The sequence below is a fragment of the Catalinimonas locisalis genome (assembly GCF_038039535.1).
Classification (GTDB): domain Bacteria; phylum Bacteroidota; class Bacteroidia; order Cytophagales; family Cyclobacteriaceae; genus Catalinimonas.
The window spans coordinates 1-57,671 of the sequence record NZ_JBBPHP010000003.1 but is presented as its reverse complement, the minus strand read 5'-3'; the positions used below and the strand labels follow the sequence as shown (position 1 = coordinate 57,671).

General features: G+C 40.8%; 44 protein-coding genes, 1 tRNA gene and 1 pseudogene (1 of these 46 running past the window's edge). 22 read left to right on the top strand and 24 right to left on the bottom strand.

Annotated features, from left to right (window positions below; all coding sequences use genetic code 11):
* Positions 1-282, top strand: partial view of a tetratricopeptide repeat protein gene (locus tag WJR50_RS06225; RefSeq protein ID WP_341292377.1) — the 3' end only. The gene continues 465 nt to the left of window position 1, outside the view; only the last 282 of its 747 coding nucleotides appear in the window; its start codon lies off the left edge, out of view; the stop codon is at positions 280-282.
* Positions 283-293: 11 nt separating this feature from the next.
* Positions 294-845 carry a hypothetical protein gene (locus WJR50_RS06220; protein WP_341292376.1) on the top strand — a complete coding sequence of 184 codons (552 nt, stop codon included), beginning with the start codon at positions 294-296 and terminating at the stop codon, positions 843-845.
* Positions 846-855: 10 nt separating this feature from the next.
* On the opposite strand, the gene WJR50_RS06215 is transcribed toward WJR50_RS06220, so the two are convergent.
* On the bottom strand, positions 856-3,837 hold the full coding sequence (locus WJR50_RS06215) for a CHAT domain-containing protein (RefSeq protein ID WP_341292375.1): 2,982 nt from the start codon (positions 3,835-3,837) through the stop codon (positions 856-858).
* Between the two features lie 163 nt (positions 3,838-4,000).
* Between WJR50_RS06215 and WJR50_RS06210 the strand changes: the two genes are divergently transcribed.
* From WJR50_RS06210 to WJR50_RS06200, 3 genes are all read left to right on the top strand, one after another.
* The gene (locus tag WJR50_RS06210) at positions 4,001-4,564 is read left to right on the top strand and encodes a hypothetical protein (RefSeq protein WP_341292374.1); all 564 of its coding nucleotides are present in this window, start codon (positions 4,001-4,003) and stop codon (positions 4,562-4,564) included.
* A gap of 34 nt (positions 4,565-4,598) precedes the next feature.
* Positions 4,599-5,159: a GNAT family N-acetyltransferase gene (locus WJR50_RS06205; protein WP_341292373.1), complete on the top strand. Its 561-nt coding sequence runs from the start codon at positions 4,599-4,601 to the stop codon at positions 5,157-5,159.
* A 189-nt stretch (positions 5,160-5,348) separates the two neighbouring features.
* Entirely contained in the window at positions 5,349-7,277 is a 1,929-nt protein-coding gene (locus WJR50_RS06200; protein ID WP_341292372.1) for a patatin-like phospholipase domain-containing protein, read from the top strand.
* A gap of 69 nt (positions 7,278-7,346) precedes the next feature.
* Here WJR50_RS06200 and WJR50_RS06195 read toward each other — a convergent pair.
* Both WJR50_RS06195 and WJR50_RS06190 read right to left on the bottom strand, forming a co-directional pair.
* Positions 7,347-8,031: pseudogene (locus WJR50_RS06195) on the bottom strand (IS5 family transposase); the annotation flags it as partial.
* Positions 8,032-8,152: 121 nt separating this feature from the next.
* On the bottom strand, positions 8,153-9,904 hold the full coding sequence (locus WJR50_RS06190) for a phytanoyl-CoA dioxygenase family protein (protein WP_341292370.1): 1,752 nt from the start codon (positions 9,902-9,904) through the stop codon (positions 8,153-8,155).
* A gap of 102 nt (positions 9,905-10,006) precedes the next feature.
* Between WJR50_RS06190 and WJR50_RS06185 the strand changes: the two genes are divergently transcribed.
* Genes WJR50_RS06185 through WJR50_RS06170 form a run of 4 tightly spaced genes read left to right on the top strand, consistent with a single transcriptional unit; the run spans position 10,007 to position 15,808 of the window.
* Complete coding sequence (locus WJR50_RS06185; RefSeq protein ID WP_341292369.1) at positions 10,007-11,404, top strand: 3' terminal RNA ribose 2'-O-methyltransferase Hen1; 1,398 nt, start codon at positions 10,007-10,009, stop codon at positions 11,402-11,404.
* Positions 11,405-11,413: 9 nt separating this feature from the next.
* Entirely contained in the window at positions 11,414-13,987 is a 2,574-nt protein-coding gene (locus WJR50_RS06180) for a polynucleotide kinase-phosphatase (protein WP_341292368.1), read from the top strand.
* Positions 13,988-13,995: 8 nt separating this feature from the next.
* Positions 13,996-14,754, top strand: coding sequence for a nucleotidyltransferase domain-containing protein (locus WJR50_RS06175; RefSeq protein ID WP_341292367.1), 759 nt, complete (start codon positions 13,996-13,998; stop codon positions 14,752-14,754).
* A gap of 1 nt (position 14,755) precedes the next feature.
* The gene (locus WJR50_RS06170; protein ID WP_341292366.1) at positions 14,756-15,808 is read left to right on the top strand and encodes a nucleotidyltransferase domain-containing protein; all 1,053 of its coding nucleotides are present in this window, start codon (positions 14,756-14,758) and stop codon (positions 15,806-15,808) included.
* Between the two features lie 51 nt (positions 15,809-15,859).
* On the opposite strand, the gene WJR50_RS06165 is transcribed toward WJR50_RS06170, so the two are convergent.
* The 11 genes from WJR50_RS06165 to WJR50_RS06115 all read right to left on the bottom strand — a co-directional run bounded on the left by WJR50_RS06165 (position 15,860) and on the right by WJR50_RS06115 (position 27,979).
* Positions 15,860-17,182, bottom strand: a complete 1,323-nt coding sequence (locus tag WJR50_RS06165) for a hypothetical protein (protein ID WP_341292365.1) — start codon at positions 17,180-17,182, stop codon at positions 15,860-15,862.
* Between the two features lie 53 nt (positions 17,183-17,235).
* The gene (locus WJR50_RS06160) at positions 17,236-17,874 is read right to left on the bottom strand and encodes a hypothetical protein (RefSeq protein WP_341292364.1); all 639 of its coding nucleotides are present in this window, start codon (positions 17,872-17,874) and stop codon (positions 17,236-17,238) included.
* A gap of 109 nt (positions 17,875-17,983) precedes the next feature.
* Complete coding sequence (locus tag WJR50_RS06155; protein ID WP_341292363.1) at positions 17,984-18,973, bottom strand: virulence RhuM family protein/type II toxin-antitoxin system death-on-curing family toxin; 990 nt, start codon at positions 18,971-18,973, stop codon at positions 17,984-17,986.
* Positions 18,974-19,020: 47 nt separating this feature from the next.
* Positions 19,021-19,779, bottom strand: a complete 759-nt coding sequence (locus tag WJR50_RS06150) for a metallophosphoesterase (RefSeq protein WP_341292362.1) — start codon at positions 19,777-19,779, stop codon at positions 19,021-19,023.
* A 195-nt stretch (positions 19,780-19,974) separates the two neighbouring features.
* Positions 19,975-22,146, bottom strand: coding sequence for a hypothetical protein (locus tag WJR50_RS06145; protein WP_341292361.1), 2,172 nt, complete (start codon positions 22,144-22,146; stop codon positions 19,975-19,977).
* Positions 22,094-23,521 (bottom strand): DEAD/DEAH box helicase, encoded by a 1,428-nt coding sequence (locus WJR50_RS06140; protein WP_341292360.1) that lies wholly within the window; start codon positions 23,519-23,521, stop codon positions 22,094-22,096. Before WJR50_RS06140 ends, WJR50_RS06145 begins: the two co-directional genes overlap by 53 nt.
* Positions 23,518-24,345 carry a Hachiman antiphage defense system protein HamA gene (locus WJR50_RS06135; protein ID WP_341292359.1) on the bottom strand — a complete coding sequence of 276 codons (828 nt, stop codon included), beginning with the start codon at positions 24,343-24,345 and terminating at the stop codon, positions 23,518-23,520. The genes WJR50_RS06140 and WJR50_RS06135 overlap by 4 nt, the downstream gene beginning before the upstream one ends.
* Positions 24,346-24,747: 402 nt before the next feature.
* The gene (locus tag WJR50_RS06130; RefSeq protein WP_341292358.1) at positions 24,748-25,188 is read right to left on the bottom strand and encodes an RES family NAD+ phosphorylase; all 441 of its coding nucleotides are present in this window, start codon (positions 25,186-25,188) and stop codon (positions 24,748-24,750) included.
* A complete protein-coding gene (locus WJR50_RS06125; protein WP_341292357.1) occupies positions 25,188-25,562 on the bottom strand; it encodes an Xre family toxin-antitoxin system antitoxin in 375 nt (124 codons plus the stop codon). Before WJR50_RS06125 ends, WJR50_RS06130 begins: the two co-directional genes overlap by 1 nt.
* A 384-nt stretch (positions 25,563-25,946) precedes the next feature.
* Positions 25,947-26,020, bottom strand: a tRNA-Arg gene (locus tag WJR50_RS06120).
* A 96-nt stretch (positions 26,021-26,116) separates the two neighbouring features.
* A complete protein-coding gene (locus WJR50_RS06115) occupies positions 26,117-27,979 on the bottom strand; it encodes an ABC transporter ATP-binding protein (protein WP_341292356.1) in 1,863 nt (620 codons plus the stop codon).
* A 73-nt stretch (positions 27,980-28,052) separates the two neighbouring features.
* Here WJR50_RS06115 and WJR50_RS06110 point away from each other — a divergent pair, with 73 nt between their 5' ends.
* Positions 28,053-29,078 carry an XRE family transcriptional regulator gene (locus WJR50_RS06110; RefSeq protein WP_341292355.1) on the top strand — a complete coding sequence of 342 codons (1,026 nt, stop codon included), beginning with the start codon at positions 28,053-28,055 and terminating at the stop codon, positions 29,076-29,078.
* Here WJR50_RS06110 and WJR50_RS06105 read toward each other — a convergent pair.
* From WJR50_RS06105 to WJR50_RS06080, 6 genes are all read right to left on the bottom strand, one after another.
* Entirely contained in the window at positions 29,043-29,858 is an 816-nt protein-coding gene (locus WJR50_RS06105) for a hypothetical protein (protein ID WP_341292354.1), read from the bottom strand. The genes WJR50_RS06110 and WJR50_RS06105 overlap by 36 nt on opposite strands.
* Before the next feature lie 194 nt (positions 29,859-30,052).
* Positions 30,053-32,383, bottom strand: coding sequence for a PAS domain-containing sensor histidine kinase (locus tag WJR50_RS06100; RefSeq protein WP_341292353.1), 2,331 nt, complete (start codon positions 32,381-32,383; stop codon positions 30,053-30,055).
* A gap of 136 nt (positions 32,384-32,519) precedes the next feature.
* Positions 32,520-33,635, bottom strand: coding sequence for an AMP-binding protein (locus WJR50_RS06095; RefSeq protein WP_341292352.1), 1,116 nt, complete (start codon positions 33,633-33,635; stop codon positions 32,520-32,522).
* Complete coding sequence (gene nuoL, locus WJR50_RS06090) at positions 33,632-35,806, bottom strand: NADH-quinone oxidoreductase subunit L (protein ID WP_341292351.1); 2,175 nt, start codon at positions 35,804-35,806, stop codon at positions 33,632-33,634. The genes WJR50_RS06095 and nuoL overlap by 4 nt, the downstream gene beginning before the upstream one ends.
* A 111-nt stretch (positions 35,807-35,917) precedes the next feature.
* Positions 35,918-37,111 carry a pyridoxal phosphate-dependent aminotransferase gene (locus tag WJR50_RS06085; RefSeq protein WP_341292350.1) on the bottom strand — a complete coding sequence of 398 codons (1,194 nt, stop codon included), beginning with the start codon at positions 37,109-37,111 and terminating at the stop codon, positions 35,918-35,920.
* A gap of 183 nt (positions 37,112-37,294) precedes the next feature.
* The gene (locus WJR50_RS06080) at positions 37,295-38,884 is read right to left on the bottom strand and encodes a flavin monoamine oxidase family protein (protein ID WP_341292349.1); all 1,590 of its coding nucleotides are present in this window, start codon (positions 38,882-38,884) and stop codon (positions 37,295-37,297) included.
* Positions 38,885-39,178: 294 nt separating this feature from the next.
* Between WJR50_RS06080 and asnB the strand changes: the two genes are divergently transcribed.
* Together asnB and WJR50_RS06070 are read left to right on the top strand one after the other, a co-directional pair.
* Positions 39,179-41,062, top strand: a complete 1,884-nt coding sequence (asnB, locus tag WJR50_RS06075; protein ID WP_341292348.1) for an asparagine synthase (glutamine-hydrolyzing) — start codon at positions 39,179-39,181, stop codon at positions 41,060-41,062.
* A gap of 165 nt (positions 41,063-41,227) precedes the next feature.
* The gene (locus WJR50_RS06070) at positions 41,228-42,448 is read left to right on the top strand and encodes a glycosyltransferase family 4 protein (RefSeq protein WP_341292347.1); all 1,221 of its coding nucleotides are present in this window, start codon (positions 41,228-41,230) and stop codon (positions 42,446-42,448) included.
* Here WJR50_RS06070 and gldB read toward each other — a convergent pair.
* Positions 42,423-43,415 carry a gliding motility lipoprotein GldB gene (gene gldB, locus WJR50_RS06065; protein WP_341292346.1) on the bottom strand — a complete coding sequence of 331 codons (993 nt, stop codon included), beginning with the start codon at positions 43,413-43,415 and terminating at the stop codon, positions 42,423-42,425. The two genes, WJR50_RS06070 and gldB, sit on opposite strands and share 26 nt — an antisense overlap.
* Positions 43,416-43,477: 62 nt before the next feature.
* On the opposite strand from gldB, the gene WJR50_RS06060 reads away from it, so the two are divergent.
* The 8 genes from WJR50_RS06060 (at position 43,478) to WJR50_RS06025 (ending at position 52,093) form a co-directional block, all read left to right on the top strand.
* Complete coding sequence (locus WJR50_RS06060) at positions 43,478-44,113, top strand: outer membrane beta-barrel protein (RefSeq protein ID WP_341292345.1); 636 nt, start codon at positions 43,478-43,480, stop codon at positions 44,111-44,113.
* Between the two features lie 75 nt (positions 44,114-44,188).
* Entirely contained in the window at positions 44,189-47,476 is a 3,288-nt protein-coding gene (locus WJR50_RS06055) for a CHAT domain-containing protein (RefSeq protein ID WP_341292344.1), read from the top strand.
* Positions 47,477-47,515: 39 nt separating this feature from the next.
* Complete coding sequence (locus tag WJR50_RS06050) at positions 47,516-48,085, top strand: RNA polymerase sigma factor (protein WP_341292343.1); 570 nt, start codon at positions 47,516-47,518, stop codon at positions 48,083-48,085.
* 5 nt (positions 48,086-48,090) lie between these two features.
* Complete coding sequence (locus tag WJR50_RS06045) at positions 48,091-48,828, top strand: tetratricopeptide repeat protein (protein WP_341292342.1); 738 nt, start codon at positions 48,091-48,093, stop codon at positions 48,826-48,828.
* Between the two features lie 98 nt (positions 48,829-48,926).
* Positions 48,927-49,643 (top strand): outer membrane protein, encoded by a 717-nt coding sequence (locus tag WJR50_RS06040; protein ID WP_341292341.1) that lies wholly within the window; start codon positions 48,927-48,929, stop codon positions 49,641-49,643.
* An 11-nt stretch (positions 49,644-49,654) separates the two neighbouring features.
* Positions 49,655-51,283, top strand: coding sequence for a thiol-activated cytolysin family protein (locus WJR50_RS06035; protein WP_341292340.1), 1,629 nt, complete (start codon positions 49,655-49,657; stop codon positions 51,281-51,283).
* 153 nt (positions 51,284-51,436) lie between these two features.
* Entirely contained in the window at positions 51,437-51,838 is a 402-nt protein-coding gene (locus WJR50_RS06030; protein WP_341292339.1) for a hypothetical protein, read from the top strand.
* Between the two features lie 75 nt (positions 51,839-51,913).
* Positions 51,914-52,093: a hypothetical protein gene (locus WJR50_RS06025; protein ID WP_341292338.1), complete on the top strand. Its 180-nt coding sequence runs from the start codon at positions 51,914-51,916 to the stop codon at positions 52,091-52,093.
* A gap of 54 nt (positions 52,094-52,147) precedes the next feature.
* Here the strand turns inward: WJR50_RS06025 and WJR50_RS06020 are convergent, their stop codons facing one another.
* Positions 52,148-52,675: a molybdopterin-dependent oxidoreductase gene (locus WJR50_RS06020; RefSeq protein ID WP_341292337.1), complete on the bottom strand. Its 528-nt coding sequence runs from the start codon at positions 52,673-52,675 to the stop codon at positions 52,148-52,150.
* A 14-nt stretch (positions 52,676-52,689) separates the two neighbouring features.
* Positions 52,690-53,991, bottom strand: a complete 1,302-nt coding sequence (locus WJR50_RS06015; RefSeq protein WP_341292336.1) for an alpha/beta hydrolase family protein — start codon at positions 53,989-53,991, stop codon at positions 52,690-52,692.
* A 238-nt stretch (positions 53,992-54,229) separates the two neighbouring features.
* On the opposite strand from WJR50_RS06015, the gene WJR50_RS06010 reads away from it, so the two are divergent.
* Together WJR50_RS06010 and WJR50_RS06005 are read left to right on the top strand one after the other, a co-directional pair.
* Positions 54,230-54,802, top strand: a complete 573-nt coding sequence (locus WJR50_RS06010) for a helix-turn-helix domain-containing protein (protein WP_341292335.1) — start codon at positions 54,230-54,232, stop codon at positions 54,800-54,802.
* Positions 54,803-54,881: 79 nt separating this feature from the next.
* Positions 54,882-56,921 carry a copper-translocating P-type ATPase gene (locus tag WJR50_RS06005; protein WP_341292334.1) on the top strand — a complete coding sequence of 680 codons (2,040 nt, stop codon included), beginning with the start codon at positions 54,882-54,884 and terminating at the stop codon, positions 56,919-56,921.
* 123 nt (positions 56,922-57,044) lie between these two features.
* Here WJR50_RS06005 and WJR50_RS06000 read toward each other — a convergent pair.
* Positions 57,045-57,671, bottom strand: a 627-nt coding sequence (locus WJR50_RS06000) for an outer membrane beta-barrel protein (RefSeq protein WP_341292333.1), incomplete at its 5' end; no start/stop codon positions are given.

The window sequence follows — 57,671 nt, the reverse complement described above, 5'->3', positions numbered from 1 at the left end:
ATCAGCCTTTTTGAGCAAATTCTCGCTGAAGAAAATGACACCCTCACCTGGTTCTATTTGGGCAATGCTTATCTTGAAAATGATGAACCACAAAAAGCGTTAGATGCATTAAGCAATTTTTTGGAATATGATACTGAGCTTAATACTCAAGCACAGTGGTACCTTGGACTTGCCTACCTTTCTGTAGGTGATAAGGAAAAAGCGAAAGAGATATTTGAAAATGAGCAATTACAAAATTCATCATACGGTATAAAAGCAAAAAATATTATTGATAACTTATAAATTTATACAAAATGCAAAAGGAAGAGTATTTCGGAATAATTATTCAAACAGGAAATAAGACCGATTCTATATTAATTGACGAAAATTTTCAATTTTATTGTTTTCAAGATCCTGAAGAAGAAGTAAAAAAAACTATCAATTTGTATAAAACAAAGTTTACTGATGAAAAAAAACTCAGCATAGATGATTTGTGTCTTGTTAAATTTAAGTTCCTCAAAAAGGAATCAGATAAGCATGAAAAATTTGTAGTAGTTATCAAAGTCATTAATAATAAAGATAATAAGGATAATAAAGAAAGTGTATTACTTACTGATTTTATAAATGTTCTTAAATCATTAGATATTTTGCCAGGAGATCCTATTGCAAGAGTAAAGGATCTTCCGGATGAAAAAGATACAGGGAAAAAGAAAGGTAAAATTTATATCCCAGAATATAGTAACAAAGACTTATTTGAATTCAGTGGAAGTGATGTAGACCTTAGTAATGGAGAAATAAATAAAGAAGATAGTGTGTATTTTGATATAGATAAGCTAGGGAGAGCTAAGAAAGTACGAAAAGTTTAATGTTAGCTTGTTACTTTTTAATAAAATATGTGATAAAGATTATTGTGATTAGAATTCCAAGTATTGAGAAAAGAAGCAGATGATATGAAGGGCTATTACTAATTGTAAATTTCTCGGAATTACCGAGTATAATAAGCCCTGACCAGAACTTTGGATGAGCTAATGTTTCATCTGAATTATTAAGATAATTGATTTTACTAGTTCTTAATGCCTGAGCAATATTTTGTTCTTTTGATAGCTCTTGGTAAAATACATACATTATTTTGGTAGTTTTCTGGTCGTCTATTCTCCAGAGAGATGATACAATAGAGGGGCACCCTGCATATTGAAAAGCTCTGGCAATGTGGTATACACCTTCACCTTTAAAATATTTTCCAAGTCCGGTTTCACAAGCACTTAAAACTGCCAAGCTAGCTTGTAAATTTAGATTCATTAACTCATAATAATATAATAAATTATCATATTGCTCATTTTCGGAAGAACTTCTAAATCTTAATCCGCTTTTCATTGGATTTTCTTCATTAGTATTACCGTGCACGGCTAGATGAATAATACTTGCATTTTCAGCATATTTTCTAAAGTTTTCCTCAGTAGCTTCTTCTCCCGCATACAAGGTTGCAGGCAATAATTTAACAATATGGTTAGCTTCATCATAAGTTCCTGAAATGGATGAAGTGATTGATTTGTCAACATTAGACTCATAACTAAAAACTACAGCCTTATCTAATATTCTTTGAAGAGAGTTACTCGAGTTTTCAAGAACCAATTGTCCTGAAAAGCTATAATTTATTGTAAATTTCTTTACTAAATATGCCAGAGATTTATAATCCACATTATTACTAGCTGGTTCGTCTTCAATTAGGGTTTCAAATGGTAAAATAGCTAGTTTACCATCAGGAATGATAATCAAATTTTGTTCTTCTTCTGAAAAGTTTATTTCATTAAATATAGGTTGAACTAATTTTTTATAGACTTGATGAGAAAGTGTGGTAAAATTTTGATAATCGTTCCTTACTGATTGGATATTGAAACCTTTGTTGATGACACTTATCAATGAGTCTGTAGTTAAACTTAAAGCTTCAATATTTTTTACTTTGTGAAAATAGCTTGAATCATTAACATGGTTATAAGCCAAGATAAAAAGTGCAGAATCCCCCCAAAAGTATTCTATCATAGAAGTATTCTTTGACTGAAGTATTTCCCTGATTTCATGAAAGGTATAGATATTTGTATTGTACTTATCACTGTAGTATTGGGGAAATGAATTTAGAATGTGATCATTTAGTTTATTGAGCTTCCTTTCTGTTGTAAAAATCTTTTTTTGCAGAAAGGTGACTTGTTCTTCATTATCTTGAGTAAGCAACTCTGAGTTATAAAAAGCTAATTGAGAAAGAAGAGATTGTTGTGTATTAATCAGAGAATCTGGAATGCCGATACCTTCCATTTTATCTGTCTTAATTAAATGGCTAAGAAGGATATTAGCTTTATTTTTCTCCATTAGATTGTAGGCCAATTCTATTAAAGAGTCTTCTTTGGTTTTTTGATATAAATTGAATGAACAGTATATGGCTATTTCGTAGGATGGCTTATAGTTTTCTGCAAATGTCTGTTGTGCGCTTTCTCTATCTAAAATGTTCCGGTGTTGCATTAACAGATTATCTATGCTAAGATACTCATCTAGCGCTTTTACTAGATAGTCTGGATCTTTTGTGTCTTGATATAAGCTGTAATAAGATTCAGCTTTCACCCTGAGTGCTAGTAAAATAGATGGAGTACTGCTAAAGTCTGTATTATTTGTAGAGGAAGACAGGAGAAACATTTTTTTATATGATAAAAAATTTAAAGCTTTCTCAATGAAGGAGAGAGCAATAGTATATTTTTTTTCTTTTTTATTCAATCTGCCAAGATCTATATAGAAACTAGCGATATTGATACTGTCTTGACCATATTTACTTTCCATAATGCGAAGACCCCGTTTATAATAAAACTCTGATGAGTCAGGGGTATTGTTGAAATTTGCTGCACCAATTTGTTGGTATATAAAAGCTAGAGAAGCACTATCTACTGGGTTTTGGTCTCTAGTCAATTCTAATGCTTTACCTAAGTAGTAGTTAGCGCTATCTTTATTGTTTAATTGAATATATGATCCGCTAATGTTAGTGTATAATATAGGTAAGTATCTATATCTGGATCTATCGTATCTAAGGTATTCTATTGCCATTAAAAAATGAGGAATTGATTTTTTATACATTTCCAATTGAAACATAATATTCGCAATAGCACTGTAGGAAAGTGCAATTCTGTATGTATCAGAGGAATTACTTTCTTTAAGAATATTAAGGGAACTATATGCATAAGTAAGAGATTTTTCTAGGTCACCTTTTAGTCGATTTGTGGTAGCGAGATTGTAACAGTTTTGTGCAATATCATTAAGATTATTAACATCTCTTAATTGTTCGTTTATGTTGAGTGCTTTTATATAATACTTTTCTGCATTGTAAAAATCTAAAAAAACATAGCGGTACACATTTGCGATAGCATTGTAACTGCTAGCAACTTCTTGATTTTTTTCTCCAAATATTTTTTTTCTAATAATTAAAGCACTTTGATGGTAAAATAGTGAAGAGTCGGGTTCTTTATTGTAACGATACATATTACCTAACTCGTAATAAATATCAGCTAATAAATTATCTTCTTTCAAAGAGTGTAAGAATAGAGAATTACTCAAATAAACACCAGCACTATCTAATTGTCGTAGGCTATTGTACATACTTCCAATAAGAATATTAGTGGCTATCTCCCCATTAATGTTATCATTCTTTCTAAACTCATTTTTAGCTTTTTGAGCTATCTCTATAGCATTATCGTATTCTCTAAGATTTTTAAAAGAATCAGCTTTGATTAGATAAGGATTATCATATATATCCTCATAATCAGTTGAATCACTATCAAGTGAAAACATGCTAATTAGTAGAAATAGTGAGGCTAACATAGAAGTCAGGTTAATTGTGTATGTAGTAAACGCATTAACAAATGCTATATAAGTAGTACTACTCTACAGTGAAATTAAGAAAAAAATATTATTTATTTTGATCTACCAAGGTTACTTTTCTAAGTGCTTCTCATAAAGGCTAAACTTTAAAATTATTTTAGCCATGAGAACATACTACACTCCCTTAATCCTTCTATTTTGTCTTATTGCTTTTGCTTCCTCAAAAGTTAATGGACAATCTGTCGACCAAAACGATAATAAAAATAATATTGTTGATTTTCATACCAGGCTAGTCATAGCATCTCCTAATCACACATTTTCCCAGGTGGAAAGCATTAATTACAATTACTCAGATTACAAAGCAGCTAATGTAGGAGGAAGTCTGAAAGTACAGTTCTTTAATTCTATTTATGGAGAGTATTCTCTTTTATTCAATCTATATAGTCAGAGGACTAGTCAATTCTATGCCGGAATAGAAACTCCTTCTAAAGGAATTCGCCTGGGTGTAAGGTATCTTTTTAGTAATGATCAGGTAATGCCTTTTTGGGAAGATGGAGAGGGGAGAGATTTGCAAATGTATGTCACGCTCGGAGGTGCCAAAGGAGGTCTGGAAATCGCCTTAGGAAATATTAATAACCTCTTATCCTCCAGCTCTACTATTGAACCTATTGCTTTAACGGATGTACAAGTAAGGCTCAATATGGCACTTTGGAGCAGCAGGGAATAATATTAATTGAGATAAAAATGTATCCTTAAAAGTCATGAAAAATTTTACCCCTAGGATTTTAACTGATAGATCTCGTTTAGATGAGATCTATCAACTTAGAGTAAATGCGTATGAGCATTCTCCTAGCAGCAAATTTATTAATTGGTCAATATTTCCTAATGGTTGGAAAGATAGTCTAGATAAAGAAGCAAATCATTGGGTTATTGAACATGAAGGGAAAATAATAGCAAGTTCGCGCCTTTGTATGATTAGTAATCTCAATATAATTGAAGAAAATTACCATCAATTTGGATTGCCTGTCACAGGAAATTACGCCTTCTTCTCAAGATTGGTTGTGGATAGTAAGTTTAGGAAAATAGGTTTAGCCCACAGAATGGATAAAGTAAGACTAGAATTTATTAGAGCGAATAATATTGAGCTCACCTTGGCTTGGGCAAGGAAAGTAAGATTACCATCACTACATAAACTAGGGTTTAAGAACCTTGGAAACATGAGCTTAACTTTTGGTACTAAAAAAGAAATTGTAAGTGCTGTTTTATTAGATTGTAGTACTTTAGTCAAAGAGAAGTCTTTAAATTACGGAAAACGAAAATAATTAAACTGCTTCTAAATAATGAATTGCTCCCATTTGATATAGGCTAATAAAGTAACCATCCCAAATCTAGACATGTGGCCCTTTCAAACTAAATGAAATATAATGGATATAAAACCTGGCATAAGAGAATTCTTTTTTGACCTCAAAGATATTTCAAAGCGTATCTGGTTTATTTACCTAATTATCATAGTGGGTGGACTTGCCTTTACACTACCTAGTCAGGCCAGAGACTTATTTCAGTCTTTTATCGTTAAAAAGTTTGTTTTCTATATTCTGGGGTTTTCCGCTGCCTTACTAATCTGGTCCATTATCATTTGGGTGGTTTGTAGGAGTACATTACTCCTTTTACCTCCACCTGCTCATAATTTTGATCAAAGAAGTAAGTTTGATAAAGGTATTCTAAGGGAGAGGCCTTATTTCAAATTAGCAAAGGTCTTACCTCCTTTATTAGGTGCCATGCCGTACCTTATTGCTGCACTAGGTTTTTATTCGGCCCGTTTAGACGGACATGGTTTTACAGTATTCTGCTTTATATTAATTTATCTGATACTGGGGATCGTTACTTATATCGTGATTTATCAAAAAGAAAAAAGTGACTTTCAATACAGGAGCCCTAAAGGAATACAACTATCCTATTATACGGAAAAGCTTAGAAAGCTAAAATTCTTACCGGACCTATATCGTTTACCTTACTTAATTGGAATAGGGTTCTCTCTCTTATCATTGCTTCTCTTCTTACCATGGATTAGTACATTCACATCAGTATTCCTGGGCGCTCCTACCATTGTGGTTATGGGCTTAACGACAGTGACACTCATTCTTGGTACATTGAACTATTTAGATTATCGTAACCGCTACCCCTTAATTGCTATGGTAATTATTTTCAGCATGCTTTTTAGCATCTTCAATAATAATCATGAAGTACGAACCGTTCCAAGCCCATTGGTTGATAAAAGACCAGCGTTAGCTGAGTATATTGAAAAATGGGTTAAACACAAATCAATAGATTCTATAAATAGAGATAGCATCCCCATGATTATCGTAGCTGCCGAAGGTGGAGGCATACGTTCGCTTAACTGGACAGCAGGCGTCTTAAAGCAGTTGAGTGATTCTATACCAGCGTTCTATGAGCATGTATTTGCCCTCAGTACAGTATCCGGTGGGTCAGTAGGAAGTATCTTTTACCATACTTTTCAATCAGATTTTTCTAATTCAGTTGAAAAAAAGCTGGATGCAAAATTTGATACATTGATTTCGGCTGATTACTTGTCTAATGTCACTGCTGCCTTAATGTATCCAGAACTCCTTCAGGTAATCTTACCCTTTCCTATTCCATTTTTTGATCGTGTAAGATATCTGGAAGATTCATGGGCGTATAAATATGAACAGAAAACTGGGAAAAATAGCATGGAAGATAATTTTCTTAGTTTTTGGAACAATGATAGTACTTATACTCCACGACTTTTTGTTAATTCTGCACTTACGGAAACCGGTCAAAAAGTTATTTTAAGCAGCGTGAAACTGGACACAATATTTTTTCCTGATGTGATTGACTTTCATCTGGAGACAGGAAAAGATGTGACTATGAAAGTAGCTGCGTCTATAAGCTCTCGCTTTCCCTACGTTACACCTGCTGGAACAATCAGAAATAGGTGTGCATATAAATCAGGAAACCTGGTAGATGGAGGTTATTATGAAAACACTGGTATGGGAACTGCAATTCAGCTATTTAATGCTGTGACAAGCGTAGTTAAGGATAGCCTTAAAAACAATACAGAACATAAGCCTGTCAAACTGATGCTCATATTCATTCAAAATAATGATTACTCTGAGAATGAAAGGAAAAATCCAGATTTTCTGATAGATCTTATTGCACCTCCAAAAGCACTATTAAATACCTGGGGTCGTCAGAGTATTTCAGTTGATAAAACTACCGAATTACTGAGCACAAAATTAAGTTATCCCATTACCTATACTAAGTTTGAGTTAGCCAATAAGTCAGAAAAAGGAAAAGTTGTTCTACCCTTAGGTTGGTATATTTCTGATACAGCCAAGAAAGTATTTAGAAAACAAATATCAAACATTACTAAACCCGAGTCAGATTCTAGGTTGTGTTGACAATTAAAGTAGTAGCGTCATAGTTGCAGCTACATGTAAGAAAGCAAGATAGCTAGAAGCGGTCTTTTCATATCTCGTCGCAATCCGCCTATAATGCTTAATTCGGTTGAAAAACCGCTCTATCTTATTTCTATCTTTATACAAGTTTTCATCAATCTGACGCGGTTCTTTTGCATTCGCTTTAGAAGGAATTACTACCTCAGCGCTAAGCTGTTCAATACACTGAGCAAAAACCTTACTGTCATAGCCCTTATCAGCTACTACTGCTCTGGGAATGTCTTCTCCCAGTAGCGTTTCTGCTTGCCTATGGTCAGAACACTGCCCAGGGGTCAGAATAAAACGCCGTGGGTTCCCCAATGCATCACAACAAGTATGAATTTTGGTACTGAAGCCCCCGCGACTACGACCTAGACATTCTTGTTCAGGAGTTGCTTTTTTGTCCTGCTGCATGCTGATGGGCTCGTACAATGGTAGAATCCAGCAGCAGCCAATCCAAATCCGGCTCTTGTAACTGGTCAAATACTCGCTGCCAGATGCCTTTCCTGGCCCAACGGCGGAAGCGCTGATACACTGAATTCCAAGCCCCATAGCGTTCTGGCAGATCTCTCCAAGGTGCCCCACTGCGAGCAATCCAAAGCACAGCATTAATAAAAGTGCGATTATCAGCAGCAGTTCGACTAATGTCAGTGGATTTACCAGGAAGTAACGGAGCCAAACGATGCCAATCATAATCACTGATTTCGTAACGTCGCATATAAGTTTTTCCTTGATAAACATATATGTCCTAGATTCATTCATTAATTGTCAACACGCCCTAGTAACTTTTATTCTTTTCAGACAGTTAAAAGTTTTTTAAAAGAAAAAGCACCATAACTCTATTGATGGGTAAAAATAACTACTTCCTTCTCCCCCCACTCCAATCCATTGGGTAATTCACTAGAAGCAAATTCCAGGTGGATGACTCTTCTGGATTGGGCATTGGTGGTTTTTTGGGAGGCATGAAGGGTGAGAGGTTTCATGAGATGAATACCTCCTGCTTCTACTTCACAGCATGTAGGAGATTTTGTTTGACGAAATTGTTCAAATTGCTGATGATCCCAAATGCCGAAATGAGACTTTGGAAATACGAGAAGTGCTCCGTTCTCAGCGGTAGTATTATCCAGGTGAATTCGGATGGTATACATGTTCTTCAAAATATCTATGGGTGGTCTAACACTGACCACTCCTTTCTTGCTGGTCCATCCTGAGTACGCTTCGGTTTCTATTTTCTCTTGGACATTGATGGGGACATCCTGATGGAACGTAACATACCAATTGGAAGTGGAAGGTTTGTCAAAATAGATCGCTTTGCAGAGAAAATAGCCTTCTCCCATCCCTTCTTGGAGTAGGGTGTGTAGTTTCAGGTTAAAAATATGTTCCTTCAACTCAGGAAGTTCTTGAAGCAACTTTCTGATGGCGAAAACTTCAGTGTTATTTTGTCCATCCACACTGGCTTTGTAATTATCTAATATCCTACCCATTTGCTCTACTTCTTTTGGAGAGTAGATGCCATTAAGTATAGCCGTACCTCTGCGATCCACTTTTTTGATGCTTTCTTGGGCTACTATGGGATGTAGGTCATAAGTGTACAATTGGTGAGCCATAGTTATTCTTTTCTTAAGACTGCGAAACAGACGCGGAGGGTTCAAAATTTTGATGGTTTCACCATAGCCTAGTAGCTCCTTTTCTAACTCAAAATTTAGTTGCACATCCAGCGTAATGATACCTCCGCCGGGGAGTTTCTGTTTAAGCTGCTGAGAATGATGAATAGGTTTGGTCAGTATATAGGGCAAGTGCTTCTGTTCTACAAAGATTTCTACATGTTCAGTACTACCGTTTATTTCCACACTCACACCTACCACATCTTTAAAATAGGTCTGTAAGTCATGTTGGGTATTGGGTATGTATGGAGCGTTGCAGGGGGCGATGTCAATTACCCTATCCAGTGCTAATAAGAGAGGTAACTGTCTTTTACCTTTGAAGCCAAGTACAAACCAGCGGTTACGAAATTCCTTTAAAAGCTGGGCGTGAAAGTCAAAGCTCTGAGGATTGCGGGCTTTAAATGACTGATAGGTGAGACGTATCGCTTTTTTCTGAATAATGGCCTGATATAAATCGTCTATGAACTCCAGCCCTTTTACATTTTCATTGGTTTCAAACTGGATGACCGACTCCTGCTTGGTTTTTTCAGTATAAACTTTGTCTTCCAGCTTTTGCACCATACCTGATAAATCATGGAAATGGCTAAAGCCTTTGAACTGCTTAAGTATTTCAATGACCTCAGTAAGCTTGTTTAAATCCTTGACTGTGAGAGGAATGTTGGTGATGGAGTAATCTGGATCTTCGTAAGTATAGTATTTCCTATCAGTTACAATGATAGGGGCATTATACCCTAGCTTTTCACTCCGCATCATTTGCAGGTCCAACTGCACTGTTCTAGTACTTACACCTTTCTCAATGCCCTCATATTCATATAGAGCTTCAGAGCAAGCTTCTACTAAATCTTCGAGTGTCCACTTACGGAAGCGGTTACGCAGACATTGGTCAATGGTTTTGTAGCGAATCAGTGCGTTTCTGTTAACAGGCATAAGCAAAAATTTTATCAAAAAAGTGAAATTTTTTCTACTACGCAAAAAGATTGCGTAGTGGCTGCTTACACTTGTATCATTAATGAAGAAGATGATAAAAAGATGTTACTAACGATTTCAACTACATATTCGCCTGCTACCGATTTAGGCTATCTGCTGCACAAACATCCGGATCGCCTGCAAGAGGTAGCGCTTTCCAGTGGCAAAGCACATGTTTTCTATCCTGAAGCAAATGAAGATAAATGCACCGTTGCACTGCTGCTGGATATTGACCCTATAGCATTGGTCAGGAATGCCAGAAATACTGCTGCCGAAAGTTTTACACTAGGCCATTATGTCAATGACCGGCCTTATGTAGCTTCATCCCTAATGAGTGTAGCCATTGCCAAAGCTTTTTCCACTGCGATGAACGGTACTTGTGCGAATAGGCCTGAAGCAGTAGATAAGGTAATGCCATTTGAGGTGAGTTTATCAGCTTTGCCCGCACCCAAAGGAGGAGAGTTGCTGATCAGAAAACTGTTTGAGCCACTGGGATATGAAGTGAGGGTAGAAAGACAGATGTTGGATGAAAATTTTCCAGAATGGGGAGAAAGCAAATACTATCATCTTAAACTTACAGGTCAGACTCGTTTACAGGATTTGCTTTCGCATCTGTATGTGCTGATTCCAGTATTGGATAATGATAAGCATTATTGGGTGAGTGAAGATGAAGTCAATAAGTTGCTCAAAAAAGGAGAAGGTTGGTTGAGCAACCATCCCGAAAAAGAGCAAATCACTAAGCGTTACCTGCTCAATATCGGCAGATTTACCAAAAGTGCTTTGGGTCAATTGCTTGCTGAGGATAGTGTAGCTGATGAGGAAGACTCTGAAGAAGATGATGCGACAATCAAAAGAAAAGAGACCCTGCATCAGGAAAGGCTAAAGCAGGTTTTTTCTGAACTGAAATCATCCGGAGCTAAGACTGTGCTGGATTTGGGTTGTGGAGAAGGAAAATTGCTCAAGATGCTGCTTCGGGAAAAGCAGTTTGAAAATATTCTGGGCATGGATATCTCGTATCGTTCACTGGAGAAAGCCAAAGAGAGGCTTCATTTTCAGGAGATGGCCCCTCGCCAGAAGGAGAGGGTCAATCTGATTCATGGAGCACTCACCTATAGAGATAAAAGACTAGAAGGTTTTGATGCAGCGGCATTAGTAGAAGTGATTGAACACCTGGATGAAAACAGATTGGCTGCACTGGAAAGAGTATTGTTTGAGTTTGCCAGGCCAAAATCAATTGTGCTCACTACACCCAACCGGGATTACAACCAGCTTTTTGAAACGCTGGAATCCGGAGCTTTTCGCCATAGTGATCATCGCTTTGAGTGGAGCAGGGCAGAGTTCAAAGCCTGGGCTAGCAGAGTAGCTGAGGCTCATGATTATGCAGTGAATTTTAAAGCTGTAGGAGAGGAGCACCCTAAGTTCGGAGCACCTTCCCAGATGGCCATTTTCAACTTAAAGTAGCAACCAAAAATGAACACTATAAAAATACCAGAGCTTTCTTTAGTAGCCTTGATTGGTGTATCTGGCTCAGGAAAATCTACTTTTGCTAGAAAGCATTTTAAGTCTACCGAGGTGATTTCTTCTGATCAGTGTCGGGCAATTGTATCAGATGATGAAAATGACCAGTCAGCTACACCTGATGCTTTTGAGCTTTTGCATTATATCGCTTCTAAACGACTCAAAAAAGGTATACTCACAGTCGTAGATGCGACCAACGTGCAGGAAGAAAGCAGAAGAAAACTGGTTCATCTGGCTAAGGAATATCACTGTTTACCCGTAGCCATTGTACTGGATTTGCCGGAAGATGTATGTCAGGAAAGAAATGATCAGCGTAGCGATAGGAACTTTGGCAAGCATGTGATCCGTCAGCAGCGCTCACAACTGAGAAGGTCATTGAAAAAGCTGAAAAGAGAAGGCTTTCGTCATATCCATGTCTTGAAGTCTGCTGAAGAAGTAGAAGGCATATCGCAGGTTGTGCGTGAAAAACTCTACAACGATAAAAAAGAGGTTCACGGACCTTTTGATATTATAGGAGACATACATGGTTGCTATGAAGAATTAGTGGCGTTACTTGTCAAACTGGGGTATGCGTTAAAAGAAGTACAGGATAACGGCAGTAACTTCTGTTTGGAAGTAAGTCCTCCTGAAGGTAGAAAAGTGATCTTTCTGGGTGACCTGGTGGATCGTGGTCCCGCATCTCCTGCGGTATTAAAGCTAGTCATGAGTATGGTGCGGGCTGGTGTTGCCTATTGCGTGCCCGGCAACCATGATATGAAGTTGCAGAGGTACCTGAACGGTAAAAATGTGCAGCTAAAGCACGGACTGGAAAAAACAGTAGAGCAGCTTTCTACCGAGTCAGAAGCATTTCGTATAGAGGTAAAAGAATTCCTCTATAGTCTGGTGAGTCACTATGTTTTTGATGATGGTAAACTGGCGGTAGCACATGCGGGAATCAAGGAGGAGATGCAGGGTAGAGGCAGTGGTGCGGTAAGAGCTTTCTGCATGTACGGCGAGACTACCGGAGAGATTGATGAGTTTGGTTTGCCAGTACGCTATGACTGGGCTTCAGAGTATCGGGGTAAAGCTATGGTGGTGTACGGGCATACACCCGTACCCGAAGCGCAGTGGCTTAACCGTACCATTGACATAGATACAGGCTGTGTATTTGGTGGGAAGCTAACGGCTTTGCGTTATCCTGAGGAAGAACTGGTTTCAGTAGATGCCCTTCAGGTATATGCTGAATCTGCTCGTCCCTTGCACTCTCCTGAACTCTCTTTGAATCAGCAGCAGGAATATGATGATTTGCTGGATATGGAAGATGTATTGGGCAAACGAATTATCAGCACTCGTCTGAGGAACAATGTGACCATCAGAGAGGAAAATGAGATGGCTGCCTTGGAGGTGATGAGTAGGTTCGCTGTCAATCCGAAGTGGCTTATTTATCTGCCGCCTACCATGTCACCTACCGAGACCAGTGAGCAACCTGATTATTTAGAAAGACCGGAAGAAGCATTGCAATTCTATCGTAGGCAAGGCATAGAGAAAGTAATCTGTGAAGAAAAGCATATGGGGTCCAGAGCGATACTCGTCATTTGTCAAGATGAAGAAGTTGCCGTGAAGCGGTTTGGTATAGAAGGTGAGGGGATTGGCAAATGCTATACTCGTACCGGAAGAAGTTTTTTCAATGAGCTGGCATATGAGCAGGAGTTTTTGAGCAGAGTCAATGCTGCGCTGACAAAAACTAACTTCTGGGAGAAATTTGATACGGATTGGGTTTGTTTGGATGCTGAGTTGATGCCCTGGTCGGCCAAAGCACAGGCACTCTTACAGGAACAGTACGCTTCAGTAGGAGCTGCTGCGGAAGCTTCTTTATCAGCTACTGTAGAGGTACTTTCCTCAGCAACTACCCGCCAAATTGAAGGTGTAGATGCCCTACTGGAAAAATATACACAGAAGCAGGAGATGGTCAAGGATTACTGTACTACTTACCGTCAATACTGCTGGCCGGTGAAGAGTATTGCAGATTATAAGCTGGCGCCTTTTCATATCCTGGCTACCGAAGGTGCTGTGCATATGGATAAATCGCATGAGTGGCATATGCAGCACATTCAGGAGATTTGCTATGGAGATGAAGAATTACTGATGGCTACCCCTTATCGAATTGTAGATCTTACTGATGAACAGTCGCAACAAGCGCTAGTCCAGTGGTGGGAAGCTTTGACAGAAAAAGGAGGGGAGGGCATAGTCATCAAGCCGCTGGATTTTATTAGTCATGGCAAAAGAGGAGTGGTACAACCTGCTATCAAATGTAGGGGTAGAGAATATTTGAGAATTATCTACGGACCAGAATATACGGCTCCTGAGCATTTATTAAGACTCAAAAAGCGTGGGTTGTCTGGCAAGAGGTCGCTGGCTATGCGAGAATTTGCGTTGGGCTTAGAAGGACTAGAAAGGTTTGTCAAAAAAGAGCCATTACGCCGAATACATGAATGTGTGTTTGGAGTGCTAGCGCTGGAAAGCGAACCCATAGATCCAAGATTATAGATACAAACATGAAAAAGAATATCATCAATAAGTTGAAAGCTATTGAGAAGGAATACCTGATAAAGATATTGCATGCCTGCGAGGCAGGTTCTCGTGCCTGGGGATTTCCTTCTCCTGATAGTGATTACGATGTACGCTTCATTTACAGGAGGCAAAAGGATGCTTATCTCTCACTTTTCAAAAAGAGCGATGTGATCAATCCTAAGATAAGTAGAGACTTTGATGCCGGTGGATGGGATATAGATAAGAGCCTATTACTCTTAGCAAAGTCAAATGTCCCACTGATGGAGTGGATATATTCTCCATTAGTGTATTTTACAGATCAGCGTTTTCTTGAAAAGCTTAGGAGCTTAGCGAAACTATATTTCGCCCCCCCTGCGGGTTTTTATCATTACCAAAGTATGGCTAAAAAGTACCATACACTTTGTGATGCGGATAAGTATCGGCTTAAGAATCTTTTTTATGCTTTGAGAACAGCTAATGCAGCGCATTGGGTGGTTAAGTACCAGACTTTTCCACCCGTTAATTTCACTGAAATGCTCAAAGGCTTATCCTTGCCCTCTGAGATTTTGGAAGAGATTGATAAGCTGAGAGCCTTGAAGTCAGGTAAAGAAGAATCGTACAAGCATCCATCCAGTAAAAGACTATTAACTTTTCTTGAGGAAGTGATTGAAAGTAATCAAGAAGGGAGTAAAACCTTAAATACTCCTGCAAAAGACATGTATTTGCTGGATAGTTTTTTTAGAGAAACTGTAAAATCAGATTGAGATGACAATAGAGGAAATGAAGGAAAGAGGCTTACTGCTGCTGGAATGTATCAGCGGCAGTAAAGCCTATGGCTTGGCCACTGCTGAGTCAGATACCGATATCCGGGGTGTGTTTTATTTGTCCAAAGAACAGTTTTATGGCATGAACTACATCCCTCAGTTGAGCAATGAAAGTAATGATATTGTATACTATGAGCTAGGGAAATTTGTAGAACTGCTAGCCAAGAATAATCCTAATATTCTGGAATTGCTCAATACTCCTGAAGACTGTATACTTTATAAACACTTCCTGATGGAGGAGATCAGGGAAGAGCTATTTCTTTCCCGTTTGTGTCAGCAGACCTTTGGCAATTATGCCATGACGCAGGTAAAGAAAGCCAGAGGGTTGAATAAGAAAATCCTCAATCCGGTAGAAAAAGAAAGAAAGTCCGTACTTGACTTTTGCTATGTGGTGCAGGGGCAGGGATCAGTGCCAGTGAAGGATTTTCTCACTAAAAACCAGATGAAGCAGGAGGACTGTGGTTTATCCAGCATTGCTCATATGAGAGAGGTGTATGGATTGTATCATGATCCGAAGCAGAATTATAAGGGTATTGTCCAGAGCGAGAAAGCCAATGATATCTCTTTGAGTTCAATTCCCAAAGAAACTAAGCCCGTAGCCATCATGTCCTTCAATAAGTCAGGCTATTCCTCTTATTGCAGAGATTACAGAGAATACTGGGAGTGGGTAGAAAAACGAAATGATGCCCGTTATCAGAATACACTTTCTCATGGTAAGAATTACGATGCCAAAAACATGATGCATACATTCCGGCTGCTAGCTATGGCAGAAGAAATAGGCAAAGAAGGTACGGTCAGGGTGCGGCGCCCTGAACGTGATTTCTTACTGAACATCAAAAAAGGGGTTTTTGACTATGAAGCATTAGTAGAACAGGCAGTGCAGAAAATCAACCAAATAGAAGAAATCTATAAGCAGTCTGCCTTACCGGAAACTCCTGATTTGGATAGGATTGAAGCTTTGTTGGTGAGAATGAGAGAGAGTTTATATTACTAACCTAAAAGGTTAGGTGCTAAATTTGATTTCTATTGATAGAAATGCCTCTTATTATTTTATTTTTGGAGGATTCACCCGAAGGGTCTGATAGTGAAATTCCAGACATTCCTTTGTGGTGTCCTCTGATAAAAAGTAGCCAAAATCCAAGTGGAATGGCTCTTTTGGCACTCTTTCAGTGGGTATAAATAAGATCTGATCAGTCGTATCAGGAGAGAATGCATACCATTGGTCATCTACAATGATTCCGCTCTCGTAAACTAAACTATCTTCGTGCTCAATGATGTCCATTGCCAGGATTAACTGCCCATCTTCTGAGAAAAATGGACCTCTGTAAAAACTATATGGTCTTTCTTCAGCATAAGTAGCACATTGTTCAATTTCTTGCTCGTAATTGGAATTTCCATTCATGATTTCATGAGCGATACCACTTGCATCTGATTGTTTCAGACGGTTAATCCAGTAAGCATCAGTATTCACAATCTCAAAAGAGTTTAGGAACGACCTGGCTATCTCTTCATAACCTGCTGTTTCGTCAGCGAAGGGATAGGCGGCGGATACCTTGTATAAATATTGGTCTTGATATACCCATAGATGTTGAATAGTAAATTTTTGATCGCTATCACGAACAACTGTGCTGGCTTCAAAATCAAATTTGCTAGTATCCTTCTCAAAAGACAAGATTTCTATTGAATCATTTACATAATGTTGGTAAAGATCCTCATTAAGATTTTTAGCTTCAATAAAATCATACTGAGCAGACTCCAAGGAGAATGCCATACCATACTTTTCTGACCCAAAAGTTCGCGATGCACCTTCATTGTTAACTTGTACTAAGAGGTGCATTTTAAATGGAAAAAAGATGTTAGCTCCTGAATAGTAGTCAGTTATTTTGTTTGGTTCTTCTGAATACACTTTCAGTAAAGAGTCTATCTGATACTCCCATCTTCTTTGCATATGAACTGTTGAACCGTGATCAGATGCATTATCATAATTATCCTGCATCTGGTTGAGTTGCGCTCGGATATCTGCCAGTTTCGTAAGATATCTTTCTTCTGCCTCATTCGGATTTTCTACTAAATATCGGTTGAGCATTCGGGCATGCAGTTCGGTAACGTTAAAATGATACTGCTCATGGTTGAGCATGTAGTCTGAACTATTGGAATTCACTGAACTGGTTTTGACCCAAGAATACTGGTTATTCTGCCCGGCGTAGGCGATATACAGCTGATCTACCGTATCAAACTCGAGGTATACGTTACTGCTGATGGCTGCTCCCCATTTTGAAAAAGGTTTAGCAAAACCCTGAAAGTCATTCCAGTTAAGTGGTTGCCATCTTTTGATGGTAACAGGAGCATAGAAGTTGTATCTCATCATTGGGATCATAGCGAGGATGAAACATGATAGCAAAACGATACCTAACTTGATCTTTAGAATATTTGACATTTGAACCACCTTAAAACGTATCTCAAGACTGTTACTAATAGCTCTATTGCAACAGACAGGATTAAGAAAAGAAACCCAAAATGGATGAAATCATCCAGAGAGAAATAATTGTTGTTGTAGACCAAGCTATCGTAACTTTTCTTCAATAGTATAAGTAGAACCATGAAGAGTAAATCCTGTGTAACCCGGCCCACAAAGTTATTAGCACGGTGATGCTCAATCTTATAAATGATGTGACAAGCCAATATTATTATAAATCCAGATAGAATGATGATAGCATCACCTAATCGCTCAGGTTCAATTTCATCTCCGTAGAATTTGATCACTGATGTAAGTGCAAGGTAGAACATCGCCAGAGCAAAGGAGGTTAAGAAATCACGATAGCTAAGGGTTCTTAAAAATGGTTTGAGATCCAAACTCCTAATGGTACTACCTTTATTGGCTTCACTTCCAACGAAATCTTCTTTATCGTAGAGTTTAGGAATTGTAGTAGCATTTCTTTCATTGTAAAGCTCAATCGCTGCATTGACGGCAGCCTTCTGATAACCTTCTTTGCGACCAATAATCTGTAGTAACTCCTGATCAGACTTGCTTTCAAATTTCTTGAGAAAATAATCTTCCATTGAGCAGGTGGGTATGCTAAGAATTAAGATTTGCAAAATCTCAATTTATATCCAGACATTCACATCGTTTTTCGCATGTTCATTACACAGATTAACGAATGCTACTGCTTTAATTCTGCTTATTGATCAGGTTTACCACCACATTGATGATCAGTTCTTTCTCATCAGCTTTACTTTCGGCAATCATCAGGGTAAGGGCTACCAAGGCATTATCGGCTATTCGTTTGCTTTTATCCGTACGATAGAGCATGCGGTTTTTATCCAGGAACCAGACGAAGATACCCGCAGCGATCCGTTTATTTCCATCTGAGAAAGAGTGGTTTTTGACAATAAAGTACAGCAGATGGGCGGCTTTCTCTTCTACTGAAGGATAGAGGTCCATGCCATCAAAAGTCTGGTAAATGGTATCTATGGAGCTTTTGAATGATTCATCTTTTTCATTTCCAAAAAGCTTACCGGCACCGTAATGATCCCTCCAACGATCTATTTGTTTCCGGGCTTCACTATAGGTGAGGCGATAGGTTTCCTGAGGTTGTATATGGCGTACTTCTACCGATTGATGATCATACTGATCCAAAATGTCTAGTGCATAACTGTATTCCTGCAATACTTTCAGGATACTGGCTGCTTCATCAGTTGATAATTCAGTACGCTCGGGCATTTCGCTAATCATGCGAATAGCCTGTTGTAGCTTATTCATCTGAGCTTGCTGTTGTTCCAGCAAACGCTTCTGGTTGAGTGCATAACCCTGTACCAGGTACTGCCTCAGTACATTGCTAGCCCAGATCCTAAACTGTGTGCCTCTTTTGGATTTAACCCTGTAACCTACTGAGATGATGACATCTAAATTGAAATACTCTACTTGGTAAGTTTTGCCATCTGCCGCAGTTGTTGCAAATTTTGCAACAACTGAATTTCTTTTTAGCTCACCTTCTTTAAAAACATTAGCCAGGTGGCGGGAAATAACAGACTTATCCCGGTCAAAAAGCTCAGTCATTTGGTTCAGTGATAGCCATGCAGTATCCTGTTGTAGGCGGACCTGTATTTCAGTAGAACCATCTTCAGTAGCAAATATTTCTATAGGGTTGTTGTTATCCATAGCTGAAAGATAAAAAATAGGTGGCTGTAACTTATTTTCAGCCCATGTTAAATTTTGAGAGTACCATTTCTCCTGAAGCTATAATGCTCGTGATGGTCAACATATCCAAGTTGATTGGTCAGCATCAAGGTTTTGCCAATTCTAAATTCAGGTATATTTCTATGACTATGGCCATAAATCCAGGCATCTATATTAGAATCCATGATCATAGGTGTTAGATCTACGCAAAACGCCTCATTCAGTTGGCTACCTTTAAACTCTACAGCATTACACAATTCACTCGGTAGATGGTGGCTAATGACCAATTGTTTTTTTGGACTCTCAACCTGAAGCTCATGCTTCAAAAACTCTAGAGAAACATTATGGAGGAAGTTATAATGATCAATGGTAAGCCGTTGCTTCTGGAAATAAATCCTACGGAAATCAACCATCCCAAAGAGTATAGCTGTAATATTCTTTTCTATCCTGGACCAGAGGGTAGAAAAAATCAATCTGATATTTGGTTTTTCAACCACACAGTTGTTAACTAACCATACATTGTCCCTCAAAGGCTTTTTTAATGCCCCTGAATGTAGCTCCACATCATAACCTCCATAATACTCATGATTACCGGGAAGAATATAAGTTTCTGTAAAACTCTGAGAAAGGTAATCTAAAAATGTCAGGTTCTTAAAATCTTCATCCAGATAAAAAAGATCTCCAGCAATGATCAAAATTTCACCCTCAGCTTGGATTGGGTTCTCTTTCAACCACTTTTTGTTAGCATTGAATTCTAAATGCAAATCTGAACAGTACTGGATAATCATAAAGAGAAGGTTTATCAGCCTAATCGAATTAGAGATTTTTTATGTCAGAAACTATCAACACTAAGCTTGTGTGTACGAGATGAGCTGAGTATTTATATTAAAATTAGGCTTATAGTGGTTTAAATGAAACATTTGGTAATTTAAGGTGACTTTCTTTCAAACTACTATTAATAATATTTAATGAGAGGAGGAGCATTAAATAATTTTGACATAGGGATTTATACATGTCATTTTCCAAAGATTATCTTTTTCATCAAAGTCAAAATAAATCCCATTAAGATTATTTACCTCTGAAAAATCAATGTCTGAATCGTTAATGTTCTTAATTAGATTGTATTCTGGACTCAATAAATATTGTTTTCCATTGATCTGTCTTGCAATCAACCTTTGTGTGTGCTCATGGACGTTACCGAACCTGAAATTTGGTATTCTACTCACTTTCAGCATTTCTCTTTTTGATAGATTAACTAATAAGTCAATCCATGAAGCAGCTGTCTCAGATACTTGGTCCCTGTAATAATCAGCATATTCTATTAAAACAGTTTTATAAGTCTTTACATTTTTTTCCCAAAGTTCATCTTCAAAAAGATTAGCTATTTCAAGGGCAGAAGATCTCGACCGAATACCAGCTTGATAAATCTTTACAGACTTTAAATTGGGTAAACCTATTTCTGTTAGAATGGCTAATTCTTCAACTACTTCTGATTCTTCATGTAAATCTCTATTTATTAATTTTTTTGAAATTCCGTTTAGCACCCAAGGAAGATTAAAAGAATAGTGTTTGGTTATAATATCTATAGCATTTTCTAAAATGGTAATTTCAGACATTGGAGTGCCACTTAACCACAATTCTCGAATTTCTTTTTCGTCAACACTTTCTAAATAAGCTTCATTTAATATATTAATATCATTAATCTTATTTTCTATTTCTTTAACCAGTAAAATGCGGTTTTCCAATGTTTTGTCTTCAATAATGTAATCCTGTATGAAAGTAATAATATCGTCAAGTTTTTCCTCAATTTGGAGGTCAGAGTTAATAGGTATTCCAGATGATACTACTTTTTCCCAATCATTTTTTTCTTCACCAACCTTTTTTGTAATTCCTCTTATTCTTGCTTTAACAAACTCAATTACTTCATCACCTGAAATTTCCTTATTTCTTTCTGCTTGCAGATAAGCTAAGGATTTAGAAAAATAATCTTCAACCCATGTTATTTCATTACCATCTAAATTAAATGAATTGTGAAGTGCTAATAAACCATCATCAATCCAATCAAGTTTTTTGTCGAGTTCTTCTAATTCATTCAATTCATTTACTAAATTATTATTAGCAATTAATTCAATAAGATTTTCAAAAGATATTCCGTTTGCAACAGAAATTAACTTAAGTTCTTTAATCAATTCTAGACAACCACTTAAAGCTTTATCGATATTTCCTTTATCAAAGAATTCATGTATCAAATCTCTTTCCCATTTAATTTTTCTATTACCTTTACCAATGGTTTCATGAGCAACCAGTATTTTACCTTCATGATCGACAAAAGCTCGACCAGCCCGGCCTGCAATGTTCCAAAAGTCTCTCTTCGTAATCAGCTCTCCTGCTTGATATAAGGTGGAAAAAATAACAGTTGATACACCTAGATTTACTCCTTGTCCTAAGGTTGAGGTTGCAATAATCACTCTTGGTTTTTCACTACGCATCAAGCGTTCCAATGGTAAACGCACATCAGATAGTAAATTGGCATTATGACAGAAAATGCCTTTTTTTGCAAAAGCTAGCCATTCTGAATCTAAACCATATGATTCTGAGCATGCTAATTCAAAAGCCGTCCAATTATTTTGATTATTTATTGCAAAATTGTCATCTTGTGAATCTATACATTTCTCATATTCTCTTGCAATCGTAAAGACAGATCTTTTATCGCCAACAAAAATTAACACTGGCCCAAATGTTCTTAACTTATATGCTGTAGCTGCAATTGCTTCATTTTTAGTTTCAGGAAAATAGTGAACTTTCTTTTGACGAGGTTTTTTAGGTAACTCTTTACTCTTAATAAATTTAGTGTTGAAGGATTCTCTTTCTGAATCAGTACTTTGCCAAACTAAATCAACATATTTCTCAATATAATGATGACTATTGGAAAATATTGAAAGTAGTTTAATCGGAGCTTTTCTTAAAATATAACTTATTCTTTCAAGTGATACTTCTTGTCTAATTTCTAACGTTTCTTTTTCCAAATCATAAAAGATACGACGAAATAATGGCCTATACTTTTCATATTTAGGTAAAATGCTTGATTTTCGAATCGTTCTACTATTGATTTCTAATTTTCCCACTCTCTCTTCGGAGGTTCTCTTTGTAAACATTTTCTGAAGAATTTGTTAGCCATTCTGCTAAATCTTCTGCATTTGGTAATACCGCAGATAGCAGTAAAAATTTCCCCTCATTTTTGATCACATGGTACTTTAATTCTTCATAAAACATTTCATTAACAATTAGTCTTTTGTTTTCACCAAAAAGATGACCTTCATCAACAATGACCAGCTTTAAACTTGAAAGTACTTCTGTATTGCTTCGTAATAAGGCTTTAGCTTTTTCAGGTGTTGCAACAATTACGGATGATTCATCAATTATTTTTTCATCTAATTTGCTAAACAAACTACCGCCATATAAATGAGATATTGAAATGTTAAGGTTACTAAAAATCTCATCAAGGGAGTTTTCTATTTCATATGCTAATGACCTGAAAGGAGCAACAAATAATATCTTATCATCAGGATGGGACATGATACAATTTAATATTGCAATTTCTCCAATTCTTGTTTTCCCGCTACTTGTGGGGATACTTACAATACAGCCATTTGATTCATGACTCAAAACTTTAGGCAAAGAGTTTCTTTGAGTTACAAACAACTCTGTTATACTGCCGCTCGTTTTATAAATAAGAGATTGAATATATTTTAAAGGAAAATTGTCTTGCGTATCAAAGTAATTAGATAAAACCTGCCAAAGAGAAGCTTGATTAAAACCCTCAAGGATTAGTAGAAGCAATCTTATTACCCACCATATATCAGGCTCTCCTCTTATCTCTGCAATTACCTTTAAATTATTCAGGTCCTTTTTCGCAGATTCTAATAATTCTTTCTCACCAGTATGGTAGTATCTCATATAAAAGTTTAATGCTTTTGCAATAACTATCTCATAAACTTTGATAGTGATATTATCAACACTATGGTGTTCTGCAATATATTCGTCAGAATAGTTAGAATTAATAACCAACCGGTTTATTTCATTTGATAGCAGATTAAAATCACGTTTTAAAAAAAAAGATATTAATGAAGATATTATTGTATCACTTTGGATCTTTTTTATTAGAATGAATGATTTAGAATATTGAAAGCTAACGTAGTAACCCAATGCAGAAATTAAAACGTAAAGGTTCTTATTCTTAGTCTGTACATTGGGCGAGCCATGCACATGCTCCAGGATAGATGCTCCTTTTTCAATTGAATGAGAAGCCTGAGAATAGATTTTATTTTCAAAATAATTGCATCCAATATTTAAATATTTAAAAGCAAGAAGGTTTAGTTGTTCATCCTTAATAGTGTACCTTGGAAAATTACCTTTGGTTTCTCCGGTATTGTAAAGTATATATCTAGCATTTGCTTGAGCTATGAGATTTTGTAAAAGGGAATCAGATTCTAATTTTGCAAAGCTCTCTTCTATGAATTCAAGCCTCATAACTCTAGGGGTTCTGAAATTAATTCTTCTGCTTTTGCAAATACTGTGTTAATAAAGCCTTCAGGATTTTCTATACCAAGTGAAATAAACACTAAATGGTCATTATCACTATTTAAGTGCTCCTCGACCATCGCTGAGGTTCTTCCATTGCTTAATAGTAACCCCGTGTAAATTAAATCACCTTTATCTTTAATATCCTGAATAATGTAATCATCCAACTTTTCAGCAAGAGATTCATTTATTTTAGCGATTTCATCGACGAGGAAAGTATATGACAGAGGTAATGTATCTTTGCTTAGTGAGTTTGTAATATCTTGGATTACTTCTTTTGAAGGTGTTTTTCTAAATTTGGCTTCCCCTAGGTAAATTCTTATTTTTTCAAATCCTTTTTCTTCAATCAAATCAACCATTAAAGTGTCATCACCTTTAATTGCTTGGTCAATATTGGGGTTGTATCTTAACTTAAAAACTTTGACAAGTTCTTTTTTAAGAGATGTTTGAATATAATCTGTCAAGATTATTTCAGTTGCATTTCCTTTTTTTACTTTATCAGCTGATGGAAGCTTTTTGTGCTGTTCTGCATATTTATTAAAGCCCAAGCTCCTAAATTTATCTTTTAATCTTTTCAACCTAAAATCTGAGTAATGATGATTTATTAACTTTCTGGCCATCCATTCTACTAAAGTCTCATTTTGAGAATCAGCCTCTTTAAGTTCTCTGTGACATTTTGTAGCTGTAGGGGGTAAATCATTTGCTGTAAGCCAAATCCCGAATTGATGAGATTTGTCAGGATGTTTTCCTATTAATTTTTCTTGTTTAGTCATACTACTGTCTTCTCTTAACGAGCGCTGATAAAATTTAGCTTTTTTATAAACTGAATATTCAGTCAGCTTGTAGGGTTAGTGTATAATTATACTTTTACTTTAGTATCAAGGTGTCATTTTGCATGTAACACAACGATAGTTTTTTACTTTGTCTTCTATGTAAGGCCGTTTGCTCAATATAGTAAAGAAATTATGTAAAAAAATCTATATAAAGTTAATTTCTCTAAATAAAGGTTTGTTTACCATTGGGTTAGGGTAGTATTGGTGGTTTATGGTAGTTGCTTCATTTCAAACTATGAGTTCTAATTGGAGCCTATAGGTGCTTGTCTTTACTACAGTGATATTCACATTTGACCCTAGTGATGGCAACGGTGTGCTTAGTTACGCACTGTCGTTCATCATTCACAATCTCTCATCAAAAAGGAAAGGCTCAGTACTTACTAATTTAATTTTACTAAAATCTGCATGTCGAGTGTTGAGAATGTAGTTCCATTCATTAGGGATAATGGATGTGGGTACTTTGAGGATAGGGTATTTATTTTCTGCATACCAGGCTTTACCTATATCTAAACACTCTACACAGTACCCTTTTCTCCAGGTCTTAGGTAAGTCTTTTTCCTGTATAGTTAATATTGGAAGGCCATCAGGAATGGAAATGATCATGGTTTTGAAAAGCTGATTATTTCCACTGTTGCTTCTATGAACAAGGTTTTCCAAACAGGCAAGCGCACGGGAATCGCTGGTATAGATAACAAACTGTCCATCCTCATTCCAGCGGTTGCGAAAACCAGAGGCTACTAATTCTTTAGCGTATTTAGCTTTGGTAATTCTGTAGACTAGCATTAGGAAAAGTCGCCGTATTCTATACGGGTAAGTTCTCTACTCACCAGCTCAATGCCTGAAATGTAGTTGAGCAGCTTTTCCGGTATGCGACCTTCCAAACCATAAGAAGGTTTGCTCAGCCAGCGAGCAAACTCTTCACTGCTGCCAAAGACTTCTTTACCTTGCTCAAACAGTTCCTGAAGTTTAAGCAGGTGTTCAGCATCCGTTTTCCTGAAGTCTTTGTTCTTGTTCTTGTAGTTGGTGATCGTTCTCACATCCAACCCTATAAAATCTGCAAGGGCTGCTTTAGAGTAACCACTCTGGCTTACCAGTTTGTCAAATATTTTGATAGAGATACCTTTCTCTGCTGTATCTATGACCTGATAGGGATTCATACCTTTTGCTTCTTTTTCTCAAGTATACGAAAATATTCCGAATCACGTTGGAAAAATTGTTTATCGGTTTAAAATATTGGCAAATTACTCATCAAGATCGTGGAGATACTCCTTGGATGCTCTACTTTGAGTTTGCGAAATAGGTGAAAATAGTGTATTGGAATTGACCATTAACGTCATACCAAAACAATAAAATTATGTGGCGATTTTAGAAGTGCTTGGAGCTAAATGCTTAAGTTTAGCTAATAAGAAATTGTAGTGCTTAGCTTCCCTAAATTTTGAGATGGTGCCGAAATTTTTAAATTTAGGCACCCATATCGGCACCTTTAAAAAACAAAATCCTTGTAAATACATGATTTACAAGGATTTGTGAACTTTTTGTTGTGATCCCGCCAGGACTCGAACCTGGAACCTACTGCTTAGAAGGCAGTTGCTCTATCCAGTTGAGCTACGAGACCTTCAAGTATGCCTTGGCGTAGAAGGCTTTTCTTAAATGAGCTGCAAATGTAAGGAATATCTGCCTAATTTTGCAAGACTAGGATGTAGAATTTCGTTTAACGGTAACCTTGGGCCTGCAAATCAAAGAGTTCAGCGTATTTTCCACCTTTGATCAGTAACTCTTCGTGAGTGCCTATCTCCAATAAACCACCTTTTTCCAGTACTAATATCCGGTCAGCCATACGGACGGTAGAGAAACGGTGAGAAATTAAGACCGCGCTTTTGCCTTCAGTAAGGTCTGCGAAACGGCGAAAAACCTCATACTCTGCCCGGGCATCAAGCGCCGCGGTGGGTTCATCTAAAACCAACAACTGCGCATCTCGCATGTAAGCACGGCTGATAGCAATCTTCTGCCATTCTCCTCCCGAAAGATTAACGCCCTCTGCAAACCTGCGCCCTATCATCTGCTCATAACCTTTGGGAAGTTTGCTAATCACCTGATCAGCCATACCACGATAAGCAGCATCATCTACTCTAACACGATTATCTTTTTCCTCAATTTTTCCTACAGCAATATTGGTAGAAGCATTCATCTGATAACGAACGAAGTCCTGGAAAATGACTCCAATGGCTTCTCGTAATTCCGCAGGGTTATATTCCTTCAAGTTATAGCCATCTAACAGAATACGACCTTCATTGGGATCGTAAAGACGGGTGAGCAACTTAATGATAGTAGTTTTACCAGCTCCGTTTTCTCCTACCAAAGCCAGTTTTTCTCCGGCATGTAGCGTGAAGGATAGGTTGCGAACTGCCCAGATATCTGTGTTAGGATATTTGAAACCTACATTCTCAAAAGTAAAACCTCGTTTTATGGGCTGGGGTACGGTTAAAGAATTCTCATTGAGTGCAATGAGCGGCTTCATCTCAAAAAATTCAAAGAAGTCCTGTAAGTAAAGTGCGCCCTCTGCCATGCTGGAAAACTGATTCAGAACATTCTCCAAGAGTGAGCGTAAGCGGGAAAAAGAACCTGCCAAGAAGGTAAGGTCACCAATGCTGATTTGGCCGTTTACTGTTTGTACTATTATCATAATGTATGCGCCATAATAACCGGCAGTGCCGATGGTGGCGAACACACTTCCCCAGCGGGCGCGATCAATAGCCACTCTCCGGTTGGCCATATAGTAATTGTCTGCTATTTTGCTAAAATGCTTAACCAAGAAATCAGACAAACCAAAGATCTTTACTTCTTTAGCAGTCTCATCGCTGGCACCAATGAAGCGGAAATAATCTAGCTCTCTGCGCTCTGGTGTCCATTGGGTGTTGAGAGAATAGCTGCGCTCGTTGAAATGAGATTCTCCCAGAAAAGCGGGTACTACGGCTACCATAATCAGCAGAATTAACCAGGGGTTAAAAGCTACCAGAGCGGCCGCCAGGAAGCCAATCGTAATGATGCTCTGAAACTGACTGAGTACCTGCGTCATCAGCGTAGTGCGCCTTACCGTTTGCCTACGAGCCCGTTCAAGTTTGTCATAAAAATCTGCATCTTCAAACTGTGCCAAGTCCAGAGAGCCAGCATGTTGCATCAGCCGTACAGATGACTCATTAGCGAATTTATCACCTAATAAGCTATCCAACAGTACAGTTGCACGGTTGATGGCATCTGAAATAATCGCTAGCAACAGCTCCAGTCCTATGTAGATGAAAAGCAAGGTCAGATCAGTCTCACCAGAAGTTTGGGTCAGCCTTACGACCTCATCAATAATGAGCTTACCAATGTATAGAGTTGTAACCGGAATAGCAGCTCGGACCACCCGTAAGATTACATTGGCCAGAAACATTTTGGGGCTTACCTGCCATATCAGGCGAAAGAAAGCAGGCAAGTGTTGTAGCGCCTGAAACCTTTCTTTTAGCGAAAGCTTTTCTCCTTGCTTTACTTTATCTTTTGCTGAAGTTTGTTTTTTGTCTTTGTTTAAGCTCATTTTCGGGTAGAAAGAGAAACTTTTTGTATACTTACTAAGTATTTTAGCTAATTGCTAATTAAAACCAACTGCCTTGAATACGGCTAGTCAAAATATCCGGTACCTCAGAAGAAAGTACCAGTTTACGCAAGAACAAATGGCCCAAAAGCTGGGTATCAAGCGATCCTTGCTGGGAGCGTATGAGGAAGCCAGAGCTAACCCCCGGCTGGAAGTGCTGGTAAAAGCAGCCGAACTATTCAACGTTTCGGTTGATCAGTTGGTTTCTAAACCATTAAGTAGACCACTCAAAGAATCTTTGAAAACTCGCCAGTCCCCGACTGGACAGTCCGGGACTCGCCAGTCCGGGACTCGCCAGTCCGGGACTCGCCAGTCTGGAACTTATCCTGACAGGATGCGGCATCTTCATGAGGAAGAGGTAGAGGATGAGTTTTATGATGAATATTTACCTGGAGAGGAGCAGTCCGATGACCAAGTTAATAATCTAATAGATGAGGGGGATGAACGCTCTAAGCAAAGCCCGCAAAAAAGACCTTATCTGCCGCCCAGGAGAATTGATTTTCCATCAACAGACAATAAAAAATCTTTGCAGAGAGTAAGACTGGTGATGGAGAGTGAGTTCAAACATTATTTCTACAATGCGGTGGAGAGGGACTACCTGGAAAGCTTACCGGAATTGACACTTCCTTTACCTTCTTCGTCCGATCACTACCGGGCTTTTGAAGTAGCAGATGATGCTATGCAGCCTGTGAACCGTGGCGCGATAGTGGTAGGTAGTAGAATTGAAAGTATTCAAAAGCTTAAAGATGGAAAGCCGCATGTACTGATCACCCGCACAGAAGGTGTTCTTTTCCGCCGGGTTTTTAACCATATTTCACGATCAGGAAATTTATTACTGGAAGCCAATAATCAGATTTATGAGCGTATTAGCTTGCCGGTATTGGGCAAAGAAGTAGAAGCCTGGGAAGTGGTACTGTACATTTCTGCCGAAGATCCTTATCAGTTTTCTCCTACTCAAAGTAGTGAAGCGATGGATCTGCCCCGGCTAACCTCTATTGTATTGGAGCTACAGCAGGAAGTGATGAAGCTGAAAGAAAAATAATAAGCCGCTAAAAAAACTTCTGAACATCTTCTCCAGTTCACCCAACGCATCTTTCTTCTTGCTGGGATTGCTTACTGCATTGCCAAGCTTGTACCAAAGTCCATCTCCCTGGTCAATATACTTGCCGGGCTTGTTGGGAAGCTTATTCTTGGCCTTTTCAGGATCATAGTCGGGTAGGTAGACGGTCTGTAGCAGCGACATAAGCTGATCCCATTTAAGGCTTTTTTCCTCTTTCTTCCCATCTTTTTCTCTTGTCACAGTAAGCGAACGATGGCTGAAGCGAGGCTGAATACGAATAAGTTGTTTATCATTTCCACTTTGCTCAACATAACTTATTTCCAGAGGTAGCTCTTTCTTACTGATCTCATAGACCGCTTGTATGATTTCCTGACTGAAATATTCCCAGCTTTCCAGATTATCAGGGATGCCATTTTCTGTCTCATTATTTTCATAATCCAGCTTAAGCTCAAGTACCTGCTGACTCTCGGCTTTTGGGGCATCAAAGAGGTGATTAGTATTGGCTACAACATCCAGTATGGCAGGTTTCCAGGCTTTGGGAAGCGTACCTTTCCACTCAAAGTCATCATAAAGAGTAAAGCCTTCTTCTACAATTTCTTCCTCGGTAAGCTGCTCACGTTCAGTGTATCTGATCCGAAAAGAAGTCTGAAGCTGATCAGAAAAATCAATGACCAACTGATATTCATGTGCGTAGGGTGGGGGAGCCAGCAGTGTCTGGAAGTTGATCTCTATTTGCTTAATACGGGATTTGATAAGTGACATGGAATCTTATTGGGTCTTTTGACGGTAAATATAGTGTCTTTTCTTAAGCTAGACACTACACTTATATTACCCTTATGTTTCTCTAAAGTTTCACTAACGATATAAAGTCCCAAGCCAATTGCACAATTAAGTTGTAATTACGGCAGGCAATTGCAGAAGAAGTATGCAATAAGTAAGGTAATATTTTGCACAGGCTATTCCAGTGAAGGCAGGTAAACTGTAAACTTAGTCATTTCTCCGGGCTCAGAATGTAGGTGAATTTCGCCCTGGAGTTTCTCTACCGTTTCTTTCACAATGTATAAGCCTAGGCCACTTCCGCTTTTATTCTGATTGGCCCGGTAAAACATTTCATAAATACGAGACTGATGCACAGCATCTATACCTACACCATTATCTGTGATCTCAATCTGCGCACCTTCCTGATTGATTTCCACCCTTACTTGCACAAAAGGTTGAGGCTGTTGAAGGTTGGCATAACGCAAAGCATTAGAAATCAGGTTTCTGAGGATAACCCTTATCCTGCGTTTATCAGAGTAGAAATCCGGCGCATGATCAATTTTACTTATCTTTTTAATGCTACTGCTCTCCTGATCATATTGCTGTTCTTCAAAAACTTCATCTACTAGCCTCTGAAAATCAATAAGCTCTTTCTGTAGGGCTAGACGAGCATTTTTAGAAAGGTCCATGATCTCTCTGATAAAGCTATCCAGCTTCAGTATGCTTTTTTCCTGTAGATCCAGGTAATGCATCAGGTTATCGCGCTCATACTCTTCCCGGGCAATGTTGATGAGACCTAACACAGAAGCGAGTGGAGCTCTGAGGTCATGAGAAACACTGTAGACAAACTGATCCAGTTCGCTATTCACTTTTTTGAGTGCAAGGTTCTGTTGCAGTAATTTATCTTCGGCCTCTTTCTGGGCAGTAATGTCCTGTGAAATACCGAAAATCACTTTAGGTGAATTGGCCTTGTAATGCGAATACAGCATAAACTGAAGTAACTTACCATTTTGGTGATAGAGCCGATAAGGAAATTGGTCTTGAAAATTAGGATCTCCTTCATTTTGCTCCGCCCATGCCAGTCTTTCCTGTAAGAATGAAACATCCTCCGGATAGAGAAAGCGATCTACAAACGCTTCCAGCGTAAGTATAAGATCTTTATCAGCAGGAAGCCCTAATATATTCAAACCCTCTTTCCCAATTTTAACTTTACGGGTTTGCAGGTCAAACTCCCAGCTACCTGCACGGGCAATCTTAAGTGCCTTGATGAGGTTACCTTCATATTCCTTTGCTTTTTCTTCCGCTTTTCTGAGATTGGTAATATCCAGTCCAAATACTGAAACTTCTTTTATCTCCTTTCCTTCCTGTATAGGGTTGAGAGTAACCTGGAAATATGTTTTTTCCTGCTTTATCGTTTCCATGATTATTTCACTGAATCCTTCTCCACGAAAAGCCTTCTCAAAGCGAGTTTGCCAAAATTCTCTGATATGTTCAGGAAACTTGGAAAGCAAAAGGTCTCCACTTTTTAAATTTTGCCCGTAGGCTTCCTGAAAGCGCCGTTGAAATGCCGTATTAATTACCTGTACCTGCCAGTTACGGTTTACTGACATGATCATTTCAGAAGTATTTTCAATCACCGAGGCAAGCTGTGAAGTACGGGTAGCTACTTCTTTTTCCAGGGTTAGGTTTGTCTTTTTTTGCTGATTGAAAATCTCTTTAAGGTCGTATTGTAACAGGGCTAAAGCTCCAAATACATTATAAAAAGCATCATTATGATCAGCACGAAAATCTTTGCTGTCAAAGTCTTTGTTCCAGGTGATTTTTCCCACCATCTCAAGCAACTTCTGAGCCCTGTTTCTATGAAGATGATGGAGTTTTTCGTGCTTTTCTGCCAGGTGCTGATATTCATGTAATAGCTCTTCATGACTTGCCTGGCGTGGGTCAAATTTGGATAAACGGCTTGCTTCTGCTATAGACTGTTTAGTATTATCATTCTCCAGTATTATCGTAAGTGCCTGAGGCAGTGATTTGGCAAGGGTCACATTATTGGAGAAGTTTGGTTGAATGGTAGTATAAATACGGAAGATGGTAGTTCCCAGGCCCGATAATACATAATAGCTATGCTTCCAGTGCGGAGCAAGTGCATTGGTAATATTTTCATAAACTTTGCGCGCTGAGAGAGAAAAAGAGGTAATGTGAGAAAGGTCAAGGATATGATACAACTGCTGAGACTGATCGGCAGATGCCATCACTTTTTTCATACGTTCATAGACTGCCTTACTGTGCTTTTTCCTGACGTTACCTTTTACCCAAAACAATATAATTTTTTTGTTGATCAGGAATCCCAGAAAAGCATACTGATCCGCGACAAAGTGCCATTCTTTTTTGCTTACAATCTCCAAATCTTGGTCGGCACCACTTTGAAGTGCTAATCGAATTGCTTTTACATCTGAGGTTATTGATTCCAGATCATAACCATCACTTATGATAAAAGCAGTGTTTGTATGTGTTTTATGCTCGGGTTCCATAGGTGCAGACTATGAGTTTATGATGCTCAAAGGCTGAAAGACCAGTAACTTTGAGGAATTTAGGTGTTTTTTAATCTATTGCAAATGAAGCGTAGGATAATATAAGTCAATGCGATAGCCAGGGGTAAATATTCTACTATAATTGGGCTAATGTGCGTTTACGTCGTATTTTGCCACTCTCGCTTAGGATAAACTTTGGTAGCAGTAAAATCTCTTTGGGTATCTCGTAAGGGTGTAGGTGTTCTTTCATCCAAAGTTTAAGCTTATGCTCCTGTTCAGTATTCAAATTATCTTTTCTTTCAAGAATAAGGCAAAGCTTTTCTCCCAGCTTTTCGTCAGGTAATCCGGCCAGAAAAAAGCGTTTAGCGATGCCATAAGTTTCTATAGCAGGCTGTATGCTATTTTCCAGCTTGTCAGCGTAAAGTTTTACCCCACCGCTATTCACTACATTGTCAAATCTGCCTAACCAGCGAAAGTGTTTTTCATCCAATAGCGATACGATATCATTGGTTTGTAACCACTGATCATTGCTCACCTTCCCTTTAATGGTAAGGCACGCTCGCTCATCTTGCTTTACTTCTACACCTGACAGTAGCTCGTAAACATCTGATGCTGCTGAACCATTGAGCCTGCGCAAGGCGATATGAGAAACGGTTTCTGTCATGCCGTAGGTACTGTAAACTGGAGCGCTCAGGTGTTCATGAATTAATTGTTCCAGCACAGGACCTACCGGAGCTCCGCCCACCAGTATGGCTTTCATGGCATTAAGTTGGGTAATGAATTCCTGATCCTCAGCCTCCAGCATGCTTTTGAGCTGGAGAGGCACCAGGGCCGTAAAATCTATAGGTTCCTCTACGGATGCTAAGGGCTTTGAGGATGGAGGAATAACGGTGAGTGGCATCCCCAGTTCAAGTGCTCTGACCAGCATCATTTTTCCACCGATGTAATTAGTATTGATACAGACGAGTGCCTGGTCTCCTTTTTTTAAGTCTAAGGCTTTGGCAGTAGCCTGGGCACTGGCCTGCATCTGCTTACGGCTGATCTGAATGTTTTTTGGCGTACCCGTAGAGCCCGATGTATTGATTTCAAAAGTGGGCTGCCCACTAAGCCAGGCATGACAAAACGAGAGAGTTTGCTGGGTATAAGAAGAAAGACAATCGTAAGCTGTAAGCTCCTCAATCGTATTTAAGCTTGCGATTTCTTTGCTTAAATAGAGGTGCCCTTCAATTCTGATCGGAATATCAGCTATCATAAGACCAGCCAGTATAGAAAAGCAATGAATACCAACAGAGTAATGATGAAATAGGTCTGGATTTTTCCCTGTTGGGCGGGACGGGCCAGCCAGCCAACAAAAGAGGAGAGCTTAGCCATCAAAGCTACTATTCCATCAATTACAAAATGGTCAAACCAGGCTACCAGGTGGGCAAGTACGACCTGAAATACTCCCAGAAAATCTACCAAACCATTAATCACCTTTTGGTCAAATTGATGAATAAAAGCGGATGTGCGAATTACTGGAGTGATCACCAGGAACCGGTAAAGGTAATCCAGGTACCAATTTTGAAAAGATATACTCCTCAATCCGGAATTTTGCTTATCAAATGCTGCGTAATTTCTGGCAAACTTTCCTTTGGGACGGTAAAACAGATAGGCAATTACTATCCCACTGCCTACCAGGCAAAGCGCGAGGATAGTAGTAAAGAAATGCCAGTTATCTTTGAGTATGATAATCTCTTCCAGGTATCTGAAATCACCGGGTACTGCCAAAACAGGCGTAATCAGCTGTGTAGTGATCCAACTTGTGCTTCCTTCAAAGGGATTAAGTGAATACACAAAACCTATAGACAGCACTGACAGTATCATCAGGGGTATGATCATCAGTGTAGGTGATTCTTTAAGTTGATTCTGTACTGCCTGTAGCCTTGCGTATTTTTTAGTAGCACGAAACTCTCCCCAGAAGACCAATAGCAGTTGTCGGCCCATGTACAAGGCAGTGAGGAAGGTGGTCAGAAAAGCGAGCGCCGGTACTAGATAATAAAAGCTCAGCTGAGGCGGAGCAATAGTGTCAGTCCAGGCAAGCGTGCTGGCCAGAATTGCGTCTTTGGATAAGAAACCAGAAAACAAAGGGACACCTGCCAGGGATAGCGAAGCGATAAGATAAGCGGCAAAAGTGTAGGGAATTTTTTTCCGAAGGCCACCCATCATGCGCATATCCTGAGCATCAAAGTGTACGCCCTCAGCCTGATGCTCTAATTGATGCAGGGCATGGATAACCGAACCCGCTGCCAGGAATAAGCAGGCCTTGAAAGCAGCATGGGTAACCAGATGGAAGAGCGCGGCATCGTATGCTCCTACGCCTATCCCCATGATCATATAACCCAGTTGTGAAACCGTAGAAAAAGCCAATACTCTCTTGATATCGTGCTGAGTAAGTGCGGCGATCGCTCCCATAAAAGCAGTGATCGCTCCGGTAAAAGCAATAATGGTAAGTGCATCACCATCCAGTAGTACAAAGACTCTAGCAAGAAGATACACCCCGGCGGCGACCATAGTGGCTGCATGGATCAGCGCTGAAGCTGGAGTAGGCCCCTGCATAGCATCGGGCAGCCAGGTTTGCAACGGAAACTGAGCCGATTTACCAACCGAGCCGCAGAATAAACCGATCCCGGCCAGCGTAAGCCAATGAGCGGGCGCTGAGTTTTCAAAAATCAGCTCACCGATTCTGAAATAACTTAGCCAGTAACCCTCCTTGGTCAATACAGATTGCTGCATGAGGCGTTCTAAAACCTGCAAATCCAGAGTGCCGAACTGTGACCAGAGAATCATAATGCCTACCAGAAAACCGGCATCACCAATACGGTTCATGATAAAGGCTTTGCTCCCCGCCTGTAGGGCGGCCGGGCGCTCGTTCCAAAAGCTGATCAGCGCATATGATGAGACTCCTACCAACTCCCAGAAGACGAATATGAGCAACAGGTTATCCATCAGTACTACCCCCAGCATGGCGAAGGTAAAAAGCCCGAGGTAGGCAAAATAGCGGGTATAGTGTTTGTCACCCCGCATGTATTCAATAGAGTAGAGGTTTACGAGGGCAGAGACTATTGTGACCACCAGCATCATCAGGGAAGCTACTTTGTCTATTAGTAGCCCGATCGTAAAAGAGTAGCGAAAGCCATCACTGGTGAGCTGAAACCACACCGTACGGGCATGTATTGTTTCTCCGTTCCATACAGAGGTAAATACCAGCGCTGAAGCTACGGCGGCTGCCAGGTGAATACCGGTACTCAACCAAGCCCAGGTTTCTCTTCCTCTTCCAAATGTGATCAGCAGCAAAAAGCTGAGAAAAGGAAGCATCATGACCAGCAGGGAAAGTAAACTGCCGGTGTTTAGTGCCAGTGTTTTTGAGAGTGATGCGTAATCCAAGTCGCTACAGGTTTGGCACAAAAGTAAAGGCTTAGCTGATAAATAAAAAGCCCGCCTGACACCAAGCGAGCTTTTTTACACCAGTAAGTTAGACTGATATGAAGAAGATTTTTATGATATTTCGTTAAAAGCTTCTGCGAAGTATTCCATGTCCTGCATGGTACCGATACTTACTCTGCACCATTCCTGGTTACTGAAGCTCCAGCTTCTTACACCTACACCTCTTTTCATCATCTCTCCGGCGAACCGCTGACTGTCTAAGCGGACAGGGAATAGTACAAAGTTTGTATCAGAAGGAATGTACTCGTATCCTGCATCCTCCAGCGTTTTGTAGAGAAATTTCTTAGACTTTTCATTCATCTCTTTGGCATACGTCTTATAGTCTGCGTCTTTGTAAGACTCAATAGCCGCTGCCATAGAAGTAGATGAAATATTACCGTCACCATTACTATACTTAGACATTTCTTCAATTACTTCAGGTTGAGCCAGCGTATAGCCAATCCTCAAGCCAGCGAATGCATGTAACTTAGAGAAGGTCCTGGTGACAATCACATTATACCCTTCAGCAACCAGGTCGGCCATAGAGTACTTTGCTGGATCGGGAGTGTAGTCAATGTATGCCTCATCAATGAAGATAGGCTTCTTCTTGGAAACTTCTTTGCAGAATGATCTTAGCTCATCCGGATCTACCGAAGTACCAGTAGGGTTGTTAGGGTTACAGATATACACCATGCTGTGCTTATCCGATACCGCATCGGCAAGTGCATTCAGGTCATGCTTATAATCTTTGGTTAAAGGAACGGTATCCCACTCTGCACCCACATTTTGAGCAGTACGGATGAGTGACATATAGGTAGGATCAGCAGAAAGTATGCGTCCACCATTTTGTCCATATACAACAGAAGCGGCCAGCAGTAGCTCGGTAGAACCAGCACCCAGCATCACCTGGGTAGGGCGGGGGCCACCCCAGCCTCTTTCTTCCATCTTGGGCAGTTTGAAGTCGTCAGCTAATAGCTTGGCAAACTCCGATTTCTTTTCAAAGCCATAGCGAAAGCTGGTATCAATCTCCGAGATCAGGGCTTCGCGTGCTTTTTTGCAGGGACCAAAAGGATTTTCATTGGCCAGCAGGCGGGCTTTCATCTCAGGACGAGCCAGCACCATACTTCCTACCTGTTCTTTAGGAAGGGCATAGAGCTGAGCAGCAATTTCATTAGCAGCCTGAGCTGAGTTCCACTTCATGGAAGAACCAAAAGTAAGACCTCCGGCAAGCATAGCACCAGATTTTAACCAATTTCTTCTATTCATCTGTGTAGACATGTTTGATAGATTTTGACTTTAAAGGTTATGTGAGCGATAGAGCGTGCTTCGCTCGTAATTTATTATGTGAATTTATAAAAAATAAAATTTAATCGTTTGAAAAAGTTTACTTATTCAGAATAAAATTCTTATTTATTAATTATTTATAATTTATTATTCTGATAATACACTTTACTCTTTAGATTCATATTGCGCCTGTCCTTCAGTGACTCTGGTATGAATACTGGACACGGTACGACGGGCTGATTCAAAAGCGCCAGCCATCCAGGCAGTATGGTAAGAAGTATGCTCACCAGCGAGGTAAATATTGCCGTCAGGCTTGATGAGGTCAGGGTAAAAACGCTGACGGGTAGCGTCATTGTACTCTGCCCAGCCCCCCATACTGTAAGGAATTTTGTGCCAGGCCAGTGAGAAAGAGTTTTCAAACTCATCTTTGTACTGAGGGTGAAGCTTGCTGCCCTCCTCCAGAGCCAATTGCTCTCTTTCCTTTAGAGAAAGATTACCGGTATATTCCGCTTTCTCACTAAAGTTATAGAAACCTTTCAGTACTCCTTTTTTGCCCAGGTAATCATAGTTAGGGTACATGATCTGAGTGATGGTGGTATTGGTACGAGATAAACCTCCGAAAATATTTTCATCTTCTTCCCAGAAGCGGCGTTTAAACTGAAGACCGATTTTACAGGCCTTCTTGTAATCTACAAAGTCACAGGCCCGCTGTACATTGGAAGAAAGATCATTTTTCACATTGGCCAGGACAGGAAGAGGCAGCGTACAAATGCAGTAATCTCCTTTGATCTCCTGCATTTTACCATTAGAAGTATAAACAATCCTCACTCCTTCATCTTCTTTGCGAATTTCATTGACTACCGACTCATACTTGATATTATCTTTTACTTGCTCTGCCAGGGCGTAAGGTAAGCGATCCATACCTCCTACCGGCTCAAAGAGTGTCATTTGCAGATCATGCGTGTAAACAGGCAGGTTTGACATGGCCGGGTCAATAAAGCCAGAGTTGATCAGGTCCATCAGTTCGTAAGCATCCGCAGGAACACCAGGCTGGTTACCTGCTCCGGGAGGCGTTTTATAGCCTCTTCTGGAATCGCCAGTATACAGCATATCGGGATTAAGACCACCTTCCACTCTCAGAAACTCAATCAGTTTTTCCTTGTCTTCATTGGTCATGGGTAAGTCAAGCGCTTCCTGATCAATCGCTTTGTTAAGAAGCTCGCAGATATAGCCCTGCATATCATATTTCACTTCTCTGATGCGGATAGGCTTATTTGAAAGCGGACCTTTACCCTCACTGTATAGAAAAGCATTCTCATTAACATTGTTGAAAATCTGGAGAGGAATACCCATCTCACGGCAGTAATGCATAGTGATCTCATGGTGGTGAGGGATACGGGCGGCTCCTGCATTGAGATATTGGCCTTTGTCAAAGTTACAGCTTTGCGATACTCCGCCTTCTTCTGTTTCCTGCGTTCCACCTCTTACTGTCCACACCCGGCCACCGGGACGATTACGAGCTTCTAATATAGTACAATCATAACCCAGCTTATTCATTTCATAAGCGGAGGTCATACCGGCCAGACCAGCACCTAAGATGATGACTTTGGTACCATTGGCCTTACCTTGTAGCTTAAAAGGATGATTGGGGGCCTTTTGGATCATGCCCATGGCCACCATTGCAGGATAGCTGGACCCGGCTAAAACAGACACACGATTCAGGAACGCACGCCGTGAAATAGTTGATTTGCTCATAGTATTATTTTAGGGCTGTAGCTAGAGGTAATAAGAACTTCTAGAAATTTTTATGTAATTGAATTCTTATAATATAAAGTACTGGTAATCAGTAAATGATTGGTAAAAGTAATTGATGTTATATAAAATATCAAAATATAATTTTGAAATATATAAATGATAAAATCTATTTTTTTGTGTTTTACTATTTTAACAAAATCGTTATGAAATCCCCTTTTTTTATGTATTTGTCAATTCATTTGACCCTAATTACATCTGATTTAAATCAGCATTTATCAACCTTAGAGAATTAGCATGTGTGGAATCCACCTGATTTTTGACAAAAAGCATCAGTTAGCGACAGAATCTCCTTCATCACTTACCCAAATGTTAAAAGCATCTGCTTATCGCGGACCAGATGCACAGGGTACGAAAAGCCTGCCGATGCAAGGGGGAAATTTGCATCTGGGAAGTAATCGCCTCAAAATCATTGACCCCAGGGATAGCGCTAACCAGCCTATGGCTTCAGCTGATGGCAGGTACTGGCTTTGCTTTAACGGTACGATTTACAATTACTACGAACTTAGAAATGAATTACTCAGCCAGGGTGTGCAGTTCTCTACTCAATCCGATACCGAGGTTTTACTATATCTGCTGATTTCTAAAGGAAAAGCAGCTTTGAATAGGCTTAATGGTATGTTCGCGCTATTTTTTTACGACAGCCAGGAGCAAAAGCTACTACTCGCCCGTGACCGCTTTGGCATGAAGCCTCTCTTTTATACCCATAATCAGGATTATTTCATCTGCTCATCCGAAGCTAAATGTATTGCTACCAGTGGGCTGCTGGAAAAAAAGCTTTATGCACCGGCATTGCAGGACTATATGCGTTTTCGTTATGTCAATCCTCCTTATACTTTTTTTGAAAATGTGTACCAGCTCCCCCCGGGAAGTTATATGGAAATCAGCAGTGAAGATGAGCCTGAGATCTGTTCTTATGCTCACCAGATTACTCAGAGTGATGAAATTTCAGAAGCTGAGGTATTGAGAAACACGGAAGAACTACTTCAGGATGCAGTGCTCAACCATCTGGTGGGTGATGTACCCTCCGGTCTGCTACTCAGCGGAGGAGTAGATTCTACATTGTTATTGAGTATGATTAAAGAGCTGGGTGCGCATCCGGTGCCTAGCTTTTCTATCATCAACAGTGAGAAAGAAGCGGTTTTTGGTACCCGAGATTATCATTACGCCCGCAAGGCGGCAGAATTATACGGAAGCCGCCATTATGAGCTGAGTTTGGAAAGCCGGATGCTGACGCAGCATCATGAAGAGTTTCTGGTACATATAGACCAACCCGTGGGAGATAGTGCTGCTTTTATGACCTACTTACTTTCTACGGAAGTAAAAAAAGTAGCAGGCGTAGCTTTAAGCGGTGCCGGAGCCGACGAACTCTTTGCCGGCTATAATCGCCATCAGGCCTTCCATCAGTATCTGGGGCATTATGATACACTCATAAAATTTAGGGGCTTGCTGAAAAATGGAATTAAGTGGCTGCCCACCGGCTTTGCACATCCGCTTCGTAAACAATTTCGCCTGCTAAAAAAGCTGGGTAAGAGCCTGAATAAAGACCCTGCGCAGACCTTCATCAATTTCACCAGTCAGAGTTCCACTTTTCACGACATTCAGCAGCTATCTTCCCTGAAGAAGTCTGGGGCCAGAGACCATCCTGCTTTTAAAGAAAATTGGCTTAGCGCAGCACTTGAGCACGAACTCCAGTACTATCTTCCGGGCGATGTGCTTGCCCTCTCTGACAATATGAGCATGGCCCAAAGCCTGGAAATGCGAATGCCTTATCTGGATTTACCTTTAGCGAATTACGTACGTTCGTTACCCGCAGGTTTTCGGATGAAGCACAGAAAGAAGTGGATACTTAAAAATTTGTTGGAAAGAAGAGGCGGTAAGGAATTTTGTACAAGGCCCAAAGAGGGTTTTGGTCTTCCTTTCGGGCAATGGCTTCATGAAGCAGAAATGGAGTATGTACGGGAGTCAATCAGATGTAAGAACCAGTTGATTTATGAACATGTACCTTATGAACAGGTTCAGCAGATGCTTCGGGCGCATTTACAGAAGAAAACAGACTTTAGTCAGGAGTTATGGGCAGTATGGATGCTGGCTTCCTGGTTGAAAATTCACTTTCCATGAAAACCCAGATGGAAGATTTACGTAATCGGTTTAAACTTTTAAAAGAAAAATTCCGAATTGGCAAAATAATTAAGATATAGAGTCTCGACTTTATGTAATATTCACTGTAATTTGCAAATACGTCTTTTTAATTTTTAGCAGGTAAATACCCTGCTGATTGCTGATATGCACATACTTTATATTCACCAGTATTTTAGAACTCCTGAGGAAGGAGGAGCTATTCGTTCTTATTACCTGGCCAAAGGAATGGTTGATGCGGGTCATCATGTGGATTTGGTGACGGCTTATGACGGCAACCGTTACAAGAAGGAGTTTATTGATGGTATTCATGTGCATTACCTGCCAGTCGCTTATGATCAGAACTTTACTTTTTTTCAGCGGATCAAGGCTTTTTTAAAGTTTGTCATGCTTGCCTGCATCAAAACATCAGCTTTTGAAAAAATAGATGTTAGTTATGTGTCTTCTACGCCCCTTACTACCGGGCTTATTGCGCTTTACCTTAAGTGGAGGTACAAAATCCCCTATTATTTTGAAGTCAGAGATCTTTGGCCAGAGGCCCCTATTCAAATGAAGGCAATACGTAAAAGTTGGCTCAAGCATCAGTTGTATAGCCTGGAGAAGAAAATTTACCGTAATGCCAAGACGATTATTGCGTTATCTCCCGACAGCCAGCATTACATTTCAAAGCTGGTGCCCCATAAGGAGATAGTATTAATATCAAATATGGCGGATTGCAAATTTTTCAGAAAGGCAGAGAAGAATTCCTACCACGAGGCCCAGTTTGATGTGATGGATAAGTTTGTAGTCTCTTACTTTGGAGCAGTAGGAGAAGTTAATCAGTTAGAATACCTGCTTGATGCGGCTGAAGCCTGTAAAAAGCAAATGTTACTGGATGTCGTATTTCTAATTGCGGGAGTAGGCAGTCGCCTGAAGGCTATCCGCCAAGAGGTTTTGACACGAAAGCTGGATAATGTTCGCTTTGTGCCTTACCACAATAAATACGGTCTTTTATCGCTGCTCAATATCACTGATGCAGCCTATATCAGTTTTGCTGATTTGCCGGTATTGAAATGCTGTAGTCCTAATAAACTTTTTGATGCTTTGGCTGCCGGTAAGCTCTGCATTACCAATATCTCGGGCTGGATGAAGAGTCTTCTGGAAGAAAACCAATGTGGTTTTTATACTAATCCTCACTACCCTGATGAATTTGTCAAAAAAATTGCTCCCTTCGTCAACGACCGTAGCCTGTTGGATGATTATCAGAGCAATGCAAGAAACCTGGCTGAACAGGAATTCAATCGCCAACTGCTTGTCAACAAACTACTGGCACAGATAGAAGAAGAGCAAACCGAAGAAGTAGCTAAGGCTTATACCTTGCCTGTGTAAATACTTCCTGAGCATTTGCATTGCTCATGACCTCCTGTACAGAAGCCTCTGTTTTGTCTACATAAGTCCGAACGATCTGCCAACCCAGCCAGCGTCCTATGCGGCCGGGGATTTTAGCATTGATCTCTGCTACGTTTGGTCTTTCCCCCACATAGCGAGGCTTGATGACATGGCTGGTTTCATAAAGTAGCTCGCGATTGATAAAATGTGACCATATCAACTGATCATTTTCTTCAGCAACCTCTAAATCCTGATTGGTATAGCCGGTAAGTACAGTGTCAGGCAGGCAGGGCATCATCTTTTTGGTAAAATAGTAGCTCTTACCGTAGTACACCATTTCTGCCAGCAAAGTATTATCCTCCATATTGGTTTCATTCCACTTATTAGAAAGCAGCATGACACAATTAGGGACAATGTACTCCGGGCGGTAGCGGTTAATGATGTAATCATAAACACGGGGGCGAAACCGGGCGCCTTCTCCCAGGAAGTGCTCTATGCTAATGACAATCAACTCGTCGCTTACAAATAAATCAGCACCTACGGTACCCAATGCTGTAAAAGCAGCGTAGATTTTAGGAGGAGTGAAGTCAGGATAATAATACTTGATATGCCGAAAGGCGTCTTCAAACTGGCTTTCCAGAGCCTCAAGGTCAGGAAAGCTCTCCTGCGTTTGCTGATAAAGCGTATCAATGTAGGGGTCATGGATAATCATATCCAGCTGATTGACCAGAATAGAATCGTTGGGAAATTGGCTAGCATTCAGAAAGCGTTCGGACATAAGCGGATACCTATCCAAAAAGGCAGAAATCTCCTCTTTATTGCCCAAATCAAACATCTCCTGATCCAGTCTTTGGATATTGACTTCCATTGGAATACCGGAAACATCCGGGCCTTCATCGCAGGAATCGCCACTACATGAAAACAATAGTGTACAAAAAAGATATATAATATTATATATGTACTTCATCAACCTTAATTTTGACCATGGCAAATCACCTTGATAACGATAAAAGCAAAACTATCATTTTTATGAACAGAAAAAACTCAATATTTTTAGCGCTCTTACTCACATTTTTGGCTGCTCCAGCATGGTCTCAGGTGGAGCTGGGCTTGCAGTTTTCTCCTTCTTTATCTTTTAATCGCATAGATGGCGATGACGCTAGTGTATCACTTACTCCTAATGGAGCGGGGTTCAGGGGAATTTTTGGGGTGCTAGGTGATATTTATTTTCAGGAGAATTATTATTTCAGTACCGGCCTTTTCTTTGTTCCTAAAAGAGTAGGGATTGAAGATGCCACGAATAATATTGACGAAGCTTATCGTCTGCATTATTTACAAATTCCGGCTACGCTCAAGCTTTTTACCAATGAAGTTGCACTGGACATGCGCATTTATTTTCAGGTAGGGCTAACGGCTGATATAAAAATTCTGGAAGATGAACTCTCCGATGAAGTGAGGTATATAGAGGACTTTCGGGCTTTTGACTCCAATGTATTGCTCGGCTCTGGTTTGGAGTATCGGATTGGGTATAGCACAACAGTTTATGGAGGTCTGAGCTATCGCCGTGGCTTGATAAATGTAGTAAAGAACCAGTTTGAACCTAATGTGGGCGACATTATCATCAAAAATGATATGCTAAGCCTGGATTTGGGTGTGAAGTTCTGAAGAAAAGCGTTCTTTATCGCATAAAAGTACGTTTTTTATTATCTTAGGTGGGATTTTACCTAAGTCTCACCTACTATGTATCGTAAGCGCTCTTTTATTTTCCTGGGCAGCACCCTTTTCCTGATGTTTGTTACTCCGAAGATGGGCTTTAGTCAGGAAACATTTATGGTAGAGCAGCTTTATAATCACGCGAAGCAATTTCAGGATCAGGCCCTCTACGATAGTGCGTTGCACTACTATAAGATAGCAGAAAAACTTGCCCGACAGCAAGAAGACTGGCAGCGCCTGATGATGTGTCTGTATGGCGTCGGGGGCATTCGCTCAGATCAGGGGCGTTACGAGGAAGCGGAAAATCTGCTTAAGCAAGCATTACAGATCTCAGATCAAAAGTTTTCAAAACCTACTTATGAGACTGGTGAAGCCTACTACATTCTCGCTTATAATTACACCCAAAAGGCTAATTATCCAGAAGCACTAGAAGAATACAAAAAAGCACTGGAAATTTATGAAAGTATACAAGGTGAGCAGCATGTATCAGTAGCCAATGCCTATGCGGCCATAGGAGTTGTGTATAACAACCTTGATCATTCAAACGCTTTGGCCGTTGAGTCTTTTGAAAAAGCTAATGCTATTCTCAGAGATATTGGCAAAGGCGAGAGTGTTGAAATGGCTCGTAACTATAATGACCTTGCGAATACCTATCAGGATCTGGAGCAGTACGACCTGGCTCTGGACTACCATCACCAGAGTCTGGAGATCAAAAAGAGGATATTACGGGAGAATCATCCGGAATTGGCAGTCAGTTATTTCAACCTTGCTCAGGTATCTTTGAATAAAGGAGACCTGGATGCTGCCGTTACCTTCTATCAGAATGCGCTTGAAGTAGACATTTCCAATTTCGGTTATGAGCATCGTTGGGTAGCGGAAGATTACTTTAACCTGGCACATTGCTATAATGTCAAAGGGAGCTACGACAAAGCTATCCGTTATGCGCACAAAGCTTATGACATGCTTAAAGCTAATTATGGGGAAAATAACCTGAGAGTTGCTGAGGCCTTAAACGCTTTGGGAGATGCATACTTTCATACCGAAGATTTTGCCGCTGCTCAAAATACCTACCTGAAAGCCGAAGCTGTTTTTAAAGAACTAGCTGATAAATACCGGGCGCAGGATGCCCTGAATGGACGGGCATCCGTGTTAAACAGCCTGGGAGAAGTAATGCGGGAGAGGCAAGATTATGAGGCAAGCATACATAATCATCAGCAGGCTCTTCAACTGTATTTAGGGATGCAGGATACCAAGAAAGCATCAGTGGGAGGCACACAGTTATTACTAGCGCAGGCTTACCTGAGAAGTCAGGCTTATACTCAGGCTGAAAAACTATTGAAAGAAGCTTATGCTAATCTGTCTCAAAGTCTGGGGGATAAGCACCCTGAGGTAGCAGATGCCTACCGTTTGTTGGGCGATGTCAATATACAGCTTGAGCGGTACGATGCTGCTCTCAACTACTATCAGCGCTCATTAGCCTGTCTCGCGCCAGATGATAATATTAAGTCAATTGATAAACTTCCTTTTAAAGAGGGAATTCATCTCACACCCGCATTAATTACTACGCTGAGATACAAAGCTTTAAGTTTGCGCAGGCGTTTTGGTGAAACACAAGATGTAGAAGATCTGTATTTAGCCCTTAAACATCTGAATTTCGCGTCAGCTATGGTAGATAGTATGCGTATACTTTATATACAGGAGGGGTCTAATCGCAACCCACTCCAGGATCATCTGCCGGTGTATGAAGATGCCCTTTCTATACTGTACGACTTACATCATTTAGACCAGGATGAAAAATGGGTAGAAGCGGCTTTTAGCATGGTGGAACAAAGTAAAGCCATACAGCTGCTTTCTGCCCTGCGGGATGCTGATGCCCGTAACTTTGCCGCTGTACCGAATGCTATCTTACAGCAGGAAAAGCAAATGATGCTGGATTTGTCTTATTATGAAAATATGATGCGCAGAGGCGACAGTACCCAGCAGGAATGGAGAAGTAAGGCCTTTGCCATTAAGCAGTCGTATGATTCTCTGATCAAAAAAATTGCAGTGGACTATCCTGACTACTATGACCTGAAATACCAGTCTAAAGTCATGAATCTGAAGCAGGTCCAGGAGGAAATGTTAATGCCGAACGAAGCTTTACTGACTTACTTGCAGGGCGATGATAATATTTATAAAATCACTATTACTCAAGGAAGTGCGAAACTGGAAAAGATCGCCTACACTCATCAGCTTCAGGATGAACTGGATGCAGTACGGGCTGCTATCACCGAGAAGTGGTCTCTTGATCAGTTTGCTGAGCCTGCTCATGAAGTATACGCAAAACTTATTCTGCCCTCCGAAGCTTTGCTGAGGAATAAAAAACTCATCATCATTCCCGATGGTAAGCTGAGTTATCTGCCTTTTGAAGTATTATTAAAAGAAAAAGCTATGCCTGATGATGGTTATCGTGCTTTACCCTATCTGGTACGTGAGCATCAGGTCAATTACCAGTTCTCTGCCACACTGATGCAGGAGCAGAGGAAACGAAAGGGAACCCATGAAGCAGTAAACTACCTGGCTTTTGCACCTGAGTTTAATAAGACTACTCCCCTGCTAGCTTCTGCCAATGAAAGTTTGCTGCTGGCTAAAGACACTGTGAGGGGAGCTTTAGCTGAGCTCAAGGGCACTGCCCGGGAAGTCAAAGCCATTGACCATTGGATGAAGGGCAGCTACTATGAGGGTATAGAGGCTGACGAAGCGACATTTAAAGAGGAAGCCTCTAAATATCAGATTTTACACCTGGCGACCCATGCCATTGTAGATGACCAATACCCTATGAATTCCCGACTGCTATTCACTCCCTCAACCGCTTCAGAAGAAGATGGTAATCTGTATGCCTGGGAACTCTATGGTTTACAATTGGATGCCAAAATGGTAGTGCTTTCTGCCTGCAATACCGGCTATGGTAAAATCCAAAGGGGAGAGGGCGTAATGAGCCTAGGAAGGGCTTTTGCCTATGCGGGTTGCCCCAGCGTAGTGATGAGCCTTTGGCCCGCCCAGGACCGCGCCACAGCCGATCTGATGGAAGCTTTCTATGAAGAAATCGCCGGTGGACATGATAAAGATGTGGCTATGCAAAATGCCAAGCTGCGTTACCTAGATGAAGCGAACGAACTTTTTGTCCATCCTTTCTACTGGGCGGGTTTTATCGTACAGGGAGATACTCAATCGTTGGAGAATAGTAAACCCTGGGTGAGTTATGTTGGGATAGGAGGTGTCATGATGGTTTTGCTCTTTGGCCTCTGGGCGATACGAAAAAAAATCCTCTCCTAAGGGTAACCTTCTCACTTAACATTCAACTAACCATCAGATTTGGAGCAACTATCTACGCAAGAGTTACTTAAAGGCATACGGCAGCATGATGCTCGTGTATTAAAGCAAATCTATGAGGAGTTTTATCCAATGATACGCCATTTGGTTATCTCCAATAGGGGAAATGAAGAAGAAGCAAAAGACATTTTTCAGGAAACGCTGATGGTGATCTACGAAAAGCTGCGGGATGGCTCACTGAATTTTCAGTGTAGCCTGAAAACATATTGCTATGCCATTGCCAGAAATACCTGGCTTATGGTACTCCGGCGGAAGAAAAGAGACGGGGGAATGCTCAAAGACACCGAAAGTACCGACGACCTGGGTGATAAGTTAATTGAAGATATGACTTATGCCCGACGGAGGGTAGTTTTTCAGGAGCATATGGATAAGCTGGGCCAGGACTGTCAACAGATACTGAAAGCTTTCTTTCAGGGTAAATCCTTAAAGGAAATCGCTGAGGCAATGAAGTTTAGTCCTGCCTATGCGAAAAAGCGAAAGTATATATGCCAGCAGAAACTTATCAGCTCCATTGAGCAGGATACTCTTTTTAACGAACTTAATGAGCACTGAAGATAATGATTGAGGAAAAAGACATTGAACTTATAGAGCAATACCTCGGCGATTCCTTGGATGCTGAGGAGCGTACACTGGTTGAGCAGCGCCTTGCCTCTGATCCGGAATTTAAGAGAAGGGTAGAAATGATGCGTGAGCTTAACGATATGTATAGTAGCGAAGCGGAAGATTTTCGTGCTCTATTAGAGCGTACCTACCAGGAATATGAGCAAGAGAAGCCTCAAACCTCATTTGTTAAACAATACTGGCTGGTAGCGGCAAGTGTAACCATTGCTTTACTCATAGCAGCTTACTTCCTCTTTCTGAGCAATGCTGCTGACCTTCAGCAATTGTATGCTGAAAATTTTAGCTTGCCCCCGGATAACCTGACAGTGCGTACAGAACTGCCGGAACAGGAGCTTATCAATGCGGCAATGGAAAACTACACTAATGGGCAGCACCAGCAGGCTTCAGTTTTATTTGCGCAGGCGCTGGAAGCACAGCCGGATAGCATTCCTATTCTTTTTTACAGTGCGGTCAATCATATGGCTTTGGAAGAAATGGAGCAGGCCGTTTCTCAGCTCCAAGAAGTAACTGCCCAGGGCAATTCATCTTATCTGATGCCTGCCCGCTGGTATTTGGCTTTGGTATACCTACAAATGAACCAACAGGCTGAAGCTGAGAGAGTTCTGATTGAACTACAAAACTCATCTTCCTCCTATGCGGATAAGGCTGAAGAATTATTAGAAGAATTTGATTAAAAAATATAGATAAAGTGGGTAACCTCTATTAAACTCCTGCAACAAAGGTAGAAAATGAATAGCAGTACCGATCTGCTGATTGCTTAACTACCTTTATCATGAGTCTATTTAGAACCTATTTTCTCATTATTATTTTGCTGCTGCTCTGTACTGTATCTCTGCATGCCCAAGGGAGCAGGGGATACGGGCAAAACGGCCCCTTTACTTTCTTTCCCCAATCCCACCAGGATGGCCTCAGCAAATATTACCCTGGCAGCTTATATCTGGAGCCAGGCATAGGTGCAGGACTGTGGTACCAGTCGGATCAACTCAATTTGGAACCGCAGCAGTTGCCACTAATGGCTTTTCTGGAAGTCAGCAAAGACCTGAGCCCGCTTTCTTATGGGATCAGCTATAATACATTCACTTCTTTCCGGCAAAGAGACTTTGTGCTCCACCCTGAGTATGCAAGTTTGTATGCATGCTATTCTTTCTCTCAGCTTTTCCCATTTGTGCCTCCACAAATAGATGCTTTTGTCATGGCGGGGGCTACTGCCTGGCAGGCAGAACTCAGAGATGAGCGGGCACCCGAATTCCGTTCCGCCGAGCCGGTAGAGACCGACCGTGGGGCAGGCTGGATGGCAGGTGCCGGAGTTCGCTACTACCATAAAAATCTGGGGTTAGGAGCACAGTGGAATTATTATAATGCCCAGGCTTCGTTTCTGGCGGGTGCCGATGAGCCCGTATCTGTGGCAGTTGGTAGTGCCCAGGTACAACTCACCTTGAGCTACCGCTTCCGCCTCAGTGACCCTATCAAATGTCCTACTTTCCGTTAATCTAAATCCTTATGAAAATGTCTTATCTAAAACTATCCATCATCTTTGCTATCAGTATATCCTTTTCATTTCTGGCTTGCCAGCGGGAAGAAAATGAGTTTGACCGGCAGGTAAATGCAGCCGCTATTAATGATTTTCTGGATACAATCCCTGCTTTTGAACCTCCACCTCCGGCTTCGCTCACCACTGGCGAAATAAGCTACTCCGAAGACCAGACTTCTAACAATCTGGATGTGCTGTGCGAAAAGCAGGAGTTTGAAGAAACTTTTGTACTGGATAACTTAACGCTGAATGCCTTTAACAATAAAACGGCTACCAACACAGCAGCCCTCTATCCCGGCGCTATTATCCACCTCAAAGATCTCAAAGATATCGGTGACCTGAATACCATCGGTAGTTTTGAGCGCGAGCCTATACAGATCAATAGTACGTTGGGAGATTTCAGGGTGGTAGATGATCCTTCCAGCCGGGGCAATGTAGATAAGATGATCAAAGAGATAGAGAATCAGGGCGAAGACTTCGCTGCCAATATCAGTGCTGAGATTGTAGAAGCTTATTCGCTGGAACAGGCCATGTACCGCCTGGGCATAGATGCCAGTTACCTGGGTACTTCCGCCAGTTCTGACCTGAGCCTGGAGACTTCTGTGGAGAAGAAAAGTGTGTTTATCAAGTTCTTTCAGGTGTATCATACAGTTTCTATTTCCCGGCCTACCCAAGCGGCTGACTTTTTTGGATCTTCGGTAAACAAAGAAGATCTGGAATCTATCACCGGACCAGAGAAGCCGTTAGGCTATATTGAGGAGGTAGCTTATGGTAGAGTGCTGGTTGGCAACTTCACCTATACCGGCACAGAAATCAAGTCCTCTGCTGATCTGAAAGTAACGGTAGAAAGAGGCGTAGGAAGTGGAGGCGTATCCTTCAGTGCAGAAGATAGTGAGCTTTTACAAAATTCAACATTTAAAGTTGCCATACTGGGAGGAGACGCACAGGAAGCCTCCAAGATTTTTGGCAATGGAGTGAACGCCATTGAGAATGCGTGGAATTTCCTGGCCGAAGGTGGAAAAGACCGTTCTTTGGGCGTACCTGTACAATATAAAGTGCGCTATCTGGCAAATAACCAGCTTTTTGCGCTGGGAGGCTCTACCGGCTTCCAGGCGCCCTATTGCGATGTGCTGAATAATCATGTAACCATCACTAAGATCAGGCTTACCAAATTTCCTCCCAACAATTCTGATGGGAGAAAATGGGATTGGGGAGCTATCCCGGCAGGTAACAGAGAGCCTGATGTATATCCGGTGATCTCGCGAAGAGTGGGAAGCAGTTGGAAACAGGAAGGTAACTGGGAGGACAAAACCTCTTATCAGCTGAGCAGTAGTGACTTACCAAAAGACTATAGTGTCAGCTTCCCGGTGGGTAAGTCGCAGTTGAGAGATGCCTTTGCGCTACAAATCTATGATAATGATGATGGGGAACTCAAAGGGCAGCAATGGATGGGCACGATCTATTATGGTTTTGGTAATTATTTACGGACGGTCTCCAATCCCAAGCCGGAAAATCCTTATCCATCCTCTATCACCATTCAATCTAATTCGGGCTATAGTGCGGTGCTTTCGTTGAAATGGGAAGCCCGCGGGAACTAAGTGATAAATTAATTAGGGTAGTGTCAAGGAGCACCGCATTGGGTAATGCGGTGTTCTTTTTTTTTAATCATGTCAGATAGCGGGTAACCTTTTCCTGATAAGTTCAACCAATAATAAATGAGCAAGTATTTGTACCAAAAAATAATATGTATTATGAAAAGGTTAAAGCTTCTATTATCCGCATTACTTCTGTTTACAGCATGTGAAAAAGAAGAGGTTGCTCCAAAGAATCCTCTGGAAGGCTGGGAAGGAGAATACTTTACACAAACCAACTTTTGGGGTGCTTACTTTTCACCCATTGTAATTGAGGAAGATGGTAGCCTGCTGGTTGCAGGTACGGAAGTAGAGTATGAGTTTGATGAGATGACTAATACCTTTAGCTTTGACTGGACCAACATCAAAACTACTGAGGCTAAGTCTAGCTTTTCTTTTGAACAACATGGCGAAAACAAAATCCTCTCAGGGAGCATCAACCCACGCAGGCAGGATGGTGGTGTGAGCCTGAGAGGCGGCATCACTCCTTACACTGTATGGTCAGGTACGTATCAGACTTAGACCCAATGGTGGGGTGGCTACTTTTCTCCCCTGGATATTGATGAAGATGGTACTGTAACAATTGCTAATGAGGATGTGGAAGTATCCTTTGATGAGGAAACCCTGGAATTGTCATTTGACTGGACCAACATCAAGACCACTACTGCGAAAGCTGCGTTTACGTTCAGCGGAGATTATCCTGAGTATGTATTTTCCGGCAGTATTAATCCACGCCAGCAGGATGGACCGGTAGGCTTTAGTGGAAACAATCAATAGTATTCCATTCATAACCTCTTGTGCAAAGTATGATGAATGGGTTGGGCATAAGCCCTAAGGGTTGAGCGACTTGCCAATGCGCTCAACCTTAATTTCACTCAGCTGCCGTACATTTCTTCTGCCTGTCTGAATGTCGTGCGGAGAAATGAGCATGATTGGTCCATCATAGTCTGAAAGAGATTCTCCACCTTGCTCGTATACTACGTACACTGATTTGCCCACTTCGGTATTGAACAGTTCATTCCAGGAAAACACTACCTGATAACCATCTGCTGCACGGGCGGTCAGATAGTATTCACTCAGCACTTTTGGGTTTTCCGCTTGTATTCCGGCCTGGGCTATCACTTCTGTCATGAGTATCCCTTTCATGTTGGGGGTCTCCTTTTTAAATTCGCCTTTATGACTGGTAATCCTGACAGGTTCTATGCTGTGCGCAACCATCTGCTGAAGATCAGCAACGGACAGGCTCAAAGGCTTTTCTACTTTGCCACTCAAACGAAGGGTAGCAGCGCTTTGAGCAAAAATGCTGCTACTCAGCGTAAGCGCAAAAAGAAGGGTGAGGAAGAAGGCTGAGGCTTTCATAATTTATACCAGTATTAACGACCTGCTTCTGCCATTTGCTTCAGATGTTTGTCGGCAAAATCCAGGTACTGCTCCCAGTCATAGGCTTTGAGGTCATGCCCTTCTGTGCGGATATGGTAGCCAATCGTACCCATCACCGGGCGGTTTACTACCGGCATCTCTTCTACCGGTAAGCCTTCTTTTCCCAACAGCTCATAGACTTTGCTGGCATGCTTGCTGCTTAAAAATTCTCCTCTCGGATCTGCCCAAAGGTCTCCAGCAGCACTGGCTACATATAATGGGCGAGGAGCCATCAGGGCAAGTAGCATATGCTGATCTACCGGCAGTGCCGACTCATTGTCATTATACTGATTAAAATTATCGGCAAACCAGTGAGGGAAAGAAGTATTGATGCGGGCCACTGTTTCTCCGAATTTACGCCGTGAGATTGCAGCACCTCCGCAGCCTGAATCGTTGGAAATGACCAACGCAAAACGCTCATCGGTAGCACCTGCCCAGAGTGCTGCCTTACCTATTCTTGAGTGCCCGATGACTGCTACTTTCGCGGCATCAATACTGTTCTCAGTTTCCAGGTAATCCAAGGCACGGGAAAGCCCCCAGGCCCAGGCGGCAATACTACCCCACTCGTCATCGGCGGGTTTCTGCCCGGCCTTGTGAAACAATGCGTGAATACCATTCTCAAATCCATCATCAAAGTCAGGGTCAATATCACCGTAATAGATGTTGATAAGGGCATAGCCCCGGTCAATGATGCGCTCTACCGGCCAGCGGCTCACCCTTACGCCCCGTGATTTTTCATCAGCCTGATTGCCGCTGATATTGAATTCTTCATTGTTTCTTGCCCAGCTATCGCTAATGCTGATGTGTGGGTCGGGATGAATGGTATGGTTACCGTAAAAATTAAGTCCCAGAAAAGCAGGCACGGGCTGTACGGCATCATTGGGAATGAACATCAGCAGGCTCATATCGTGTGAGGCCTGTCCCTTGCTGAAAGTTACTTTCACTTCTTTGAGCGTAGCGGCTCCATCCAGAGCCTCAGGATAATTGGTAGTGACCACGTAGTCAACTTTTATGTCGGCCTCCGGTACTTTACCGTATACATGCTCGGCAAAAAGCTGAAGAATTTCTGGTCTGCGTAATTCGCGCCAGCTTTGGGCATCTTTCACCGTACGCCCGTCGCTAAGCGTAAGTATATCGGGCAAAGTATAGTCCGGTACTTTGGTCTCATCATAATTATACTGGTCATGAGACTGGGCAAAAGCTGTGGTAGCCATAAAAATAAAAAGTAAGATGTAGGTTGTGGTATGTTTAAGCATAGCTGTTATTTTAAAAAGCTTTTGCATCAATATAGAAAAATTAATGCTTCTAGCGTGTCTGGCTAGGGTAAAAAATGATATGCTAACACTCCATGGTTTTAATTTTTTGCAAAGTTTATCCTGTCATATATTAAGCTCAATTATTTGTAAAAACTATATATAAAGTTTGAATAATGCTCTTATGCTTGGCTTTGCTGCTCTTTTTTACAAGACTTATGTGAATTTTAAAAACAATACAATGAATCCAACGAATATACTGCATATCAAAAATATGGTTTGTAACCGCTGTATCATGGCGGTAGAAGAGATATTGAATAAACAGGAAATTCCCTACCAGTCCATAAGGCTGGGTGAGGTGCAACTGACATCGCCCTTATCTGAAGAAAAAAAAGCTGAGCTGGAAAAGGAATTAACCTCCATAGGTTTTGCTCTGATTGATGACCGCAAAAGCCAGATCATTGAAAAAATTGTCAATATCCTGATTGAACAAATCTATCAGTCGGACGAAGCACTTAAAGTGAACCTTTCAGAGTATCTCGCAGAGAAACTGCATTACGATTACAACTATCTGAGTAATATTTTTTCAGAAGTGAAAGGAACCACCATTGAAAAATACTTCATCGCCCAGAAGATTGAGCGGGTAAAAGAACTTTTAGTGTACAATGAGTTTTCGTTGAGCGAAATCGCCTACCAGCTAGGTTATAGCAGTGTAGCGCATTTGAGCAGTCAGTTCAAAAAAGTCACCGGCCTAACCCCCAGCCACTTCAAAAGTATCAGAACAGACAAGCGCAAACCTCTGGATGAGGTGTAAATTATATAAGATTTTCCCAAAATCCTGTAACAAAAACTATGATGAGGTTGAGATCTTTGTAAGGTAAATTATGGGAATAATGGATCATCAACACGAACAGCATACACACGCACAACAACATCAGCAGGAACATGAACACCATCAGCATGGGGGAGGACATGATCATCACGATCATCATGCTCACATGATTGAGGACTTCAAAAAACGTTTCTGGGTATCGCTGGTCATTACCTTACCGATCTTGGTTCTGGCCCCAATGATACAGGAGTTATTAGGTTATGAACTGCGTTTTGCCGGAGACCGCTATTTGCAATTTGGCCTCTCCACCATTGTCTTTTTCTACGGTGGCTGGCCATTTCTGAAGGGAATGGTAGATGAAATCAAAGAGAAGGCTCCCGGCATGATGACGCTGATTGCTCTGGCTATTGCGGTAGCTTATTTTTACAGTTCAGCAGTGGTTTTTGGCCTGGAAGGAAAAATCTTCTTCTGGGAGCTGGTAAGTTTGATAGACATTATGCTGGTAGGACACTGGATAGAGATGAAATCAGTAATGGGAGCCTCCAATGCATTGCAGGAACTGGCTAAAATGATGCCTTCAGAGGCGCACCGTATCAAAGAGGATGGCGAAACCGAAGAGGTAAAAATTGCTGACCTCAAGAAAGAAGACCTTATACTGGTTAAGCCTGGTGAAAAAATTCCCGCCGATGGCGAAGTCAAAGAAGGAGAGAGCCATGTAAATGAATCTATGCTTACCGGGGAGTCCAAACCAGTGCCTAAGAAAGCCGGAGATCAGATAATCGGAGGTTCTGTGAATGACAATGGTTCGCTCAAAGTCATTGTAAAACACACCGGAGAAGACTCTTACCTCTCCAAAGTGGTAGGTATGGTTAGAGAAGCCCAGGAGACCAAATCCAAGACTCAGAACCTGGCCAATAAAGCGGCAGGCTGGTTGTTCTATGTCGCTTTAGGCGCAGGTATCATTACCTTAATAGTTTGGTTATCTATCGGTAATGAGTTTGACTACGCATTAGAGCGTATGGTTACAGTGATGATCATCTCCTGTCCGCATGCTTTAGGTTTAGCTGTCCCTTTGGTGGTGGCTATCTCTACCGCAGTTTCTGCTCAGAAAGGCTTACTGATCCGTAATCGTACCGCTTTTGAAAATGCACGTAAGCTGACCACCATTATTTTTGATAAAACAGGAACCCTTACTAAAGGAGAATTTGGCGTAACTCGTTATGAAGCTACTGCCGACACATATTCCAAAGAAGATGTCTTAAAAATAGCGGCTGCACTGGAGAGTAATTCGGAGCACCCCATTGCCGCAGGAATATTGCGCAAGGCCAGAGAGCATGAACTGAAAGTTGAAGAAGCCAGTAATTTCCGGAACATCACCGGCAAAGGTGTGGAAGCAGAGTGGAATGGCAAACAAGTAAGTATCGTCAGTCCCGGCTATCTGAAGGATGAGGATATTGATCAGCCTGAAGACGCTTTCAAAGATGAATCAGAGACCGTAGTATTTGTACTGATTGATAACGTGCTGGCAGGCTATATCGCACTGGCAGATGAGGTGAGGGAAGAAGCTTTTGATGCCGTCAAAACACTAAAAAGCCAGGGAATAAAAGTCATTATGGCTACCGGGGATAATCAAAAAGTAGCTAAAGCAGTGAGCAAAGCCCTGAATCTGGATGGTTATCATGCGGAAGTATTACCTGAAGACAAGCAGAAAATCATCAAAGATTTGCAGGCCAAAGGTGAGTTCGTAGCCATGACTGGCGATGGTGTCAATGATGCGCCCGCGCTGGCTCAGGCCAACATTGGGATCGCGGTTGGTTCAGGAACAGATGTGGCGGCTGAAACTGCCGATATTGTGCTGGTCAACAGCAATCCTAAAGACATTGCGGCATTGATACTGTTTGGTGAGGCTACCTATAAAAAAATGGTACAAAACCTGTTCTGGGCAGCGGGTTATAATATAGTAGCGGTGCCTTTGGCGGCTGGTGTACTGGCACCTTTGGGCATTATCCTCAGTCCGGCCATAGGCGCGGTACTTATGAGCCTCAGCACCGTGATCGTGGCCATCAACGCACAACTATTAAGGAGACAAATGAAGGTATAGTAGTGAATTTTGTAAGCTTTCTTATGATAGAATTGACGGTGAGCAGCTTTATGCAAACCGCATAAAAAAGTGAGTTGGGCTTTCGCTCAACTCATTAATTTTAAACGCTAATATATCGGCAAATTATCTTCTTCCGCCAAACATATATCCACCAATTCTGAAACCCAGATAGCTGTTTTTGATCTTTCCGGTAGTTGTACCACCAGTAGTACCATCAGCCATGATCGACTCAGAAGCTGAAATGATATTGTAATCAAGATTGATATTGAAATTACCGATATCTACTCCTAATCTGGGATAGAAACCAATTTCTGATCCACCGCCAACTTCAGCGTTGGTATCGCTGGCAGAAACTGCGGCTAAGATGTAGACACCAACACCGGCACCTACATAAGGGCGAACCTTAGAAGTAGTAAGGTAATACTGACCATTGACAGTGTAAGAACCGTTGGCTGAAGCACTGGCTTCAGAGCCATCAGGGCTGATTTTTGCCATAACAGCGGATTCCATCCTTAAGCCTACGGCAATGTCATCATTAATTCTGTATGCGGGTTCAAGGTCAATTAAGATTCCCCCTCCACCACTACTGGGTTTGGCATACCCCAGTCCTAAACCTAACTTAAAGGGCTTGTAATCCTGTGCTGAAGCAAAACTTGCTACCAACATCATACTTAGAGCATGTTTAAAAATTTGCTTTTGTTTCAAGCTAATCTTTGAATTACAATTTGGCAATTCTGCCAGAGCACCCAA

Coding starts and splice junctions, on each gene's coding strand:
- WJR50_RS06165 (WP_341292365.1), bottom strand. CDS start 17,182: ATGATGAGATACAACTTCTATGCTCCTGTTACCATCAAAAGATGGCAA.
- asnB (WP_341292348.1), top strand. CDS start 39,179: ATGTGTGGAATCCACCTGATTTTTGACAAAAAGCATCAGTTAGCGACA.
- WJR50_RS06135 (WP_341292359.1), bottom strand. CDS start 24,345: ATGACTAAACAAGAAAAATTAATAGGAAAACATCCTGACAAATCTCAT.
- WJR50_RS06015 (WP_341292336.1), bottom strand. CDS start 53,991: ATGCTTAAACATACCACAACCTACATCTTACTTTTTATTTTTATGGCT.
- WJR50_RS06190 (WP_341292370.1), bottom strand. CDS start 9,904: ATGCCTGTTAACAGAAACGCACTGATTCGCTACAAAACCATTGACCAA.
- WJR50_RS06170 (WP_341292366.1), top strand. CDS start 14,756: ATGACAATAGAGGAAATGAAGGAAAGAGGCTTACTGCTGCTGGAATGT.
- WJR50_RS06155 (WP_341292363.1), bottom strand. CDS start 18,973: ATGGATAACAACAACCCTATAGAAATATTTGCTACTGAAGATGGTTCT.
- gldB (WP_341292346.1), bottom strand. CDS start 43,415: ATGAAGTACATATATAATATTATATATCTTTTTTGTACACTATTGTTT.
- WJR50_RS06095 (WP_341292352.1), bottom strand. CDS start 33,635: ATGATAGCTGATATTCCGATCAGAATTGAAGGGCACCTCTATTTAAGC.
- WJR50_RS06175 (WP_341292367.1), top strand. CDS start 13,996: ATGAAAAAGAATATCATCAATAAGTTGAAAGCTATTGAGAAGGAATAC.
- WJR50_RS06040 (WP_341292341.1), top strand. CDS start 48,927: ATGAGTCTATTTAGAACCTATTTTCTCATTATTATTTTGCTGCTGCTC.
- WJR50_RS06080 (WP_341292349.1), bottom strand. CDS start 38,884: ATGAGCAAATCAACTATTTCACGGCGTGCGTTCCTGAATCGTGTGTCT.
- WJR50_RS06035 (WP_341292340.1), top strand. CDS start 49,655: ATGAAAATGTCTTATCTAAAACTATCCATCATCTTTGCTATCAGTATA.
- WJR50_RS06105 (WP_341292354.1), bottom strand. CDS start 29,858: ATGTCACTTATCAAATCCCGTATTAAGCAAATAGAGATCAACTTCCAG.
- WJR50_RS06215 (WP_341292375.1), bottom strand. CDS start 3,837: ATGTTAGCCTCACTATTTCTACTAATTAGCATGTTTTCACTTGATAGT.
- WJR50_RS06125 (WP_341292357.1), bottom strand. CDS start 25,562: ATGAATCCCTATCAGGTCATAGATACAGCAGAGAAAGGTATCTCTATC.
- WJR50_RS06210 (WP_341292374.1), top strand. CDS start 4,001: ATGAGAACATACTACACTCCCTTAATCCTTCTATTTTGTCTTATTGCT.
- WJR50_RS06145 (WP_341292361.1), bottom strand. CDS start 22,146: ATGTTTACAAAGAGAACCTCCGAAGAGAGAGTGGGAAAATTAGAAATC.
- WJR50_RS06005 (WP_341292334.1), top strand. CDS start 54,882: ATGGATCATCAACACGAACAGCATACACACGCACAACAACATCAGCAG.
- WJR50_RS06020 (WP_341292337.1), bottom strand. CDS start 52,675: ATGAAAGCCTCAGCCTTCTTCCTCACCCTTCTTTTTGCGCTTACGCTG.
- WJR50_RS06180 (WP_341292368.1), top strand. CDS start 11,414: ATGAACACTATAAAAATACCAGAGCTTTCTTTAGTAGCCTTGATTGGT.
- WJR50_RS06100 (WP_341292353.1), bottom strand. CDS start 32,383: ATGGAACCCGAGCATAAAACACATACAAACACTGCTTTTATCATAAGT.
- WJR50_RS06055 (WP_341292344.1), top strand. CDS start 44,189: ATGTATCGTAAGCGCTCTTTTATTTTCCTGGGCAGCACCCTTTTCCTG.
- WJR50_RS06060 (WP_341292345.1), top strand. CDS start 43,478: ATGAACAGAAAAAACTCAATATTTTTAGCGCTCTTACTCACATTTTTG.
- WJR50_RS06185 (WP_341292369.1), top strand. CDS start 10,007: ATGTTACTAACGATTTCAACTACATATTCGCCTGCTACCGATTTAGGC.
- WJR50_RS06045 (WP_341292342.1), top strand. CDS start 48,091: ATGATTGAGGAAAAAGACATTGAACTTATAGAGCAATACCTCGGCGAT.
- WJR50_RS06010 (WP_341292335.1), top strand. CDS start 54,230: ATGAATCCAACGAATATACTGCATATCAAAAATATGGTTTGTAACCGC.
- WJR50_RS06160 (WP_341292364.1), bottom strand. CDS start 17,874: ATGGAAGATTATTTTCTCAAGAAATTTGAAAGCAAGTCTGATCAGGAG.
- WJR50_RS06205 (WP_341292373.1), top strand. CDS start 4,599: ATGAAAAATTTTACCCCTAGGATTTTAACTGATAGATCTCGTTTAGAT.
- WJR50_RS06150 (WP_341292362.1), bottom strand. CDS start 19,779: ATGATTATCCAGTACTGTTCAGATTTGCATTTAGAATTCAATGCTAAC.
- WJR50_RS06085 (WP_341292350.1), bottom strand. CDS start 37,111: ATGAATAGAAGAAATTGGTTAAAATCTGGTGCTATGCTTGCCGGAGGT.
- WJR50_RS06140 (WP_341292360.1), bottom strand. CDS start 23,521: ATGAGGCTTGAATTCATAGAAGAGAGCTTTGCAAAATTAGAATCTGAT.
- WJR50_RS06220 (WP_341292376.1), top strand. CDS start 294: ATGCAAAAGGAAGAGTATTTCGGAATAATTATTCAAACAGGAAATAAG.
- WJR50_RS06115 (WP_341292356.1), bottom strand. CDS start 27,979: ATGAGCTTAAACAAAGACAAAAAACAAACTTCAGCAAAAGATAAAGTA.
- WJR50_RS06130 (WP_341292358.1), bottom strand. CDS start 25,188: ATGCTAGTCTACAGAATTACCAAAGCTAAATACGCTAAAGAATTAGTA.
- WJR50_RS06070 (WP_341292347.1), top strand. CDS start 41,228: ATGCACATACTTTATATTCACCAGTATTTTAGAACTCCTGAGGAAGGA.
- WJR50_RS06030 (WP_341292339.1), top strand. CDS start 51,437: ATGAAAAGGTTAAAGCTTCTATTATCCGCATTACTTCTGTTTACAGCA.